We start from the raw sequence: 56448 nt of genomic DNA, 5'->3' as shown, positions 1-56448 counted from the left end.
CGGGGTACAGCAGGGTGGTGCCGAGTCCGGTGCCCATGAAGGGCAGCGGCACCAGCGACAGCACGCCGGCCGCCACGCTCGCCCGTGCCCACGGGCCGTTCAGCTTTCGGGCGAGCACGAAGAACGCGGCCACCAGGGCGGGGAACGCGGCGAAGAACGCCACGCCGTGCAGCACGCCGTGCCACGAGAGCGTCGCCGGTTGGCCTTCGGGGGCGCCGGCCGGGAAGCCGAACGCCGGGTCGGCCACGAACACGCCGCCGCCGATCATGCCGATGGCGAAGATCCCGACGAGGACCGGTACCACCCGGCCGACCTTCCCGATGCGGCGCAGGCCGACGGCGGAGGCGAGGAAGAGCAGTCCACAGAGGACGAAGTTCGCGATCTGGAGCCAGCCGCCCTCACCCAGGGACAGGAAGCTGAACGGGTGACGGGTCAGGTCGAAGCCCTCGCGGGTGAACGCCTGGGCGAAGCCGGTGACCAGGTAGAGCGGGCCGGCCAGGACGCCGCAACCCAGCAGCAGCCGGGTGGTGTCGGTGTCGGTGCGGGTGGATCGCAGGGTGGTCATGCGAGGTCTCCCATCCAAGTCGACCACGTCCGCTCGTCGCGGTGGTCGTCGGTGAACACGTGGTGCATGGCGATCACGACGCCGGGCATGCCCTGGAAGAAGCGGTACATCGCGTCGGCCGTGCGGACGCCGACCGTCTGGGCGTTGGCGAAGTAGACGACGCCGCTCTCACCGTCGAGGGTGACGTGGTCGCCGGTTTTCGGGGCGTGGTCGAGGCTGAGCTTGCGGCCGAGCTTCGGCCACAGGGCGGGCCAGTCGGTGACGGGCGGGCCGAACGCGGTGAGCGGGCGGGCGGTGCGGCCGGCGAAGTGGCGCAGGTAGGTGACGAGGGTCTGCCAGAACATCTCGCCGCCCGCGGTCATGGCCTCGTACTCGTTCTCCCAGTCGTCGCCGGGCAGGAAGCCGCTCGCGACCATGCGCAGGACCGTGCTGCCGTGGTCGCGGCCCTCGACCAGGAACTCGTAGGCGACGAACCGGCCGTCGGGCTCCTTCTCGCCGCCGTAGGCCAGGTGCTTGCCGGGTTCCCAGGCGGTGATCGGGTGGGCCGGCTGGTAGCCGCCGAACGCCTGGCGGACCACGGCTCCGGGCTCGACGTCGTTCGCGCCCATGAACCAGGAGTCGATGCCGGGGCCGGTGGCGATGGCCTCCCAGACCTGCTCCGGCGTCACGCCGTCCAGCTCGACCTCGTTGACGCCTTCGAACGCGTGACCCATCGTCACTCCTTCGGGATGCTCGGGTGGACGGCGACGACGACGCGGTGCGCACGTCCGCCGGCCGCGGCTTCGTCGTGGTACTTGGCGACCAGGGCGGTGACGGCGGTGGTCAGCTCCTCGGCGAACGCCGCGCGGTCGGCGGCGGTGGCGAAGCGGACCTCGCCGTCCAGCGCGAAGGTGGCGACCTTCTTGCCCGCGTTGGTCGCGCCGGTGATGAGGTTGCCGACGTCGCGGACCAGCCGTGCGGCGACGGCCAGCAGCCAGCGGGCCGACAGGCGGTCGGGTGCGCGTTCCGGGTCGGGCTGGACGGCGGCCAGCGCCGTGGGCGAGATGACGTAGGACGCGGCGGTGGCGCGCATGACGCGTTCGGTCATGTTGCCCTTGCGGCGTTCCTCGGCCAGCTCCACCAGCCCGTGCTGCTCCAGCGTGCGCAGGTGGTAGTTCACCTTTTGCCGGGGCAGGCCGATCTTCGCCGCCAGCATGGTCGCCGAGCTCGGCTCGGCCAGTTCGGCCAACAACCTCGCCCGCACCGGGTCCAACGAGACCTCGGCCACCGCCGGGTCCTCGATCACTGCCACGTCCAACATGCCCAAACCCTCCCACCGACAACTCAATCTGTCAAGACAAACTTTCTCGTCGGTGGCGAGAGTCCAACGCCCAGAGCGCGAGAGTCCAACGCTCAGGCACCCCGAGTTCAACGCTCGGCCCGAACACCGTTAGGCGCGAGTGTTGAACTCGGGGTGCGTGAACGTACGACTCTCGGGCGCTGAGCGTTCGACTCTCGCGGTTGTGCGTGGTTGGTGCGTGGGTTGTCAGTGGGGGTGGGGAGGGTGCGGGCATGGGGAAAGTGCAGTGGTTTCGGCGGCCCTGGGTGGCGCCGTTCGCGTTCGTGGTGTCGGTGTTCGTGGCGTTCTCGTTGCCGCCGTACCTGACGTTGGACCCGGCGTTGTCGCGGGTGCCGGAGGCCGAGGGGTACTCGTGGCACTACGCGGTGCTGGTGGCGCACGTGGTGTTCGGGTCGGTGGCGATCCTGACCTGCGTGGTGCAGGTGTGGCCCTGGTTCCGGCAGCGGTACCCGGTGGCGCACCGGGTGGTCGGCCGGGTCTACGTGTTCGGCGGGGTGCTGCCCGGCGGGGTGACGGCGGTGGCGATCGGCGCGGTCTCGCCGTTCGGGCCGCTCAACCAGGCCGGCAACGTGCTCATGGGCACGTTGTGGCTGGTGTTCACCGTGGTCGGGTTCCGGATGGCGCGGCAGCGCCGGTTCGTCGACCACCGTCGGTGGATGATCCGCAGCTTCGCCCTCACCGCGTCGATCATGAGCAACCGGATCTGGGCGGTGGTCGCCGCGATCACGCTGTCACCGCAGCTCGACACGACGTTCGGCGGCAGCGAGGTCGCGCTGCTGCAGACGGTCTCCGGCCTGGCCGCGTGGCTGGGCTGGGTGGTGCCGCTGCTGATCGCCGAGTGGTGGCTGGAACGCGGTGACGCCCGCAAGCGCCGACAGCGGGCGGGCAGGTCAGAGCGGCAGCAGGTAGGGGTCTGACCCCCGCTCCAAGTCGAGCAGCTGACGCTTGCGCGCCAACCCGCCGCCGTACCCGGTGAGGTCGCCGTTCGCGCCGACCACCCGGTGGCACGGCAGGATGATCCCGATCGGGTTGCGACCGTTGGCCAGCCCGACCGCTCGCGCCGCCGACGGACGGCCCAGCCGCTGCGCGAGCTCCCCGTACGTCACGGTCTCGCCGTACGGGATCTCGCCCAGCGCCCGCCACACGGTGCGCTGGAACGGCGTCCCGATCGGGTCCAGCGGCAGGTCGAACTCCGTGCGCGTGCCGGCGAAGTACTCGGCCAGCTGCGTGATCACGTCCCCGAAGGGCGAGGGGTCTTCGGGGCCGAACGTGTCGTCGGCCGGCCGGTACCGCTGCTCGGTCATGTACAGCCCGGACAGCACGTCGTCGTGCGCGACCAGCGTGAGCGGTCCGACGGGGCTGTCCACGGTGGTGTGGCTCATCGGGTGGGACGTCCCTTCAGGCGGGCAGCCGGTTGACCGCGTGGTCACCGGTGGCCCAGAGGTACTGGACGGCGTACGCCCGCCACGGGCGCCACGCCTGGGCACGCCGCACCAGGGCGGCGGGTGTGCCGGGCAGGCCGAGGGTGCGCGCGGCGATGCGGATGCCGAGGTCGGTGGAGATGAACGCGTCCGGGTCGCCGAGCGCCCGCATCGCGATCACCTCCACCGTCCACGGCCCGAACCCGGGCAGCGCCGACAGGTCGGCGCGCGCCTTCTCCCAGTCCGCGCCGACCCCGAGGTCGAGCGAACCGTCGGCCAGCGCCTCCACCAGCGCGCGGAACGCGATCTTGCGCGCCTGCGGCATGGCCAGCACGGACGGGTCCAGCGACGCCAGCGCCTCGGGCGTCGGGAACAGGTGGGTCAACCCGTGGTCGGTGATCGGCTCGCCCGCCGCGAGCACCAGCCGACCGGCGTGGGTGCGGGCGGCGGCCGTGGACACCTGCTGCCCGAGCACGGCGCGCACCGCGAACTCGGCGGCGTCCACCGTGCCGGGCACCCGCCGCCCGGGACCCGCGTCGACCACGGGCCTGAGCAGCGGGTCGGAGCGCAACTGGTCGTCGACGGCGACCGGGTCGGCGTCGAGGTCGAGCATCCGTCGGCACCGGGCGATGGCGATCGACAGGTCGCGCAGGTCGCTCACCGAGAGCTTGCACGCCACGTGGTCGTCCTGCGGTGTCAGCGACACGACCCCGTGCCCGTGCGGCAGCCGCAACGTCCGCCGGAACGCGCCGTCACGCCACTCCTCCACCCCCGGCACACCGGTCGCGGCGAGGTGGCCGAACAGGTTGTCCGGCCGCAGCGGCACGCGGAACGGCAGCCGCAGCGACAGCACGCCCGGGGTGTCCGGCGCGGGACGCCGGCGCGTGCGCAGGTCCGTCGGCGACAGCCCGAACACCTCGCGCACCGTCTCGTTGAACGCCCGCACGCTGGCGAAACCGGCCGCCAACGCGACCTCCGCCATGGGCAGCGCGGTCGTCTCGATGAGCAGCCGGGCGGTCTGCGCGCGCTGCGCCCTGGCCAGTGCCAGCGGCCCCGCGCCCAGCTCGGCCAGCAGCATCCGTTCCACCTGCCGCACGCTGTAGCCCAAGCGGACGGCCAGCCCGGGCACGCCCTCTCGGTCCACCACGCCGTCCGCGATCAGCCGCATGGCCTTCGCCACCGAGTCCGCGCGGTGGTTCCACAGCGGAGAACCGGGTGACGCGTCGGGCCGGCACCTCTTGCAGGCGCGGAATCCCGCTTGTTGCGCCGCCGCCGCACTCGGGTAGAACCGCATGTTCCCGTCCTTGGCGGGCGGGACCGGACAACTCGGTCGACAATAGATCCGGGTGGTGAGGACCGCGGTGAAGAACCACCCGTCGAACCGGGCGTCTTTCGACCGCACGGCCCGGACACAACGTTCCGCGTCTTCGTGCACGGCACCAGCATCGGTCAACGCGCGACCCCGTGGCCGGCGGAAATGCGACATGGACGAAAAGGGTGGTGGACTTGGCGCGCCGCACCGCGCTGTGCGGCGCGCCGGTGGGGCCGTGGCGCCCCCGGGTCGAACATCGACTAGTGGTGCGCCGGGGCGGCGAGCCTGGCCAGCAGGTCCAGCCTCACCTCGGCCCGATCGCGCCGGTGCCCGTCCAGCACCGTCCTCAGGATCGGGCAGACCCGTGCTTCACCGGGGACACCCCGGTCCTCACGGGCCGTGACCGGCGAACGGGCGGTTCGCACCGGGTCAACTCCGCTCTGCACGGCAGGTCGCCGCACCGTTCCACCGCACTGGTCGGTCCGGTGCGCAGCGCTGAGAAGACCCCCAGGACTCCTCAGCGCACGACGAGCTGCCACTCGCGGTAGTTGCCTGCGAAACCACTTTGACCGATCCCTTCGCACAACCTGTCGACGTCACCTGCAACGTCCGGACCAGCTTGTCAGCGCAAGTCGTTAGGGTGGACTGACAAGTGCTCCACCGGTCGGCAAACGACCTGTTCACGCGCTCACATCCGGTTTTCCGGTCCGGAAACACCGGATCGCTAGGAGGCACGCCGCGGATGGCTGGTTCCGGTCAGGGGTCGGGTCCCCGTGCCGTGTTCGCGGAGCGGTTCGCACTGCTCTACGCGGAGGCGGGTGATCCGCCGCTGAAGAAGGTGACCGAGTCCGTCGGCCGCGCGCGGCGCACCGACGAGCGCGGCAGACCGGTGCGGGCGACCGCCCAGCGGGTCAGCGACTGGCGTCGCGGGCGCAACGTGCCCGCCCGGTTCTCGGCACTCTCGGTAGTGCTTGAAATTTTGATCGGTGAGGCGAGGAAGTCGCGCCCGCAGCCGCCGGCGGCCGGGTTGTACGACCTGGACGCGTGGCGCGCGCTGTGGGAGGAGGCGTTGGCCAGCCCGGTGTCGGCGCCGGTGGACGAGGACCCGCCGAGCTCGGACGAGATCGGCGTGTGCCCCTACCGGGGACTGGCCGCGTTCCAGCCGGAGGATTCGAGCTGGTTCTTCGGCCGGGAACGCAGCACGGCCGCATTGGTGTCCCGCCTGGGCAGTGCCGCGGAAACCGGCGGAATCGTGATGCTGGTGGGCGCCTCGGGCGCCGGTAAAACGTCACTGGTGCGCGCGGGCGTCATTCCGTCCATTCGCGACGGCGCGTTGGCGGTGCCCGGCTCGACCAATTGGCCCGCGGTCGTCCTCACGCCCGGCGGCGACCCGGTGAAGGAATTGATCGGGCAGATCCCGGAATTGGCCGACATCCTGGACATGGCGCTCACCCTGGACGGGATGGACCAGGACCTGGTGGCCTCCGGGCACGGTCCGGACACGTTCCTCGGGCAGACGCTGATGGGCGTGATGCGGTTCGCCGCGCAGATCCGGGCGGCGTTCGCGGCCTACGCGGCACGGCACGGCGGCGACCGGGTGGTGGTCGTGGTCGACCAGTTCGAGGAGGCGTTCACGCTGTCCTCGGACGAGAACCGGGTGCAGGTGTTCGTGCAGGCGTTGCACGTGGCGTGCACGCCCGCGGTGCCCGGCGGCACGGCACCCGCGGTGGTGCTGGTGGGCGTGCGGGCCGACTTCTACGGCCGCTGCCTGGCGTTCCCGGAGCTGGCCGACGCGCTGCAGGACCGGCAGATGGTGCTGGGCCCGATGACGTCGGCGGAGCTGCGCGAGGCGGTGTCGCGGCCCGCGAAGGCGGCGGGCCTGCAGCTGGAGCCGGGGCTGATCGAGCTGATGCTGCGCGACCTGGGCGTGCGCAGCGGCCGGGCGCAGGCCAGGGCCGGGCAGGGCGCGTACGACGCGGGCGCGTTGCCGCTGCTGTCGCACGCCCTGCTGGCCACCTGGCAGCGCAGGCAGGCGGGCAAGCTGACCATCGCGGGCTACCGCTCGGCGGGCGGCATCCAGGGCGCGGTCGCGGCGACCGCGGAACGGGCGTGGGCCGACCTCGCCCCGGAGGCGCAGCACGCGGCCCGGCCGTTGCTGCTGCGGCTGGTGCGCGTCGGCGAGGACACCCAGGACACGCGCCGCCGCTCGACCCGGCACGAGCTGGTCGAGCAGGCCGCGAACCGGGCCGCGGGCGAGGAGGCGCTGGAGGTGCTGGCCCGGGCCCGGCTGGTCACGCTCGACGCGGGCTCGGTGGAGATCACGCACGAGGCGCTGCTGCAGGCGTGGCCGCGGCTGCGCAGCTGGATCGACCAGGACCGGGAGGGCCAGCTGCTGCGGCAGCGGCTGGAGGAGGACGCGGCGACGTGGGCGGGCCAGGACCGCGACTCGTCGCTGCTCTACCGGGGCGCGCGGCTGGAGACCGCGCGGCACTGGGCCGACGCGGCGGGCCCCGAGGGGCTGACCGGCACCGCCCAGGACTTCCTCGCCGTGTCGATGCAGCACCGCAGGCGCGCCGCGTGGGGCCGACGCGCGGCCGTGGCGTGCGTGGTCGTGCTCGCGCTCATCGCCGCCACCGCCGCCGTGCTGGCCGTGCGGCAGCGGGACGACGCGGTGTTCCGGCAGGTGGTGGCGGAGGCGGACCGGCTGCAGGACGCGGACCCGTCGCTGTCGGCGCAGCTGGCGCTGGTCGCGCACCGGATGCGGCCCGACGACCGGGACGTGCAGACGCGGCTGCTGTCCACCCAGACCACGCCGCTGGCGATACCGCTGACCGGGCACACCGGCCCGGTGTACCTGACCTCCTACTCCCCTGACGGCAAGTTCCTGGCCACCGCGAGCTTCGACCAGACCGTGCGGCTGTGGGACCTGCGCGACCCGGACGACCCCAAGCCGCTCGGCTCGCCGCTGCCCGGCCACCGCAGCTGGGTGACCTCGGCCGTGTTCAGCCCGGACGGCCGGACCCTGGCCACGGCGGGCGACGACGCCACGGTGCGGCTGTGGGACGTCAGCGACCCGGAACGCCCGCGTTCCCTCGGCGAGCCGTTGCGCGGCGACAACGACACCATCTACCTGCTGGCGTTCACGCCGGACTCCCGGACCCTGGTCACCGCCAACGCCGACCACACGGCCCGGCTGTGGGACGTGACCGACCCGGCCCGGCCGCGCCGGCTCGGCGAACCGCTCGGCGGGCACACCGACCAGGTGCGCGCGGTCGCGATCAGCCCGGACGGCGCGCTGCTGGCCACCGCGGGCGACGACGGGACCGTGGTCCTGTTCGACCTGCGCGACGTGCGCTCACCCAAGCAGCTCGGCGAGCCGATCACCGGGTTCGAGGACACCGTGCACTCGCTGGCGTTCAGCCCGGACAGCAGGCTGCTGGCGGGCGCGGGCGAGGACCACAGCGTGCGGCTGTTCGACGTGGCGGACCCGGCGGCGCCCGAGCCGGTCGGCCGCCCGTTGACCGACCACACCGAGGGCGTGTGGTCGGTGGCGTTCAGCCCGGACGGCCGGCTGCTCGCCGCCGCGGGCGCGGACGGCACCACCCGGCTGTGGAACATCGCCGACCCGGCGCACGCCGTGCCGCTCGGCCAACCGCTGAGCGGGCGCAACGGCATCGTGTACGCGGTGGCGTTCAGCCCGGACGGCCGGACGCTGGCCACCGGCAGCCACGACTCGGTGGTGCGGCTGTGGTCGCTGCCGCACACCGTGCTCATCGGGCACTCGGCCCGCACCATCGGTCCCCGCTTCACCCCCGACGACCACTACCTGGTGTCGGCCAGCGAGGACCAGTCGATCCACGTGTGGGACACCTCCGACCCCGCCGAGCCGAAGCCGATCGCCGAGCTGTCCCACGGCGCGGGTGTGTGGTCGCTGGCGTTGAGCCAGGACGGCCGCACGCTGGCCAGCGTGAGCGACAAGCTGGTGCGGTTGTGGGACCTCACGGACCCGCACGCGCCCCGGCCGCTGGGCGAGCCGATCGAGGTGGGCACCCGCTACAGCTCGCCGGTGGCGTTCCGGCACGACGGCAAGGTGCTGGTCACCGGGTCCGACGACAACTCCGTGCAGCTGTGGGACCTCAGCGACCGCGAGCACCCCGTGCCGCTCGGGCGCGGGCTCGTCGGCCACGACCAGTACGTGCACTACGTCGAGTTCACCCCGGACGGCGGGACGCTGGTCACGGCGAGCGCGGACAAGACCGTGCGACTGTGGAACGTGACCGACCCGGCCGCCGCCCAGCCGATCGGGCACCCGCTGACCGGGCACACCGGCGCGGTGCGCGCGGGCGACATCAGCCCGGACGGCCGCACCCTGGCCACCGCGAGCGACGACCGGACGATCCGGCTGTGGGACCTGACCGTGCCGAACCGGGTCGAGCCCATCGGCGCGCCGCTGAGCGGGCACGCCGAGGAGGCGGTGGCGGTGGTGTTCAGCCCCGACGGCCGGACGCTGGCCAGCGGCGGCGAGGACCGCACCATCCGGCTGTGGGACGTGCACGACCTGCGCCGCCCCGTGCCGGTCGGCCAGGTGCTGACCGGGCACGAGGGCGGGTTGCGGGACATGGCGTTCAGCCCGGACGGCCGCCGGTTGGCGTCCACCAGCTCGGACAGCACGGTCCGGGTGTGGGACCTCGACCTGCAGCACGTGATCGAGCGGGTGTGCGTGAAGACCAAGGGCGTGCTGCCGGAGGACCGCTGGCGCGAGCACCTGCCGCAGCTGGACTACGAACCGCCCTGCCCCTGACCGGTCCGCACCCCGAACCCGTGGTGACGCGCGTTCACGTACTCGTGACCGAACGTGACTAGGTTCTGCAGATCATGCGTTCACTTGCCAGGGTGGGGAGCCCGCGGACGGCGATCACGGCGCTGACCGGGATCACCGCGCTCTACATGGGCCTCGTCGTGTTCGGCAACATCACCGACTACGAGACCAACCACGCGTTCGTGCAACACGTGTTGGCGATGGACACCACCTTCGGGTCCCCCAACACGTCGTGGCGCGCGATCACCGATCCGACCGTCGTGACCGTCGTCTACGTGCTGATCATCGCCTGGGAGGCGGTCACCGCGCTGGTGCTGCTGGCCGGGCTGGTGGCCTGGTTGCGGCGCCGCGAGGAGGTGGCGCGCCTGCTGTCGTCCACGGGCTGGGTGATGCAGGCGCTGCTGTTCGGCGGCGGGTTCATCGCGATCGGCGGCGAGTGGTTCGTGATGTGGCAGTCGAAGGAGTGGAACGGGCTGGCGGCCGCGTTCCAGAACTTCGTGATCGCCGCGCTCGGGCTGATCCTGCTGCACGCCACCAAACGAGACCCGGCCCCGTAGCGGGCGTGGCCGGAGGTCGTCCCCCTCCGGACGACCTCCGGCCCGCTACCCCTACTCGTTCCCCCAGGAGTCGAGCCGGTGCTCGGCCCGGTAGTCCACGCCGATGATCGCGCCGGGTGCGAGCGACTGCACGTGCCGCCCCTCGCCGAACGCGGGCCAGTGCGGCAGGTCGCCGTTGTGGAACAGGCCGCGTGACGCGGGCGAGACCAGGTGCGCCGCCGTGGCCGACGCGCCGTAGGAGACGCCGAACAGCGTGACGTTGCCGGGGTCGCCGCCGAAGCTGTCGATGTTGCGCCGCACCCACTCCAGCGCCTCGCGCTGGTCCTGCAGGCCGAACGTGCCGGAACCCTCCAGACCGGGCAGGCCGAAGCCGCCGAACACGCCGAGCCGGTAGTTCAGCGTCACGACGACCACGTCGCCCTTGGTGGCCAACGCGGCGGCGTCGAAGTGGTGGCCCGCGCCGATCGCGCCGTCGCCGTGGATCCAGACCAGGACCGGCCTGCGGCCCGCGGTGGACGGCGTGGTGACGTTGAGGAACAGGCAGTCCTCGTCGGTCGCCCTGGTCGGCGAGTAGGACGAGCCGACCTGCGGGCACGGGTTGCCCGGCTTGGTCGCGTCCCGGACGCCCTCCCAGTCCGCGGCCCGGTGCGGTGAGCGCCAGCGCAGCTCGCCCTTCGGCGCCGGCGCGTACGGGATGCCCTGGAAGACGGTGCGGTCGGCGTGCACGACACCGCGCACCTCGCCGTTCTCCACCCGCACCGTGTCCGGTGGCCGTTGTCCCACGTCCCCACCCCCACAGGCCGTCAGGACCATCGTGATGATCAGTGCCCACGTCCCCCGACGCATGGGTCACCCCCTTCTCGTGGCGAGCTCCACCATGGTGAGGAGCTCGCGTTCGCAGAGGTCGAGGTCGACCTCCGGGTGGTCGCCCGCCCTGGCCAGCACGCCGTTGCGCAGGGCCAGGACGAAGATCGCCACGGTGTCCGCGTCGAACTCGCGGAACTCGCCCCGCCGCTGCCCCTCCCGGAGCAGGTCGGCCATCTTGCGGTGGTCGTCGTCCGCCGTGTCGACGGCCGAGACGTGCGGGCGGACCTGCGCCAACGCCACCATGTGCGCCCGGTGGGTGCGCAGGAACCACAGGTTGGCGCTCAGGAACGCGCCCAGCTCGCCCGCGGCCGTGGCGCTGCGGTCCATCCGCTCCAGCACGAACTCGGTGAACTTCCGCCTGACCTCGGCGTAGACGGAGTCGACCAGCTCCTGCTTGCCCTTGAAGTGGTACGAGATCAGGCCGGTGCTGCTCAGGCCCGCGCGGGCGGCGATCTGCTTGAACGAGGTCGCCCCGTAGCCGAGCTCGGCCAGGACCTCGATCGCCGCGGCGACGATCTGCGCCCGTCGTGCCTGCTCGGTGAGGGACTTTGCTCGCACGAGCAAAAGTTAGCATGGCCGAGCTGGAAATTGCTCAGACGAGCAAGAGTTCACCCGTTCGTGAAGGCCGGTGTCGTGCCGATTCGGGTGCCTGGTGCGCGTCAGCCGACGATCTGGCGGAGCTGGTCCAGCAGTTCCGCCCGGCTGGTGCAGCCCAGCCGCTGCCGGATGCGGGCCACGTGGTGCTCGACCGTCTTCGCCGAGATGAACAGGCGGTCGCCCACCTGCTTGTAGGTCAGCCCGCCGACGACCAGCTCGGCCACCTCGCGCTCGCGGTCGCTGAGCTTGCCCGCGTCGGCCTCCACGACCGGCTCGGGCTGCTTGCGCGTGGTCGCGGTGGTGCGGCCCTGGAGCAGGCGCGCGCAGTCCAGCAGCCGCACCATCGCCTGGCGGTCGGACGTGCGGATGGCGGCCTGGCCGGCGAGCCTGGCCGCGTCCCACCACTGGCCGACGGCCTGCAGGCCGCGCGCGGACTCCTCGACCTGGTCGGCGTCCACCTTGCCCGCCACCACGTCGAGCCAGCTCTCCGCCGCCGCCGACACGATCCCCGCGTACCGGCTCTGGTCGCGGCACGCGGCCAGCGAAGCCGCGTGCTCCTCGGCGACGGACGTCTCCTCGGCGATGATCGCGGCGTGCAGCGCGCTCCAGTGCAGCGGCACGGCCCACAGACACGGATCACCCAGGTCCCGCAACAGGTTGCGCGCCGCGGTGAGGTGCGGTGCCAGCCGGTGCTGGTCGCGCAGCCGTGCGGCGGCGGTCGCGAACTCGCCCAGCGGCAGGAACGTGAACAGGTCCACCGGGTGCCGCAGCACCGCCTCGCACGCCTGCTCCCACGTCCGCTTCAACGTCGCCAGGTCGCTGTTGCGCCGCGCCACGCCGATCTCCAGCGCCACCGCGAACAGCCAGTCCCGCGGCTCCAGCGGCCGGCCCGCCTTCCGCAGCGCCACCAGCGCTTCCCTGGCCTGCGCGAGGTTGCCGCGCTGCATCGCGATCCACGCCCGCAGCAGCCGGTGCCGCACCGCCATCAGCGCGCCGCCCGACGACGTGGCCATCGCCCGGTCCAGCACCGATTCGGCCACCCCCGGCTCACCGCTGTGCAACGCCACCAGCGCGGCCAGCGCGGCGGGCGTGTCCGGCAGCAGCACGCCGCGCCCGGCCGGTTCGAGCAACCCGGCCGCACGCACCAAAGTGGACAGTGCGGTGGTCGTGGACGACGTCACCGACTCCACCACGCCCTGCGCCATCAGCGAAGCGCCGCCGTCGAGCATGGTCGGCGGTGCGACGGGCAGCGGCGCGGACGGCAGCTTCCCGGTGCCGACCTGGCCGATCACCGCGAACGCGGACGACGTCGAGCTCGGCGACCACCGGTGCAGCTCGGTGCCGCGGGCCAGCTGGCCCCGGTGCGCCAACGCGATCGCGGCCACCTCCGCCGCGGCGCCCCGGTGCTCGACGTCACCGCCGGAGATCACCTGGTCGGCGAGCCGCAGCGCGGCGTCGAGGTCACCGGCCATGGCCGAGGCGACGGCCCGCCGCACGGCCACGTCGGGGCCCGCCGTGCCGATGGCGGCCAGCAGCTGTGCGGCCAGGGCCGGGTCGGTGGCCAGCGCCTCGTCGGCCGCGGCCCGGAACGCCTGCGCCAGCCCCGGCCCGGCGACCCCGGTCTGGTGGCCCGCGCCGCCGACCGAGATCAACGGCCGCACCAGGTCGAGCACCGGCCCGCCGGACCGCAGTTGCAGCTCGGCCAGCCGCTGCCGCACCGCGATCCGCCGGTCGGTCCGGCTCAGCGCCGCCACGGCCAGCCGGGCGACGGGCACCAGCGTGCCGTCCGCCGCGACCAGGCCGGTGGCCCGTCCCGCCTCGATCACGTCGCCCACCGCGTCGGCGTCGATGCCGAGCAGCCCGCCGAGCAGGTCGAGCCGCAGCGCCGCGCCCGCCTCGGCGGCCAGCAGGTACTTCTGCACGTCGGCGTCCAGCCAGTCCAGCTCGGCCCGGAACGACGCCACCACCTCGGGCGGCACCTCGGCCGCGGTCAGCCCGGCCAGCCGCTGCACGAACCGCGGCACGCCACCGGTCTGCTGGTGCACGTGGTCCACCAGCCCCCGGGCGGCGGCGGGCAGCACCGCCCGCACCTGCTCCCGGCTGAACGGCTCCAGCATCAGCGCCGGCCGCGCCCGCCCCAGCGACTCGGCCAGCGCCGCCAGCGCGCGCGACCGCGGCCACGGGCGGTAGGCCACCACGACGCTCTCCGCACCTCGTTCGACGAGGGCGCGCAGCGCCAGCAGCTCGGCGTCCGGCAGGAGGTGCGCGTCGTCCACCACCGAGGCCGACGCGCCCGCGTCCTCGAACGCGCGGCTGATCTCCCGCAGCACGGTCGTCTTGCCGTAACCGCCGGGCGCGACCACGCCGAGCCGCACCACGGCACCGGCCGCGATGGCGTCCAGGACCTGCGCGACCTGGGGGGACCACACGGGGCGTGCGGTTGTGCTCGGGCTCAACGGCCATCCTCGCTGTCACGGGAACGACGCCCACCGGTCGGCACGAGCCCGCGCACCACGCGCTTCACCGTGCGCCGTTCCGGCAGGTCGAGGGGTGTGATGTCGACGGGCGGCCGGGGTGGTGGCGCGGTGAACTCCGCGTCCGGCACCTCCATGCCACCCACGGGGAACCTCAGCAGCGGGTCGTCGTCGCGCACCATCACCGACGTCTCGATCGGCTCCGGTTCGGCGTCGGGTCCGATCACCAGCCGCCGGGCGGCGAGCGCCGCGCCCTTCACCACCGAGGTCTCGGGTGCGGCCTCCAGCACCACCCGACCGGGCACGGACGCCGCGACCAGCGGGATGCGGGTGCTGCCGCCGACCAGCACGGTCATCTCCACGCCGCCGGTACCCGCACCGGCCACGACCCGGTCGAACACGGAGACGGCCTGCTCGACGTCCGGCCGGATCAGGTCCTCGAACTGCGCCCGGGTGATCGGCACGTCCACCGGCCCGGACGGCAGGTGCACGGGGATCGACGTCTCCACGGCGCCGGACAGCACCCGCTTGGCCGCCTCGCAGTCGCGGCGCAGCCTGCCGAACAGGCCGCGGGTGCGCGGGTCGTCGGCGTCCAGCTCGGCCAGCGCCCGCCCGAGCGAGGTGCGCACGTGCGCGAACACCGCGTCGTCGAAGTCGGCGCCGGCCGCCTGGTCGACCCCTTCGACGGTGTTGACCAGCTCGAACCTCCGGCCGACCACGGACGCGCCGAACCCGTGGCTGCCCAGGCTGAACACGCCGAGCGGCCCGGCGAACGACCGGCTGAACGCGTGGTTCTCCGCCGCCGCGACGGGTTCGGGTACCAGCGACGCCTCCACGCCGACCGACCGCAGCGCCCGGTGCACCAGGCCCTTGGCGTGGGCGCCCCAGCCAGGGGGGTGCGCGAGCACGATGTGCGCGGGCGGTTCGCCCTCGCGGGCCGCGACCTGGTCGGCGACCCACCTGATCAGCAGCGCGGTCAGCTCCTCCGCGGGGCACCGCTCCGCACCGCCCGCGTCGGGTCCGAGCACGATCGGCACGGCGTCGCCGACCCGGCGGCCGAAGCCGGTGGCCGTCCACCGCGGGTCGCCCGGCTCTCCGACGAGGAACGCGCCATCGGCGGTGAGCCGCAACGTCGACGCGACACCACCGCCGGGTCCGCCGAGGCCGACCAACTCCGGTTCGCCGCGCCCCGCGCCGCCCAGCCTGCACACGGCCGCGGCGGTGCGCGTGGTGCCCACGTCGACCCCGAGGACGTACGGCAACTCGGAGCCTCCCTCACTCACCTGAACGAACTACGGGCAGTACCTACACGGGTTACGAGATGGTCACAAGCGCATCCCCTAATCCCCTAGGGAGTGAACGACAACCACCCCATAGTGGTTGCGGTATCTACTGGGAGTAATCCCCGATGGCCGGTGATCCCCCCGCCCATACCTTGATCACAGGCCGGACCCCCACCCCTGCCGGGCCGGCTCCCCGCGTCCTACTTGACCAGGAGATGTCCATCATGGGCTCCAGCCCCAACACGCTGCACGACTTCGTTCTCGACCTGCTCAGCGACCCGACCGCGCTGGCCGACTTCCAGGCCGACGCCGAGGGCACCCTGGCGAGGGCGGGCCTGAGCGACATCAGCGCCCTGGACGTGCAGGAAGTCATCCCGCTGGTGCTCGACTACGTGCCGACCGGGAGCCTGCCCGCTCTCGACGGCTCGCTGCTCGAGGACCTGCCGCTCGACCTGGTCGACGCAGGCCAGGCCGGTGCGATCTTCCGGCTCAAGGCCGTCACGGACCAGCTCACGGTGTCGGGTGCCACGGGCGCCGGTGACGTCAAGGCCGCCGTGGCGGGCACGCTCAGCGCGGACGCCGACGGCCTGTCGGTGTTCGGCGGCGTGTCGAGCTGGGACCTGTTCGACGGCTCCGCTTCGGTGAAGCTGTCGGTCGAGGGCGACTTCTCCGCGGTGGGTGACGTGACCGACACCCTGGACGGCACGCTGCACACCGCAACCGGCCAGGTCTCGGACCTGACCGACACGGCGACCGGCACGCTGGACGGTGCCGTCGCCACCGCGGGTGGGGTCACCGGCTCGCTGCCGGGCGCGGACGGCCTGACCAGCACCGCGTTCGGCGCGCTCGACTCGCTGAGCGGCGTGGTCGGCAACGTGACCGGTGGCCTCACCAGCTCCCTGCCCGTCGGCGACCTGGGCAACGTGGCGGGCCTAGGCAACGTCGCCGACCTGGGCAACGTCGCGGGTCTGGGCAACGTGGCCGGTCTGGGCGACTCGCTCGGCGTGTCCGGCTCCGCGCAGGGCAAGGCGGCCTTCGACACCCACGGCGCCGACCCCCTGTCCGGCGTGACCGAGACCGTCGGGAACGTCGCGAGCACCGCCGGTGTCGGCGGCGTCGTGAGCAACGTCACCGACACGGTCGACGGCCTCGACCTGCCGGTCGTCGACTCGCTCGGCGTCGACAACCTGCTCTTCTGAGACTGATCCACTACCAGAGGGCCGGTTCTGTCTCGGGGACGGAACCGGCCCTCGCTTTGTGCCCGGAAGGTCCCCGGACTTTCACCCGGGCGGGTTTTACCGGCACACTCTGCCGAGTGATGTCCGCGCCCTGGCTCGACGTGCTCGACGACACGATCCGGGCTTGCGCTGCGCACAACCGGCCCGACCTGGCCGAACGGTTGCGCGACAAGCGCGCCCGCCAGCTGGACCCCAAGCTCCGCGTGCTCGTGATCGGCGAGCCGAAGCAGGGCAAGAGCCAGCTCGTGAACGCGATGGTGAACGCCCCGGTGTGCGCGGTGGGTGACGACGTCACGACCACCGTTCCCACGTTCGTGCAGCACGCGGAAACCCCGTCGGCGGCACTCGTGCGCGGTCCGTCCATCGCGAACACCCCCACCGAGCGCATCCCGGTGCCCATCGACCAGCTCGCCAGCCAGGTGAGCGCGAACCACCACCACGGCGGCGACCTCGTGCGCGCCGAGGTCGGCATCCCCCGCGCCCTGCTGGACTCGGGCCTGGTGCTGATCGACACCCCCGGTGTCGGCGACCTGCGGCCCGCGCACACCGCGAGCACGTTCGCCGCGCTGCTCCAGGCCGACGCGGTGCTCATGGTCTCCGACGCCACGGCCGAGCTGACCCGGTCGGAACTGGAGCTGCTCAAGCAGGTCATGACCTCGTGCCCCAACGTGATCCTGGTGCTCACCAAGATCGACATCGCGGCGCAGTGGCGGCGGGTGGTCGAGCGCAACCGGGCGCACCTGGCCCGCGCGGGCGTGTCCGCGAAGCTCATCCCGGTGTCCGCCGCGCTGCGCCTTCGGGCGGCCAAGACCGGTGACAAGGCGCTCAACGCCGAGTCCGGCTTCCCCGAGCTGCTGACCTGCGTGCAGCAGGACATCGTGGCCGCCGCCGACCAGCTGGCCCGCCGCACGGTCGCGGTCACCGCCGCGTCGGCGATCAAGCAGCTGGTCGCGCCGGTGCGCGAGGAGCTGTCCGCCCGTGCCGCGCAGGGCCCGGAGAAGACGATCGCCGCGCTGAACGAGGCGCAGCGCCGCATCGACGAGCTGCGCCGCCGGTCCGCGCGCTGGCAGACCGTGCTGGCCGACGAGATGGCCGACCTGGTCTCCGACATCGAGTACGACCTGCGCGACCGCACCCGCAAGATCCTGCGCGAGGTGGACAAGACGTTCGAGACCGCCGACCCGGCGCTGGGCTGGGACAAGTTCGAGACGTGGCTGGAGGACAACCTCACCGAGGCCGCCACGACGAACTTCGCCTGGCTGCTCGACCGCTCCGGGTGGGTGGCCGAGAAGGTCGCCAAGAGCTTCCCGGTGGCCCGCGACGACCTGCTGCCCGAGTCGATCTTCCCGGACGACGTGCTGGACCGGGTCGCGCCGATGGACAAGCCGCTGATCGAGAAGTTCAGCCTGATGCAGAAGGCGTTCACCGGCTTGAAGGGCTCCTACGGCGGCGTGCTGATGTTCGGCCTGGCCACCAGCCTGGCCGGGATGCCGCTGATCAACGCGATCTCGTTGGGCGCGGGCGCGCTGTTCGGCGGCAAGTCGATCATCGACGAGAGCGACCAGCGGCTGCGCCGCAGGCAGGCCGCCGCCAAGGCCGCCGCGGCACGGCACGTGGACGACTTCTTCCTCAAGTTCAGCAAGGACTGCCGCGACGCGGCCAGGCACATCCAGCGCAGCCTGCGCAACCACTTCGCCACGCTGGCCGAGGAGCTGCAGGAGACGCTGCTCGAATCGGCGCGCAGCGCCCGGCGCGCGGTGCAGGCCGACAACACCGAGCGGGAGCGCCGCAACCGGGACGCCAAGCGGGAACTGGACGACCTCGTCGGCCTCTACCAGCGCGTGCAGGCGCTCGCGGGTGGCCAGGCACCGCCGTTGGGGATCAGCGCGTGACGGTGGGGATCGTGGCGTGACGGTGGAGGACGAGGTCTGGGCGCTGCTCGAGGACGCCCTGGCGGTCTACCGGGACAGCCCGCGCGCGGTGGCGTGGCTGCGCGGGCACCAGGCCAGGTTCGGCGAGCCGGTGCGGGTGGCCGTCGCCGGTGCGCCGCGGTCGGGCAAGTCCACTGTGGTCAGTGCGCTGATCGGCGAGGAGTTCGTGCCGACCGGCGCCACCACGTGGTACCAGGACGGGCCGCGGCCCAAGGCCTACGCCGGCCAGTACGAGGTGCCGGTGCTGCGCCGGGACGGCAAGGCGTTCGTGGACGCGCCGGACGCCGAACGGGTGACGGTGGAGTGGCCGTCCCGGTCGTTGCGGGACCTGGTCGTGATCGACACGCCGGCGGGCGCGCCGGTGGAGCAGGTCTACGGCGAGGCCGACGCGGTGCTGTACCTGACCAGGCACCTGCACACCACGGACGTGCGGTTCCTGCAGACCGCGCACGACCACCCGGTGGCGCGGACCGCGCCGGTGAACACGGTGCTGGTGCTGTCGCGGGCCGACGAGATCGGCGGCGGCCGGATCGACGCGCTGTCCTCGGCCAAGCAGATCGCCCGCCGCTACCGGCGCGAGGCGACGGTGACCCCGTTGTGCCAGAACGTGGTCGCGGTGGCCGGGCTGCTCGCGGTGGCCGCGCGGACCCTGCGGGCGGAGGAGTTCGCGGCGCTGGCCGCGCTGGCGTCGTTGGGGCGGGCGGAGCTGGAGGACCACCTGCTGTCCGCGGACCGGTTCGTGGGCGAGGACTTCCCGGTGCGGCTCGACCCGGCGGTGCGGCGCGGCCTGGTCGAGCGGTTCGGCATCTTCGGCGTGCGGCTGACCACCACGTTGATCCGGCAGGGCTTCGACACGCAGGTGAAGCTGACCGGGCAACTGGTGCAGCGCAGCGGGTTGGGCGAGTTGCGCGACTCGATCGGCGTCTACTTCACCGAGCGCAAGGAAGTGCTCAAGGCGCGGGCCGCGCTGCTGGGCCTGGACGTGGTGCTGCGCGCCGAGCCGCGGCCCGGGTCGGTGGGGCTGGCCGCGGCGCTGGAGCGGATCCTGGCCTCCGCGCACGACTTCCGGGAGCTGCGGCTGCTGGCCGCGTTGCAGGGCGGGCGCACGCGGCTGCCCGGTGACCTGGACGCCGAGGCGTCCCGGCTGGTCGGCGGGCTGGGCACGAACCCGGTGGTGCGGCTGGGGATGGACTACGAGCCGACGGAGAGCGAGTTGCGGCACGCCGTGCTGGAGACGCTGGGACGGTGGCGCGAGCACGCCGTCGACCCGGCGCTGGACCACGGGCAGCGGCGCGCGGCGGCGGTGGTCGTGCGCAGTTGCGAGGGGATGCTGGCCGAGGTGGTCGGCTAGGGCCTGTTTCACAAGTCTCGTTCGATGAGAGTCGCGCCTGAGGTGGCTCCTGGCGGTGCGGCCGAAGGGGCCGCATACCGCTGTTGTATGTGGCCCCTTCGGCCGTGCCCCCAGGGGCCGCCTCAGGCCCGACTATCGCGAACACGGACTTGTGAAACAGGCCCTAGTTCAGCGCCGCGGCGACGGCGCGGACGGCCGCGGTCGGGGTCCGGCGCGGGTCGGTGACCAGGAACAGCGTGCTGTCGGGCAGTTCGCGCACGCGGTGCAGCGTGCCCGCGTCCAGCTGCTCGGCCACCGCGACGCGCGGCAGCACGGTCCAGCCCAGACCCGCCACCACGCACGACCGCACGGCCTCGATGCTGCCGAACCGGGTGATGCTGGGCGTCGCGGACAGCTCCCGCACGAACCGGTCGCTGTAGGAGCAGCCCTCCTCCAGCAGGAAGTACCGCTCGTCCAGCACCACGCCGGGCGCGGACACCAGCTCGATCGGTTCCACGCCGATGGCGGTCACCTTCAGGCCCGCCGCGACCAGCGAGTCCTCCAGCACCAGCGCGAGGTCCAGCGTGCCGTTGCGGACGCCGGCCAGGGCTTGGCGGGTGCCCGCCGGTGAGAGGTGCACGGAGATGCCGGGCCAGCGCAGGGCCACGTCCGCGATCCGCTGCGGCAGCCGGTAGGCGCACATCGACTCGGGCGCGGCTATCCGGACGTCGCCTTCCACGGCCGTGCTGCCGCGCACGGCGTCACGCAGGCGTTGCTCGGAGGTCAGCACCTCGCGGGCGTGCTCGACGGCCTGCCTGCCCGCCTCGGTCAGCCGGGCGCCGCTGGGCAGCCGGTCGAACAGGCGGGCGCCGAGGTGCCGTTCCAGGGCTTTGACCTGGCTCGTCACCGTGGATTGCACGAGGTGCAGCTCGGCCGCGGTCGCGGTGAAGCTGCCCGTGCGCGCGAGCACCAGGAGGGTGCGCAGGAGGCGGGTGTCCACCGCATCGACAATACCGATAGGTCACATCGCAGGGAATCGTTGGACTCGATGAAGGGCGGTGGGAGAAGCTGTCGGCATGGACGACGTGCTCCGCTACAGCGCTTTCACCACCGACCCCGCCGGCGGCAACCCCGCCGGTGTCGTGCTCGACGCTACCGGCTTGGACGCCGCGGCGATGCTGGAGATCGCGGCCGGGGTCGGCTACTCCGAGACCGCGTTCCTGTTCCCGCGCGAGAACGAGGGCGAGTTCGACGTGCGGTACTTCAGCCCGCTGGTGGAGGTGCCGTTCTGCGGTCACGCGACGGTGGCGTCCGCGGTCGCCTCGGGCCGCACGGGCACCCTGCGGTTCCACACGCCCGCGGGGCTGGTGGAGATCGCCACGACGCCCGGGAAGGCGAGCCTGACCAGCGTGCCGACGTCGTCCACGCCCGCGTCGGAGCGGGACGTGGCGGAGGCGTTGCGCGCGCTGCGGTGGTCGGCCGAGGACCTCGACCCGCGTTACCCCGTGCACTGGGCGTTCGGCGGGTCGCGGCACCTCGTGCTGGCGGTGCGCACGCGGGAGCGGCTGGCGGCGCTGGACTACGACTTCGACGCGTTGGCCGACCTGCTGCGGGCCAACGACGCCGTCACCGCGCAGCTGGTGCACCAGCGGGACGAGGACGTAGCCGGTGGGGACGTCTTCGACGCGCGTGACCCGTTCCCGGTGGGCGGTGTGGTGGAGGACCCGGCGACCGGGTCGGCCGCGGCGGCGTTCGGCGGCTACCTGCGGGCCGTCGGTGCGGTCGGGAGGGCCAGGTCGATCACCATCCACCAGGGGGTGGACATGGGTCGGCCCAGCCTGTTGGAGATCGCGGTCTCGCCCGACGACCCGCGGGTCACCGTGACCGGTGCGGCGGTGCCGATCACCGCTTAGCCCTGGACGCGTTCCAGCACCACGACGGGGATCTCGCGGTCGGTCTTCTTGGCGTAGTCGTCGTAGGCCGGCCACACCTCGGTCATCAGCTTCCACAACTCGGCGCGTTCCGCGCCGGTCGCGGTGCGGGCCCTGGCCGGGAACACGTCCGACTTCACCTGCACCTCGGCCTCGTTGCGCGCGGCGAGGTTGCGGTACCAGGCGGGGTGCTCCGGGGCGCCCCCGTACGACGCCACGACGACGTACGCGTCACCGTAGGGCTGGTAGATCAACGCGGTGCGGCGGGGCTGCCCGGACTTCCGCCCGATCGTGGTCAGCAGGAGCGTGAAGACCCCCGGCTGCCACTCGTGCCCCTCTTCGCCACCGGACGCGACGTACTTGCCGATGTGCTCGTTCACCCAGTCGACGGGGCTGTCCTGAACCGACATGCCCCGACGCTACCCAGAACGCGGCGGGGCCGCCGGTCGCACACTCCGCAATGCCGACCGGCGGCCCCGAACGGGGTGGGGACGTCCGCCTCGCACCCCCTTGGCCCGTCACCCGCTCCCCGGCGTCCCGCGGCACTTCCGCCCACGTAAACGGTGTGCCGGGTCGCTCGACCACGTCTTGGGGCGTGGCGTCGGGGCGGGGACGGCCGAAGCCCGCACCTAGTAGATCTGGCTCGCGTGGCGCATCATCTGCATCTCCTTCGAGTGGGGACTCCGCCAACTATGGCGGGGGGAAAGGCTGGCGGCTCATACGAAAGGGGGATAGAAGAGCGTTATGCCCGAGCTTGAGCTACGCCACCTCCGCGCGGTCTGCGCGATAGCCGAGGAAGGCAGCCTCACCAAGGCCGCCTCGCGCCTGGGGCTCACGCAACCCGCGATGAGCGCCCAGCTGCGGACCGTCGAACGGATCGTCGGCGGCCGGCTGTTCGACCGGACCCCCGGCGGTTCCCTGCCGACCGAGCTGGGCAAACAGGTCGTCGGTACGGCCCGGTTGGTGCTCGACGAGGTCGACCAGCTGGTCTCGCTGGCCCGTGCCAGGACCAGTGCGGGCCGGGCCGGACCGTTGCTGGTCGGCGGCGTGCCGACGCTGTTCTTCGGGCACTTCGTGGAGGAGCTGCGGCGGGTGATCCCCTGTTCGGAGGTCCGCACCGAGATCATGCCCGGCGCGTCGGACCTGCTGGAGCTGCTGGTGTCCGGCCAGGTGCAGTTGGGCGTGCTGGACCGGTTCGAAGGGCTGGAACGGCGGGAGCTGCGCGGCCTGGAGCTGCGCCGGCTGGTTAGCGAGCCGCAGTTCGTGGCGCTGCCCGAGACCGACCCGCTGGTGGCGCAGGAGGACGTCGACCTCGCGCAGCTGGCCGACCGGGACTGGGTCGCGCCGCCGGACGAGTTCGTCGGCAACCGGCTGCAGATGCTGACCGCGTGCGCGGCGGCCGGCTTCACGCCCCGCTTCACCCACCACGTGAACGAGGCCAGCACCGCCCGCGGCCTGGTCGCGGGCGGTGCGGTGTCGTTCGCGCTGCCCCAGTCCCGCAGCGGGGAGGGGATCGTGATCCGGCCGCTGCGCGGTGCGCCGCTGATGGTCGACCTGATGCTGGCCACCCGGCGGGAGGGGCCCGCCGCCGGCCGGGCGCACGACGTGTTCGCCGCGGCGGCGCGGGCGTACTGCTCGGTGCTGCCCCGCAACCCGGTGTACGCCAAGTGGTGGGAGGAGCACCCCGAAGCGCACCGGGAGATCGACGCGGCGCTGCTCGCCGGCGGTTAGGCGGTCAGGCCCCGGACCGCGTCTTCGATGGTGGTCGGGGCGCGGCCGATCAGCTTCTCCAGGTCGGGCCGGACCTGGGTGGAGTACTCCCTCACGCCGCTGGGCACCCACGCGGCGAAGCAGATCAGCGAGCTGTTCGGCTGGATCGAGGAGAACCTGCCGAACTTCCTGGCGGCGCAACAGAAGTACGACGCTCGGCGCGCCGAGAGCGCGTGAACCCGGTATACGCGGGAACGCCGTAAACGTGTGACAGATCACGCCCAAACCTCCGACCTGTATTGGCAGTCGGCCCTCGGTCCACCGGTAACCCTCGCCGATCCGCCTTCAAAGGTCGGGTGTTTTGCGCTTTGCAGAACCCAACACCGGGTGAATTCGGGGTGAGGTTTGCCAGAATGGGTGCCATGACGCAGCCCTTCACGGACGATAGTCACCCGGCCGAGCCCTATCCGGGAGCTCGGCCGGGACACTGCTTCGTGCACCTCGACGGCGCCGGCTGGCCCGTGACGCCCGACCCGGGTGCCGATTCCGGATGGCGGGTCGCCCCCGACGGGCAGGACCTGGACGGCTGGCTCGCGGAGCACGGCGAACCGCCGCTCGCGGGCCGGATGCCGGTGCTGGCGTACGGCTCCAACGCCAACCCCGCCAAGGTGACGTGGCTGCGCGACGAGCTGGGCTTGACCGGGCCCGCGGTCGTGCTGCGGGCCCGGTGCGACGGGTTGGCCGCGGTGTGGGCCGCGGGGCTGCGCAAGACCGACGGGCAGCGGCCGGCGACGCTCGCCGCCGCGCCGGGCGTCGAGGAAGAGCACGCGGTGTGGTTCGCCACCGCGGAGCAGTTGCGGGTGCTCGACCGGTGCGAGGGCCGCGGCCTGCGGTACCGGCTGGTCCGGGTGCACACCGGTCGGGTGACGTTGTTCAACGGTGGCGTGGTGGACTCGGTGCTCGCCTACACCGGCGCGGGCACGCGGCGGATGCCGCTGCTGGTCAACGGCCGGCCGGTGCGGTGCGCCGAGGTGGACCAGCGGCAGGCGCGCCGGCTCGGGGGACGACCGGCGGACGGGGACGGGCTGGACGTGACGCCGGTGCACGGCGACCCGTCGCCGGACGACTGGCCGGACCTGCTCTTCGTGTACGGGACGCTCCAGCCGGGCATGGCGGCGTGGCACCTCGTGGAGCCGTTCGTGCACGGTGACCCGGTGCCCGCGTCGTTGCCGGGGACGCTGCACGACACCGGCCGCGGGTACCCGGCGTTGCGGCCCGGGGACGGGCCGGGCGTGCCGGGGCACGTGCTGTGGCTCGACCGGCCCGAGGACGCGTTGCCGGTGCTGGACGAGTACGAGGGTGACGAGTACCGGCGGGTGCGGGTGACGCTGCCCGACGGGCGGGTGTGCTGGACCTACGTGTGGACGGCGGCCGTGGGCGGGATGCCGGTGCTGTCCGACGGGTGGGTTGCCAGGCGTCAATGATGCGCCCGATCCGGTGAATTCCTCGCCTATCCACCCAACCGTTCGGCGGTGGGGTACGTCCTCCTGATAAGGACCCGTTTCCCAGCCAGGAGGTGGACATGAGGCGACTCGTGGCGTTCGGCGCCCTCGCGGTCGCGCTTGCCGCGTGCGGGAGCCCTCAGCAGGCGGCCGACCTGTCGACGCTGTCGGTCCAGCCGTCGTCCCCGGAGCCCGCGGATTCCGCCCCGGTGCCACCGTCGTCGGCACCGCTGACGACCGGGCAGGCGACCACCGCCACCCCGGCGTCCGGCCGGTGCACCGCCGCCGTCCTGGCCGGATCCGTGCGGCCAGGGGACGCGGGCGCGGGGAACCGGTACGGCAAGCTCGTGGTGACCAACAACGGCGCGGCGCCGTGCACCATCAACGGCTACAGCGGGTTGCAGTTGCTGGACGCGGCGGGCAACCCGCTGCCGACGGACCTCCAGCGGACGCCCGACCCCGGGCCCGCGCCGGTGACGCTCGTGCCCGGCACGGCGGCGGCGGCGAACCTGCACTGGACGGTGGTGCCCACGGGTGACGAGCCGGTGGACCGGCCTTGCCAGGCGGAGGCGGCGCGGGCGGCGGCGATCCCGCCGGACGAGACGGAACCGGTGGACCTGACGTGGGGGCTGGGTCCGGTGTGCGCCGGCGGGAAGATCGAGATCAGCGCGTTCTACGCTGCCTAGGTGATCGAGTCCAACGTCCCCGGCCACGCCGGTGAGCTCGCCGTCCGCACCTGGCCCAACCTGGACGCCGACTGGCTCGCCGTCATCGTGCACGGCTACGGCGAGCACAGCGGCAGATACGGGCACGTCGCCGAGGCGCTGGTGGCCGCAGGGGCGCTGGTGGTGGCGGCCGACCTGGTCGGGCACGGGAGGTCCGCGGGCGAACGGGCGCTGATCACCGACTTCGACGGCGTGGTGGCCGATGTCGGCGCCGCGGTGAGCTCGGCGGCGTCGGACCTGCCGACCGTGCTGGTCGGGCACGGCGAGGGCGGGTTGGTCGCGGCCCGGTACGCGCAGTCCAACCCCTTGGCGGCGCTGGTGCTGTCGGCGCCCGTGCTCGGCACGTGGGAAGGGCTGGACCGGCCGGACGAGGTCCTCGACCCCGGCCTGCTGTCGCGGGACCCGGAGGTCGGCAAGGCGTACGCGGCGGACCCGTTGGTGTGGCACGGGCCGTACAAGGCGGAGACCTTGGCGGCGTTGGAGAGCGCGCTGGACGAGGTCAACTACGGGCCCGCGCTGGAGCACCTGCCGACCTTGTGGCTGCACGGCGACGCGGACGAGGTGGTGCCGTTGGCCGACACCCGCACGGGCACCGACCGGCTGCGCGGCCTGCTGTTCGAGGAGCGCGTCTACCCCGGCGCACGGCACGAGGTGTTCAACGAGACCAACTCGGCCGAGGTCCTGGCCGACGTGGTGGCCTTCGTGCGCCGGGTGCTCCGACCGGTCTGACACCGCACGGCAAGACGACTTTTGAAGGCGATAGGGTCCGCGAGCATGATGGCCGGTCTCCACCGAATCGTCCGCGAGTTCGCCCTATGGCTCGTTGATCACAACCATCCGGGGGCGGACGTCGACGACGCGGCGCTGCTCCTCGATCTGCTGGGCCGCCACCTCGGCGTCACCGATCCCGCCGAGCTGGAACGCGGCGACCTCGCCGAGTTGCTGCTGGACGTGCTCCCCGGTGAACGCGGCGCGCTGACCGCACGAGACCCGGCGGGGGTGGTTCCGACCGCTCGCGCGCTGCTCGCGTTCTTCGTCGACACCGAGCGACTCCCGGCCGAACGGGCCACGCGGTTCTCGGCCGAACTGGACTCCGCCGAGCCGGACTTCGTTCCCGCGTTGCTCGACGTGTCAGGCTGGGACGAGAGTGACGACGTGTTTTCGGTGGACCTGTCCGCCGCGCTCGGTCTGCCGAGCCGGCTTCCACCCGTACGCCTGCCGGACACCGAGGCGCTCGCGACAGCGGCCCGCGCCAGCGGGCTGTTCGCCATGGTGCGGAAACTGGCGGTGTGGGTCGGCGAACAACGGCCGGTCACCGAAGTCGCCGAGCTGGAGGTGGCCGACACGGCCGAGGCGATCGGCGTCCTCGGTGTCACCGAAGCGGAGTTTACGCACCTGTGGCGCGTCGCGGCAGCCATGGAATTCATCGACTTCGACGACGACGTCACCGTGGCGGTCGCCGGGCCGTCCCTGGAGGACTGGCCGTCCGCCGAGGACGAAACGGCGTTGGAACTGTGGAGCGACGGTTTCGGGCACCTGCTCGTGGACCCGCTCGCGCTGGACGACGAGGAAGGGGAGGTTCCGTTCCTCGTCGAGTCCACCGGAATGCTGGTGGCACTCGCGATGTTCTTCAGCCGCTCCGAGGGAGCTCCGGTAGCGGAATTGCGTGATGCGGTGATGGTCGAGGCAACCGGGGAACACAACACGACACAGCTGCGCGCCGAGTGGGCGGACTGGATCGCCGCCAACGGGGACCCTGCGGACGTGCTGCTGGAGCGGATGTCGAAGCACGGCGCGGTGGAGTTCGTCGACGACAGCGCTCGACTCACCCCGCTCGGCACGTGGGGGATGCGTGAGCGTTTGCGCGCCGGCGGTATCCAAGTCCCGCTGCTGCCACCGGTAGAGCAGATGAGCGCACGAGATTTGATCGCCGCCGCGGACGGCTTCACGACCGACGAGTTGACCGCCGAGCGGAGCGCCTGGCTGGCGTCCCGTGACGCCGACGCGGCCATCGCCGACCTGTTGCGCACCGCCGCCGACGGCGACGCGGCGGAGCGGGTGTTCGCCGTGTCGATCGTCAACGAACTGGACGCGGATGACCACTGGCGGAAAGTCGCCGACACAGTGCCGCTGGGTCCCTACGCCCGTATCGCGTTGGGCGGACAGCCCGACGCCGTGGACGCCGCGTGGCTGACCGCCGACATGCTCGCGGCGGCGTGGAGCCCAGACGACATCGGGGGGCTCGTGGAGCAGTTCGCCACCGTGGTCCCGGAGGGCCTGGAGTCGGACATCCTGGAGATGCTCTGGCGGGTGCCGCACCCGGAGGTGCCCTCGGTGCTCAAGGCTCTCGGGGAGGGACACCCGAACAAGAAGATCGCCAAGGCCGCTCGCAAGGCGGCTTTCAAGACAGCGTCCTTGCCGAGGTCCTGAGCACGGTGCCGAGCCCGTCGACCGGCCCGGCGTTCCGGTTCAGGCTAACGACTGGGGCCAGTCGCGCGATGCAACCTCGATACAACCACGCGATCGTTCTCCGCTGCTAATTTTGCGCGGGAGCCGAAGACGGAGGTAGTGGGCATGGGGGCCGAAGACGACCGGTTGCGCGAGCTGGCCCGGCGGGCGCCGAACTTCGGATTCCTGCTGCGGCACGAGCGCCTCCTGTTGGTGCACGGCGCGGCGGCGGAGTCGTACGTTTTCGGCGACCCCAACACCTCGATGCTGAAAGCGCGCCAGTTCGGCGAGGCGCTGACCGCGACGGCATTCCTCACTTTGGGTATTCCCAGTATGCCCGGCAGCCAGTACCAGCGGCTCAACGTGCTGAGCAACCAGGGCACCATCGACGAACGGGTCAAAGACTGGTTCAACCTGGTCAGGCTCACCGGCAACCGTGCGAACCACCACGGTTTCGAAGGGCAGAAGGACGCGCTTCGCCTCGTACGGGCCTGTTACGAGCTGGGAGCCTGGTTCCACCGAATGGTGACCGGCGCCGATGACGCGCCGCCCTTCGTGCCGCCGCAGCCGGCCGCCGGGGCCGGGCAAGACGCCGAACTGCACGACATGTTGGCCCGGTACCGGCAAGAGCTGATCGAGATGCGGCTGGTCATCGACCGGGAAGCGGAGCGTCGGACCGCGCTCGCCGCCGCCGAAGCCAGGGCCAGGGAAGCCGCCAACCAGGAGATCCTGACCGCCGTCCGCGCCCAGGGCGACCTCCGAGGGCTGGTGGAAGGACTGGCGAGCCAAGTCGGCGAGCTCCAGGCGCGGCTCACCAGGCAAGCTTCCACTCCCACTCCGCCTCCGGTCGACCCGGCCGTGCGGGACGAGATGATCGAACGTTCGGCCGGTGCGAGCCGCCCGCGTCTCAACGAGGCGCAAGTCCGGCGGATCATCGACCGGATGCTGGCCGAGGCGGGCTGGCACGTCCAGGACCAGGCCGAGATGAACGTCGTGGCGGCGCCCGGGGTCGCCGTTCGTGAGATGACCGTCGGCCGTGGTCGCGCCGACTACCTGCTCTACGTGAACGCGAAACTGGTCGGGGTGATCGAGGCCAAGCGCGAGGGCTCCAGCCTGACCAGCGCGGAGCAGCAATCCCGGCGTTACGCGGAGGATGCGGACGCCACTCTCCGGCTCGCGGCGTGGCGTTCCCCGCTGCCGTTCCGGTACGAGTCGACCGCGGTGGAGACCCAGTTCACCAACACGCTGGACCCGCTGCCTCGTGCCCGCCGGGTCTTCTCGTTCCACCAGCCCGCGACGATCGACCGGTGGATGCGCGAGGCCGACGCCGACGACTCGGCGCCGACGTTGCGCGCGAGGCTCACCTTGCTGCCCGCCCGGCCGATCACAGGCGATCTGCGGGCGGCTCAGGTCGAGGCCATCACCGGCTTGGAGCAATCGCTGGCGAGCAACCGTCCCCGCGCGTTGATCCAGATGGCGACCGGCGCCGGCAAGACGTTCACCATCGTCAACGAGACGTACCGGCTGTTACGGTTCGCAGGCGCCCGACGAGTGCTGTTCCTCGTCGATCGGAACAACCTCGGCAAGCAGGCCGAGGCCGAGTTCGGCCGATTCCGCACGCCTGACGACGGAACACTGTTCACCGGGCTGTACAACGTGAACCGGCTCAGCAGCGGCACCCTACGGGACTCCGACCACGTCGTGATCAGCACTGTGCAGCGGATGTTCTCGTTGCTGCGCGGCGAAGAGGCCGGACCGGAGGACGACGACAGTCTCGACGACTACAACGTGGACCAGACCGTCGAGGTCGGCTATAACGCCACAATCCCGCCGGAAGCCTTCGACCTCGTGATCGTCGACGAGTGCCACCGGTCGATCTACGGTCAGTGGCGCGGTGTGCTGGAGTACTTCGACGCCCACCTGGTCGGCCTCACCGCGACGCCCGTGGCGCAGACCTTCGGTTTCTTCCGGGAGAACCTGGTCAGCCAGTACACCTACCGGCAGGCCGTCGCCGACGGGGTCAACGTCAACTACGAGATCATGCGCATCCGCACCGAGGTCGGCGAGCAGGGCGGCAGCATCCCGGCGAACACGCCCGTCCGCATCGTCGACCTGCACACTCGCCGTGAACGCTACGAGCGACTCGACACTACGCTCGACTACACGTCCGACCAGATCGGTCGGACCGTGATGAACCCCAGCCAGATCCGCACCGCGATCACAGCGTTCGCCGACGAGTGGCCGAAGTACTTCCCCCACCGGCGATACGTGCCGAAAACTCTCATCTTCGCGAAGAACGACAAGCACGCCGACGACATCGTGGAGATCGTGCGCGAAGTATTCGACAAAGACGAACGGTTCTGCGCCAAGATCACCTATCGGGCCGACGACCCGGACCAGCTGCTCAAGGACTTCCGCACCGACGCGGGGTTCCGCATCGCCGTCACGGTGGACATGATCGCCACCGGCACCGACGTGAAGCCGCTGGAGTGCGTGTTCTTCCTGCGTGGCGTGTCGAGCGCGACTTACTTCGAACAGATGAAGGGTCGCGGTGCGCGCACGATCGACGCCGACCTGTTCCGAACGATCACCCCGGACGCCAGGGCGAAGGAGAAGTTCCTGCTGGTCGACGCGGTCGGCGTGACCGACTCGCCCTTGGTGGACGCGCGACCCTTGCAGCCGCCGAGCCAGCGTCAGGTCAGCTTGCAGAAGCTGCTGGAGCGCGCGGCGAGAAGCACCTGGGCTGGCAGACGCTGCTGGACAAGGACGCGAAAGACCTCAAGGACCACTACGAGTTCGTCCTGGAACAGCTGGGCATGAAGCCGGACACGGCTCGCGGCCTCATCTACCACGGCGCGGAGAACAAGATCCGCAACGTCGGTACGCTCAAGAAACTGATCGTCGACCTGATCGACAAGGTCAACTGGTCCGGCACGGGTGTCGACATCAAGGGCGACGCCTATGAAGCGCTGCTGGAGAAGGGCGCGGAAGACGTCAAGTCCGGCGCAGGCCAGTACTTCACTCCGCGAGCGCTGATCGACGCCATCGTGGACTGCGTCCGCCCCACACCCCGAGACACCATCGTCGACCCGGCGTGCGGCACCGGCGGCTTCCTCCTGGCAGCCCACCAGCACATCCTCGACAACCACCGGGACAAGCTGACCGAGGACGAGGTCAACCGGCTGCGCGAGGGCAACATCACCGGTGTCGAACTCGTGCACGACACCGCCCGCCTCGCCCAGATGAACTTGCTACTCCACGGTATCGGCACGGCGAGCGGGGCGGCGGCGATCAAGGTCGGAGACGCTCTGGCCGAGGAACCCGAACGCCGTGCGTCCCTGGTGTTGGCCAATCCCCCGTTCGGCCGCAAGTCCGGCTTCACCACGATCGACGAAGCGGGCAAGGTCACCAGGGACGATGTCAGCTACGACCGGCTCCAGGTCACGACCAGCAACAAACAGCTCAACTTCGTCCAGCACATCGCCGACCTGCTCAAGATCGACGGTCGGGCGGCGGTCGTCGTGCCGGACAACGTCCTTTTCGAGGGCGGCGCAGGGGAGAAAATCCGCAAGCGACTGCTCCGCGAGTTCGATGTGCACACCCTCCTGCGCCTACCCACCGGCATCTTCTACGCGGGTGGCGTCAAGGCGAACGTGTTGTTCTTCGACCGCAAGCGGCCTCGGCCGGAGAAGCCGTGGACCGACACCCTGTGGGTTTACGACTTCCGGGTCGGCGAGCACTTCACGCTGCGTCAGCGCAAGTTCACCCGCGCGCACCTCCAGGAGTTCGTTCGGGCCTACAACCCGGAGGACCGATCCACCCGTGTGGAAACCGAACGGTTCAAGCCTTTCAGCTACGACGAGCTGATCCGTCGCGACAAGGCGAACCTCGACATCACCTGGCTGCGCGACCCGGAGCTGGAAGACGCCGACAACCTCCAGCCTCCGGACGTGATCGCTCAGGAGATCGTCGACGATCTCCAGGCGGCGCTGAACGAGTTCGCGGCCGTCGCCGAGGCGCTGCAACTGGCCAGGGCCGAGCGCGAGGCAAACTCATGATCTGCTCATGACCGAGCCCAGCGAGCCGCCCTCCACCTACGTGGACAGCTTCACGGGGCACAGCGAGTGACGAGGAGTAGGGCGGTGCCCGCCATCAGAACCACTGGGACTCCGGCACCATGGCGTTCAGCTCGACCCGGACCGCCTGGAGATCGTCCCGGACCTCGTCCAGCCTGCGGGCCGCCGCACTCGTCCGGTCCACCAGGTCCGACCGCCCGGCCGCGACGAGGCACTGAACGGCCTGCTCGTCCAGGAACCAACGCGCCATCGCCGCCTTGAGGATCGCGTCCATCACGATCCTCCGCGCAGCCTTCACAGCTTCATCCGATCCGGTCATGCCCGCCTCCCTACGTCGGCCCCCTTGCCGTGAGATGCTAGACACACATCGACCGTTTGTTTCGAGAACAGGCAGCAAGTAGCGGAAACAGCACCCGATCGGATTACAGGAGCGCGGATGCCCAGGAAGTCACCGGGCGCGAGGGAACGCGGTCTCGGCGCGGAACTCCGCGCCATCCGGGAGGCCGTCCAGCCGAAGTTGACCGTCAGCAGAGCCGCCGAGCTGCTCGGGTGGAGCAAGTCGCTGCTCTCCAACCTGGAGAACGGCAAGCGCAACACCACCGCCGAGGAGGTCGCCGCGCTGCTGGCGATCTACCACGTCACGGACGGCAGGCGCGAAGAGCTGATCGAGAAGGCGAGGGGCAGCCACGGCCCGGGGCTGTGGGAACGCAACCTGCCGGGCTTGCCGCGCGAGTCGAACACCCTCGCGGGGTACGAGGCCGAAGCGGTCCGGATGCTGTGCTGGGAACCGCTGCTCGTGCCCGGACTGCTCCAGACCATGGACTACACCCGCGCGTTCATGCTCGTGGACGGTGTGGAGCCGAGGGACATCGAGCCGAGGCTGATGGCCCGGCTGCGCCGTCAGCAGGTGCTGCGCGGTGACGTCGAGTACGTGGCGCTGATCGGCGAGGCGGCCTTGCGGACGACGGTCGGCGGCTCGAAGGCCATGGCCGAGCAGTGGCGGCAGGTCGCCCGCGCCGCCGAGGCGTCGAACGTCGACGTCCGCGTGGTGCCGTCCGACGTCGTGCACCCCGGGATGCTGGGGCCGTTCCTGCTCTTGGAGTTCAAGACGGCCACGCCGATCGCACACGTCGAGCACCAGCGGTCGGCCATGTTCCTGGAGCGCGGCGACGCTACGCCGTACGTGACGACGGCGGCGAGGGTGGAAGCTGTCACGCTCGGCGCGACAGAATCTCTTCGGCTGATCACCGCACGAGCCGAGGAGTTGGAGGGCAAGACATGAGGTGGCGCAAGTCCAGCAGGTCCGGCTCGACGTCGAACTGCGTCGAGCTGGCCGCGACACCGCGCACCCGCGCCGTGCGCGACTCGAAGAACGTCGACGGCGGCGCGCTGACGTTCACCACGGCTACGTTCGCAGGGTTCCTGACCGAGGTGAAATCAGGGCGGTTCGAACGTTGACATGTCGGCCGTGGCACTCGGCGCGAGGTTGCCACGGCCGGCGCGAACTCGGCGGCGTCGTAGACGGCCGTGCTGAGCAGTGCCGGCCGCGGTCGCCCGCGGCCGGCACGCGTCAGGGATGGTTCACCGCGACCCGAACGGGTGGGGCGGCCGACGCGGCGCCGCCCCACCCCGTCACGGATCACTCGTCGTAGTCGCCGTTGTCGTCGTCCTCGTAGTAGTCGGGCGCGTCGGCGGTGGCGCTGGTATCGCCGGCGTAGGCACCCTCCGGACCAGACCAGGAGTAGTGGTCGTAGTAGCCGGCGTGGTCGCCGTACACCCAAGACACCACGAGGTACGAGCCCGCGCCGTACGGGCTGGCGAGCTGGGCCTGCTCGTAGTAGTACGAGTTGCCCCAGTCGTCTGCGCCGGCAGCCTGGTCGTAGACCGCGGCGCCGCCCGCGTTGGCGGCCACGTCGGTCTGGTCGTATTCCACGTCGGCCGACGCGATGCCCGCGGCGCCGATGACGAGCGGGAGCGAAAGCACGCTCGCGGCGACCAGTCGGATGATGCTGCGCATGGTGGAACCTCCTTGGCGTAGATGGCCATGCGCTCACATCGTTACCTCGCACGGCACGCCGCCGGACGTCGCCGACCGCATCGTGTGAACGGCGGTTAGACCGGCCAAAACGGCCTGATCAGCGGACATCACGAGGGGTGGGCGCAAGTCCCTGCTTATGGGTGACATCAGTGGCACCCTCACGTGCCCCACGTGTGTCATGGACAATTTGCGTCGAGATGGTGGGAGAAGACCTGGAGCTGCTGATCACCGCGGTGGTGGCGGCCGACGACGAGCGGCAGGCGCGGGCCGCCTGCTCCGCACTGCTGCGCCAAGTCGGCGGGCGGGTGGTGCGGGCCATCGACTGCTCCGACGAGGAACCCGGCTGCTGGTCGGTGACGATCAGCCGGATCAGCGGCGAGCGCGCGACGCAGAACGTGGCGGGTGCGCTGGCCCGCGCGGTGCGCACGTTCGTCCGGCGGCTGGGCGACGAGTTCCCCACGCCGCGGGTGGCCTGCGAGCCGCCGACGGCGTGGACGGTGCTGGAGGACCCGGCGCTGCTCGACGGTTTGGTGCCGGGCGCCGAACGGCTGCTGGTGGAGGCGTGGGCAGGCGGTGATCCGCAGCAGGGCGCCTTGGCGCCCCGGGAGGAAGAGGGCGGTTCGGCGCAACGGCCGGAGCCCGAACGGGTCAGCACGCGGTTGTCGTTGCGCGTGGACGTGGCCACCGACCGGTCCGCGGGCGCCGAGTGGCAAGCGCGGGCGGTAGCGAGCCGGGTCGCGAGAAGTGGCAAGATCACCCGAGTGGCTCCCCACGGGCACCTACTGAGCGTGCACATCGACCTCGGCGAGAGCGTTAATTCGCCCACGGTCGCGCTACACGACGCCGTGTCGTCGCTGGGCCGTTCGGGGTGGTCGGACGTCGCGTGGTCGGACGGTTCCGGCACGATCCGCTGGTCAGCCACACCGGCGCCGGCGGCGGGGATCGCCGCGTTGGAACTGACAGCGACACCGGCCTCGGCATTCGTGTGGACGGTGCCCGACTGAGATCGACATCGCTGACCCGAACGAGTGGATTTGCACCTCCACCCGGTCAGCCGATCTTGCTTGTGAATCGTGAAACTTTAGGTACTACTTTCAACTATAGGAACTCAAGCCGTTTTGCCGGGAGGGTCGGGATCCGACATGGCCAGCATCGAAGAGGTCCGCAACGCGATCGCACAGGCCGTCGAGAAAGCGGGCCAGAGCGTGAACGCCCTGCAACAGGCCGCCGACCTGGCCGAGGACGCGCAAGCGCTGCTGAGCACGGCCACCCAGGGCAGCGTCCAGGCCGACGTGGAGCAGGCGAACGCGCGGTTCGCCGAGGTCGTCAGCGGCGTCACCGACCTGCAGAAGCACCTCGGCGCCGGGATCTCCCAGGCCGAGAGCATCAACTCCAGGTTGTGACGTGACGTCGGTAGGCGAGATCAAGCTCGCGCTCGAACAGAGCTGCGAGCACTTACGGGACGCCTACCGCAGCGTCCGGGAGGCCCAGAGCGCGTTGGACGAGGCGATCGAGATCCTGGCCGAGGCGAGCGCCCAGCACCACGAGTCGCTGGTGCCCGCCGGGTTCGTGGCGGCGGGCGAGAGGTTCGCCGACGAGTTGGAGCTGATCGTGGGCAGCCTGGAACTGGTCCAACGACTGGCCGTGGAGCTGTGACGTGAGCAGGCGTGACGAGCGCCGCAGGAGGATCGAGGGCTCCTTCGAGGAGTTCCGCAAGGCGGTCGCCGCCGCGTTGGGCAACGCCTCGCGCGAGCACCGCCTCCTCGCCGACGAACGCGCCCGCGACATGTTCGAGGTGATCCTGCGCGGCGACGGCGTCGACCGGGCGCCGGCCGACCCGCTGCTGGCGGGCGCGCTGGCGAACCCGCTGTTCAAGCAGCAGTTGGCGCAGGCGATGATCGACCGGGTCGAGGCGTTCCGCGAGTGGTCCGAACGCGGCCCGGACCAGTTGACCGCGCTGGTCGACGCGGCGGCCGAGGGCCCGGCGTCGTGGCCGCCCGACACGTGGCTGGGCACACCGGGCGCGGCCGACGGCAGCGAGGGCGTGCCCGAGCTGTGGCGCATCGGCACCGGGGTGGTGCGCGGCGCCCCCGAGCCGCACGAGTTCCCGGTGGTCGTCCCACTGCTGGACCACTCGCACCTGCACGTCTCCTCGACCTACGAGAGCCGGGCGACCGCCGAGGCGCTGGTCGAGAACCTGCTGCTGCGGGTGCTGAGCCACTTCCAGCCCGGCCTGGTGCACGTCCACGTGTGGGACGTCGGCCAGCTCACCGGCGCGCTGCCCGGCCTGTACCCGCTGACCCGGGCGGGCCTGCTGACCGTGCACGACCCGGCCCGGCTGCACGAGCTGCTGGACGAGCTGTCCGACCACATCCGCCGCGTGCACACCGGCGTGCTGACCGAGGGCCACCAGTCGGTGCGGGCGGCGGGCGGTCGGCGCACCGAGCCGTGGCGGGTGGCGGTGCTGTTCGGCAACCGGCAGCCGTTGAAGGAAGAGCACCAGCAACAGCTGCAACGGGTGGCGCGCAACGGCTTGGCGGCCGGGATCCAGCTGTTCATCGTCGACATCCCGGTCACGGTCAACTCGCCGATCGAGACCGTCACCATCGCCGCCGACCACAGCGCGACCTGCACGATGAGCGGCAAGCACGTCACCGTCACGCTCGACCCGCCGCTGCCGCGCGCCCAGGTGCCCCGTGCCTGCGCGGCGATCGCGGACAAGCGCGAGGAGCGCCGCAACCGGCTCAGCACGTTCGCCGACCTGCTGCCGGAGCACTTCTGGCGGGAGAGCTCGGCGGCGGGCGTGCTGGCGCCGGTCGGGTTCCTGGAGGGCGAGCCGGTGCACGTGGGGCTGGGCGACACCTCGCCGCACGCGCTGATCGGCGGTCCCAGCGGTTCGGGCAAGACGAACTTCCTCTACGCCATGCTGGGCAGCCTGGCCGCCCGGTACGCGCCGGACGAGCTGGAGCTCTACCTGCTCGACTTCAAGGAGGGCGTGTCGTTCGCGCAGTTCGCGCCGGGCCGCAAGGACCCGACGTGGCTGCCGCACGCGCGGCTGGTCGGGGTGAACGTCAACACCGACCGCGAGTTCGGCGTGGCGCTGCTGGCGTTCCTGGCCGACGAGATGCGCAGGCGGGCGGACGCGGCCAAGCGGCACGAGGTCACCAAGCTGGAGCAGCTGCGCGAGGAGGACCCGCACGGCCACTGGCCGCGGATCGTGGCCGTGATCGACGAGTTCCAGTACCTGTTCGGCGAACGCGACCAGGTCACCGCGCAGGCGACCCAGCTGCTGGAGGACGTGGCGCGGCGCGGCCGTTCGCAGGGCATCCACCTGGTGCTGTCCAGCCAGGACGTGTCCGGCATCGAGGGTTTCTGGGGCAAGTCGGCGATCTTCGAGCAGTTCACCGTGCGCATCGCGCTGCCCAAGGCGCGGCGGGTGCTGGCCGAGCCGCAGAACGACGCCGCGGTGGAGCTGCCGCGCTGGCACGCCGTGGTCAACCACGAGTCGGGCGTGCGGCCGGGCAACGAGGTGGCGCGCATCCCCGACGCCACCGCGAAGGGCACGTTCGACAGGTTGCAGGCCGAGCTGCACCGCTTGCGCCCGGTGGACCTGGCCGAGCCGATCCTGTTCGACGGCAGCAAGGTGCCCGCGCTGCACGCGGTGCCGGACTTCCGGGCGTTGCGGCCGGTCGACGGCGGCAGCCCCACCGTGCTGCTGGGCCAGGTGATCGACGTGGCGGGCAGCGCGGCGAAGGTGCGCTTCGCCCGCACCCCGGGACGCAACATCGCGGTGCTGGGTTCGCTGGCCGACGACGCGGCGGGCGTGCTGGGCGGCGCGGCGCTGTCGCTGGCCCGCCAGCACGAGCCGGGTGACGCCCGGTTCACCCTGGCGTGCCTGGCCGAGGATGCCTCGCCGCACGCGGAGCGGCTGGCCAAGCAGCTGCGCGACGCGGGCCACGCGGTGGACCTGCTGCTCGGCCTGGAGGGCGTCCGGAAGCTGGTGGACGACACGGCGGCCCGGATCACCGCGAGCATGACCGGCGAGACGGGCGCGCCGCAGGAACCGCACTATCTGGTGGTTTACGCGGTGGACGCGGCGCACACCCTCTTGGAGGCGAAGGACCCGACGACCCGGGCCTCGGGTGTCGACAGCCTGCGGACCGTGCTCAAGCACGGGCCGGAGAACCGCACCCACGTGCTGGGTTGGTGGCGTGGCGCGCAGCGGCTGAAGAACAGCCTGTCGCCGGGCGTCTACGACGACATCGGCGCGTGGATCGCGTTCGACATCCAGGGCAAGGAACTGCTGTCGTTCGGACCGGAGCAGGTCATGGCGTGGTCACCGCGACCGCGGCGCGGGCTGTTCTTCGACCGGTTCGAGCACTCGCGGCCGCAGGTCGTCATCCCGTTCGACACCGGGGAGGAACCATGATCAGCTACGCCTCAGTCGTGCCCGCGCAGCGCACCGGCGGGCACGGCGCAGCGGAGGTGGAGGCGGTCTCGGCGATCGAGCGGTACCGGGAGCTCGTCGCCCTGGCGGGCGAGTCGGTGGAGCGGATGCGCGCCGCCGACCGGGCGCGGGTGCGGCAGCTGCTGGAGCGGCTGGCCGAGTCGCAGGACCGGATGGCCGAGGTCATCGACCAGGAGAAGCTGGTCAGGCAGGTCGTCGCGGAGCACTGGGAGGCCGTGGTCGGGCTGCTGTGGGACGAGCGGTGGTTCACCATGACCACGGTGCCCGCGCCGGACGAGTCGGTGCCGCCGCGCGACCAGCGCGAGTACAACACCGCGCTGGACCTGGCGTTCCGGGCGTTGGAGGAGTCGCTGCAGAAGCGGGCGCTGTTCCGCAAGGGCGCCTAGTGCGGCGGGGTCAGAAGCCCCAGGTGACGGCGACGGTGTCGAAGTCCAGTTCGGCGGCGGCACGGCGGTAGGTGGCCAGGGCGGCGGTGTTGTCCTTCTCGGTGCCGGTCCACACGCCGGTGCAGCCGCGTGCCCTGGCCAGCTCGATCAGGCGCTCGATCAGCGCGGTGGCGATGCCGCGGCGCTGGTAGGCCTCGTCCACGCCCAGCTCGTACAGGAACATCTCCACGCCCTTGTCGGGGTGGATGGTCTCGACACCGGACACGAACCCGGCGGGCTCGTCGTCCACGTAGGCGATGAGCAGGTGGTGCCGGTCGTCGGCGAGGAACGCGCGGGTGGCGTCCTCGCGCGGCGGGTCGTCGAACAGGTGGCCCGCGGCCAGCACCGCGTCGAGCGACGTGATCCGGCGGATGTCCATGCGGGCGAGGGTAGCTCTTGGGTGATGATGCGGTCATGCGCGTTCTGACCTCTCCCGCCGACGTGTCCGCCGCCACCGACGACCCGCTGGTGAGGTGGGCCGCGCAGGCGCTGCTGCCCGGTCGCGGCGGGTCGGCGTGGGCGCACGGTGCCGCGGTGGGCGTGCTGGCACCGGGGCTGTTCCGGTTCGACCGGCTGGTGCTGACCGGGCCCGCGGAGGACGTGGCGGTGCTGCTGCGGGCGCACGTGCGGCCCGCCGTCCGGCCGCTGGTGACCACCGCCGTGGCCGAGGAGTTGGGGTGGCCGGTGCTGGCCACGTTCGGGTGGATGGAGCGCGGTGGTTCGCTGGACGCGCCCGCGGGCGCGCGGTGGCTGGCCGAGGACGAGTGGGACGACGTGGAGGCGTTGCTGCGCAAGGCCAACCCGGAGTCGTGGGCGTGGCCGCGCGGACTGGGGCCGTCGCGCTGGGCGGGCGTGCACGTGGACGGTGTGCTGGTGTCGGTGGCGGCGGACGCGTGGGCCGCGCCGGACGTCGGTTTCATCGCCGGCGTGGCCACCCACCCCGACCACCGCGGCCGGTCGTTGTCGCGGCAGGTCTGCTCGTTCGTGGTGAGCGCGTTGCTGGCCGAGCGCGGCACGTGCGGGTTGATGGTGGACGCGGCGAACGTGGCCGCCATCGCGGTCTACCGACGCCTCGGCTTCACCTACCGCGCCGTGACCGCTCTGCGCGACTCACCTCACGCCTGATCGCGGCGGGCGACACAGGCAGCCGGCGCCGCGTCTTCCGGCGCCTCGCCCTAGTGACGGACGAAGATCACCATGCGGGCATGGCTAGCGGTCACCACCGACAACCTCAGACGATCTCGCCCTCGGCGGCCACCACGCGGCCCTCGTGCACGACCAGCGTGCGCGGGGCGCGGTCCATCACGGCGGCGGTCACCGTGTCGCCCGGCACCACCACCAGGTCGGCGGGCGCGCCCTCGGTCAGGCCCAGCACGCGCCCCAGGACGGCCGCGCCGCCGCGGGTGGCCACGTCGACGCACAGCTCGACCAGCTCGTCGCGGCGGAAACCGTTGCGGTAGGCCAGCTGCCAGGTCCGGTCGAGCATGTCGCCGTTGCCGTAGGGCGACCAGTAGTCGCGGATGCCGTCCTGACCGAGGCCGACTCGCACCCCGGCCCACCGCAATTGCCGCAACGGCAGTGGTTCCCGCACGCCCGGCGCGACCGTGGTCACCGCGATGTCGTGCTCGGCCAGCCGTTCCACCAATTCCCGCTGCCGGTCGCCGTCCACAGTGGACAGCGCGAACGCGTGGCTTATCGTCACCTGGCCCCGCATGCCCAGTGCGTTCACCCGGTCGCAGATCAGGTCCACCTGGAACGCGCCGAGCGTGCCCGCGTCGTGCAGGTGCACGTCCACCCCGCGCTGGTGCTTCTCGGCCAGCCCGAACACGACATCCAGGTGCCGCACCGGATCGCGGTCGTAGCCCGCCGGGTCGAGCCCGCCGACCAGGTCCGCGCCCGCCCGCAGCGCCGCGTCCAGCAGGTCGGCGGTGCCCTTCTCGCGCAGGATCCCGCACTGCGGGAACGCCACCACCTCGACGTGCGCCCGCCCGGCGTGCGCCTCCCGCGCGGCGAGCACGCCTTCCAGCTTCTCCAGCCCCGAGTCGACGTCCACCTGGGCGTGGCTGCGCACGTGCGTGGCGCCGGACGCGATCGTCCGACCCAGCGTGCAGGTGGCCCGTTCCGCGACGGAAGCCTCGGCGGAACGCCAGTTGCGGCGGTCGTTGTCGATCAGCTCGGCCAGCCCGTCACCCGCGCTGTGCGGGCGGAACGGCAGGCCGAGCCGGGTGGAGTCGAGGTGCGCGTGCGCGTCGGTGAACGCGGGCAGCAGCACCCCGCCCCGGCCGTCCACCACCGGCACGGCGGGCGGCGGGTCGAGCCCGGGTCCGAACGCCGAGACGCGCCCGCCCTCGCAGAGCACGTCGACCAGGGGTGCGCCCGGGGTGTTCGGCCACGGCCGCACGGAACGGATCAGCAGGTCACCGGTCACCAGGCGACGCTAGCCCCACCGCCGTGAAGTCGCCAGCGAGGAGCTTGCCCGGGTTGAGCACGCCGGTCGGGTCGAGCGTCCGCTTCACCGACGCCAGCACGTCCAGCCCGAGCGCCCCGATCTCGGCTTCCAGGTACGGCGCGTGGTCGGCGCCGACGGCGTGGTGGTGGCTGATCGTGCCGAGCCCGGCGATGGCCTCGCTCGCGGCGGCCTTGGCGACCTGCCACTGGCCGATCGGGTCGGCCGCGTCCCGTGCCGCCACCGCGGTGAAGTACAGCGAGGCGCCGGTCTCGTAGGCGTGCGAGATGTGGCACATGACCACGCAGTCGCCGAGCGCGTCGACCAGTGCCGAGCGCACGGCCGTGCGCAGCTCCGACACCTTCGACCAGTGCGTCGCCGTCTCCAGCGTCTCCACGCACACGCCGACCTCCATCAACGCGTCCCGCTGGCGGGGCCCGTTGAACCGGCCGTGCCGCCACGTCTCGCCGAGCGCCTTGCCCAGGGACACCAGTTCGAGCCCCCGCAACGTCTCCGCGCGCCTGCGCTTGACCTCCCGGTCGGACGCCCCGTGCCAGCCGAGGACGAGCAGGCACGGCTGCCGCACACCCCGTGCGCGCAGGTAGGCCTTGAGCGCGTTGACCTTCCAGCCGCCGGACAGGGCCAGCGACACCTCGGTTTCGTCCACATCGGACAGCCGGGTCACGTCGGCGAGCACCCGCCGCTGCGCCAGACGCCGCACGACGTCCGACCCGCGTTCCCAGCCGTCCACCACGAAACCCTCGTACCGCTCGACCTCCGGCCGGGGCCGCACGCGCAGCGCGACCTCCGTGATGACGCCGAACGCGCCCTCGCTGCCGACGACCAGCTGCTTGAGGTCCGGCCCGGCGGCGGACGCGGGCGCGCTGCCCAGCCGCCACTCGCCGACCGGCGTGGCCAGCCGCACGCCCTCGACCACGTCCTCGAACCGGCCGTAGCCGCAGGACGCCTGACCGGCCGACCTGGTCGCGGCGAACCCGCCGATGGTGGCGCGCTCGTAGGACTGCGGCACGTGCCCGATGGTCAGGCCGTGCGCGGCGAGCAACCGTTCCGCCTCCGGCGCGGGCAGTCCGGCCTGGAGCACGGCGAGGCGGGACACCGGGTCGACCTGCACCAGCTTGTCCAGCCGGTGCAGGTCCAGCGCGATCACCGCCGCCTTGTCACCGCGCCACGCGTTCACGCCGCCCACGACCGACGTGCCGCCGCCGAACGGCACCACGGCCAAGTCGTGCTCGACGCACGCCTGCAGCACCTCGACGACCTGCTCGGGTGACGCGGGCAGCACCACCGCGTCCGGCACGGCGAGTTCACCGTCGCCGCGCTGTCGCAGAAGGTCCACATAGGACAGTCCGCCGGCACGACCCAGCCGCGAGTCGCGGTCCACCCGCACGTAGCCGGGGCCGACGACGGCGTCCAACGAGGCCCGCGCGGCGTCGCTCAACGCCGACTCGGGGACGTCCGGCGTGCGCGCCGGGGTGCGGACGTCACCCAGCCCGGTCCGTTCGCGCAGCCACTTCAGCGCGTGCGGCGGGAGCGAGCCGGTGGTGGGTGTCCAACTGCCCCGGAGGGTGTGGTCGATGCGCTCGGTCACCGCTACAGTGTGACACATGACGTCTCAACGTCACAGTGATGACGCGCTCCTCGACGCGGCCCGCGACTGCGTGGTCGAGGTCGGGGTCCGCCGCACCACGCTGACGGACATCGCCAAACGCGCCGGCGTGAGCCGGATGACCCTCTACCGCCGGTTCCCCGACGTGGGCACGCTGGTCCGGGCGTTGATGACCAGGGAGTTCACCGCCCTGCTCCAGCGGATCGAGGTGACCGGCGACAACGCCAGGCAGCGGCTCGTGGCGCAGGCCATCGCGGGCATCCGGCTGCTGGCCGCCGACCCGCTGCTGCGGCGCGTGCTCGACCTCGACGCCGAGCTGATGCTGCCCTACCTCGTGCACCGGCTGGGCAGCACGCAGAAGCTGGTCGAGGCGTTCCTGGTCGCGCAGGTGGAGCAGGGCCACGCGGACGGCTCGATCCGGCCCGGCTCCGCCGCCGCCCAGGCCCGCCTGGTCCTGCTGACGACGCAGTCGCTGGTGCTGTCGATCCGGCCCGCGACCACGGACCTGGACTTCGAGGAGCTGCTGGCCGAGCTCGCCGCTTACCTGGACGGGGCGCTGTCGTGAGCACGTCGTTGAACGCCGCCCGCCGCCGGGCCGACCTCGACCACCTGACGTCGTCGCCGGTGGACCTGTTGGTGGTCGGCGGTGGTGTCACGGGCGCCGGTGTCGCCCTCGACGCCGCCTCGCGCGGCCTGTCGGTGTGCCTGGTGGAGGCGCACGACCTGGCGTTCGGCACGTCGCGGTGGTCGAGCAAGCTCGTCCACGGCGGCCTGCGGTACCTGGCGCAGGGCGAGGTCGGGCTGGCGTACGAGAGCGCGGTGGAGCGGGGCATCCTGATGACCCGCACCGCACCCCACCTGGTGCGGGCACTGCCGCAGCTGGTGCCGTTGCACGGCCGGGCGCACGACCCCGTCGTGATGGCCGGTCTGCGCGCGGGTGACGCGTTGCGGCGGCTGGCCCGCACGCCGTCGCGCGTGCTGCCGGGTCCGCGGCGGGTGTCGGCCGTCGAGGCGCTTGCCCTGGCTCCCGGGCTGCGGCGGGCGGACCTGCGCGGCGGGCTGCTGAGCTTCGACGGCCAGGTGGTCGACGACGCCCGGCTGGTCGTGGCGCTGGCCAGGACCGCCGCCGGCTTCGGCGCCCGGATCATCACCCGCGCCCGTGCGACCTCCCTGTCCGGCGACGGCGCGCACGTGGTCGACACGCTCACCGGCGCGTCCCTGCACGTCAAGGCACGCGCGGTGGTGAACGCCGCCGGGGTGTGGGCGGGCGACCTGGTGCCGGAGGTGAAGCTCCGCCCGTCCCGCGGCTCGCACCTGGTCCTCGCCGCGTCCACCGTCGGCGTGTCCAGCACGGCGCTGACGGTCCCGATCCCGGGCACCCGCAACCGTTACGCCCTGGTCCTCCCCCAACGCGACGGTCGTGTCTACATCGGACTGACCGACGAGCCGGTGGACGGCCCGATCCCGGACGTGCCCACCGTTCCGCAGTCCGATGTGGACTTCCTGCTGACCGTCGCCTCCTCGGTCCTCGAACGCGACCTCACCACCGCCGACGTCCAGGGCGCGTTCGCCGGCCTGCGACCCCTGCTCGACACCGGTGCCGGTCCCAGCGCCGACCTGTCCCGCCGGCACGCCGTGCTGACCGCCGACGGCGTGACCACGGTGGTGGGCGGCAAGCTGACCACGTACCGCCGCATGGCCGCCGACGCCGTGGACGCGACGGCCCTCACCACCACCCGCTGCCGCACCGCGAACCTCCCGCTGGTCGGCACCGGCCCGCTCACCGGCCCACCCGACCTGACCTCGCGTTACGGCGCGGAGGCCGCCGCCGTCGCCCGGATCGGCGAGGTCGCCTGGGCCGTCCGCCACGAGGGCGCCCTGACCGCCGACGACGTCCTGGACCGGCGCACCCGCACCGGCCTCGTCCCGGCCGACCGCGCCGCCGCCGAACCCGCCGTCACCGCCGAGGTCACCGCCGAACTGGCCGCCCAGACCACCGCCTGAACGTTCAACTCACCCGTTCCGAACGTAGGACACACGCGTTCCGAACGTAGGACACACGCGTGTGTCCTACGTTCGGAACGACCGTGTCCTACGTTCAGGTACCCCGAGTTCAACGTTCGGAACGGGCGCGGGCACGCGAAAGGGGACCTCCGCGGAGGTCCCCTTCGGCGTCTGTCAGGTCACTCGCCGATGATCGGCTTCGCGGCCTTCGGCGGCTCCTCGATCAGGGCCTCGCCCTCCAGTCGCACCTTGCGCTGGTGGTCCTTGCCGTCACCGCCCTGGCCGGGTGCGCCCATCATCGGCGCGCCCATCATGCCCATGCCGCCGGCGGCACCGGGACGTCCACCGCCCGCACCGGCCGCACCGGCACCGGCGGCGCCACCGGCCGGCACGCCCTGCGCACCGAGCACGCCGGACGAACCACCGGCCTGGAGGGTGGAACCACCGGCGCCACCGCCACCGGAACCGCCCGCGAAGCCACCGCCACCGCCACCACCGGCGAAGCCACCACCGCCACCGCCACCGAACCCGCCACCGGCACCGCCGCCCGCGGGCACGCCGCCCGGCAGGTCGGCCGACACCGGTCGGACCGGGGGCACGGTCGGCATGGTCGGCACGGAAGACCCACCACTACCCGTCGTGTACGTCGTGTCGCCGAACGAAGGCGGCGACGGAACCCGACCGGAGCCCGAACCACCGTCCGGCACCCACCGGCCCGGCTCCCAGTGCCCGCCGCCGGAGCCGCCCGAACCACCGGAACCACCCCGACCACCGGAACCACCCGAACCGCCACCGACCGTGGGAGGACGGCTCACCACCGGACCGCTCGGACCACCCGGGTAGGCACGGCCCGGCTCCGGCGCACCCGTGCCCGGCCCGTAACCACCGCCGCCCAGCGACGGCGGACGGCTCACCACGGGACCGATCGGGCTGGGACCGCCCGACGGGATGGTCGAACCACCGGGGTCGTTGGTGTAGCGCTGGTTCGCTCCCCGGTCCATGTCGTTGAGCTGCCGCTCGTCGAGCCCGAGCCCGCCCTGCGACAACCTCGGCCCCGAACCGCCACCGCCACCGGCACCCCGGTTGGACGACGTCATCGCGGTGATCGCCTGCAGGATCTGCTTGGCGGTCTGGGCGATCTGCGCGACCGACTTGATCAGGTCGATCAGCTTCTTGAGCGAGTTGGCGAGCTTCTGCAGGAAGTCGGCGAGCTTCTTGGCGTAGTTGCACGCCATCTGCACGATGTCCGCGATCGCCGCGCCGATCGCCGCGCCGAAGGTCAGGAACGACGCCGCCAGCCACTGGATGATCTTCATGACCATCTCGGACACGGCCTGGCTGATCAGGTCCATGATGGTCTTGCGCACGGTCGCCACGAGCTCGCCCGCGCCCTTGGCCGCGCGCGAGATGCCCTGCGTGGCCTTGGACAACGTCTCCAGCCCGGCGGCGTGCTTCTTGCTCGCCGCGCGGTAGCCGTCGGCGGAACGGCCGCGCCAGGTCCGCGTCTCCTCCACCGACGTGCGCCGGTAGTCGGCGACGATGCCCTCGATCTGCTTGGCGGCGGACGCCCAGCTGTCGGACATCTTCCGGATCGCCTGCGGGTCGCCCAGCAGCGCGTCGAACGGCTCGCGAAGGAAGTCGACGTGCTGGATGGCCCAGCTGAACCCGGCGGACAGGAAGCCCGACAGCGGGTTGGCGGCCAGGCCGACGATGCCCATGGCGGTGTTGGCCATGCCCAGCCCGGCCTGGACCCAGTCGCCGCGCTCGACCGCCGCGACGGTGCCCTGCACGTCGCTGATCAAGTGCGAGGGGTCGCGGCCCTGGGTGGTGGCTTGCGCGTTCATCCCCGTGCCCTTCCGCTGAAGCCGAACGCGTTGTCGAGGTCGACGTTCTCGTAGAGGTCGGCGACCTCCTTGAGGCCCTGGCACATGTCGGCGATGGTCTCCGTGGCCTGGCCGAGGATGTCCTGGGACGAGCCCGCCGTCTTGAGCAGGAACTGCGCCAGGAACGAACCGAACACGCCGAAGGCTTCGGTCGACAGCGACGGGTCAGCGGTCTTGGTGGCCGAGAGCATCCGCTGCGTCAGCTGGTCGACCGTGCCAGCGTGCGCCCGGATCTCCTCCGGGCTCACGTTGAACGAGTCGAACATGGTCATCTACCCCCTGCTCAGGCCATGACATCGGGTGGGTTGGTGAAGTAGTCGTCATCGGGCCTGGTGTCTCGACGCTGGATCTCCGGCTCCGGTTCCACGGCGTCCGTGCCGTCACCCGAATAGCCGTTGGGCATCTTCGCCTTCACGAACTCCAGCGCGGGGCTGTCCCCGACGAACTCGGTCATGATCTCGACGACCCGGCCCGCCGCGGCGCGCTGCGCCTGGGCGACCGCGGTCATGATCGCGCCGGAGATCCGCTCGGGGTCCTCGCCGCGCAGCTGCGGGCGCAGGATCAGGTCGGTCAACGCGCCCGAGGCGTTGACCGTCACCGTGATCAAGCCGTCCGGTGACGTCGCGCTACCGCCGACACCACCGAGCTGGGACTCGGCCTGCGCGGCGTTCCGCTTGGCCTGCTCGATCTTCTCTCCGTACTGCGCGAGCCACTGGTCCGGCTCCATGTTCACCCCTCACGGCAACGGGGCTTGCGGCCCTACTGCACAATTCGACCCGTCGACCCTCGATTCGGTTCCCGGCGACGTATCGTTTCACCGAAACGTGATTTCCCGCGCCACCGTCCGGCGGATACCGCCGTTCGGCCTATTCTGTGAATTGTTTACTTGCCGTTCTGTTGGGTTTTCGCAACACTTCGTAGCATGAGTCCGGTGCGCCGGGGCCTCGGCCGGCCCATCCACAACCGGATCGGGGTGCTGCGGGTCGAGCGGGGGATGACCAGGGCGGAGCTGGCCGAGGCGGTGGAGGTCAACCCCCAGACGATCGGCGCGCTGGAGCGGGGCGACCACTACCCGAGCCTCGACCTGGCGCTGCGGATCTGCGACGTGTTCGGCCTGCCGGTGGAGGCGGTCTTCAGCCGCACGCCGTTCAAGCCGTTGTCCACGCAGGTCTACGGCTAGGCCGGGCACGTCGAGCACGACCGGTCGCGACAGGAGGAGAGCACGTGGCACAGGGAGTGCTGGAGATCGACCGGGTCTCCAAGCGCTACGGGGAGGTCGTCGCGCTCGACGGGATGACCTTCGACGTGCGGGCGGGCGAGCTGTTCGGGTTCGTCGGCAGCAACGGCGCGGGCAAGACCACCACGATGCGCATCGCGCTGGGCGTGCTGGCCGCCGACTCGGGCGAGGTGCGGTGGAACGGCGAGCCGATCACGTTCGAGACCCGGCGCCGGATCGGCTACATGCCCGAGGAACGCGGCCTCTACCCGAAGATGAAGGTGCTCGACCAGCTCGTCTACCTGGCGGAGCTGCACGGCCTGTCGACCAACGCCGCCCACCGGAGCGCCGAGAACTGGATCGCCCGGCTCGGCCTGCGCGACCGCCGGCACGACGAGGTGCAGAAGCTCAGCCTCGGCAACCAGCAACGCGTGCAGCTGGCCGCGGCGCTGGTGCACGAGCCGGACGTGCTGGTGCTGGACGAGCCGTTCTCCGGCCTGGACCCGGTCGCGGTGGACGTGATGAGCACCGTGCTGCGGGAGAAGGCGGCGAGCGGCGTGCCGGTGGTGTTCTCCAGCCACCAGCTCGACCTGGTGGAGCGGTTGTGCGACCGGGTCGGCATCGTGCGCAGCGGCACGCTCGTGGCGTCCGGCACGGTCGAGGAGCTGCGCGCGGGCGGCGAGTCGAAGCTGGTCGTGGACGCGCCGCTGGCGCCCGCGGGCTGGGCCGACCACCTGCCGGGCGTGCTTTCGGCGCACACGTCGTCCGGCCGCACGGTCCTGGACGTCACGGCGGACGTGGACGACCAGGCCGTGCTGCGCGCCGCCCTGGGCACGGGTCCGGTGCACGAGTTCTCCCGGCAGCGGCCGTCGCTGACCGAGTTGTTCCGCAGCGTGGTGACCGAGGAGTCCGCGGCATGAGCAGCCTCACCCCCGGGCGGGCGGTGTTCCTGGTCTCGCGCCGGGAGTTCCTGGGCAAGGTGCGCACGAAGTCGTTCGTCTGGGGCACGCTGGTGATCGTCGCCGTGATGGCGGGCTACCTGCTGCTGCAGAGCGTGCTGTTCGACGACGCCGAGCGCGACCGGGTCGCGTTGAGCGGGCAGGCCACCGTGCTCGCCGAGCCGTTGAAGCAGACCGCCCGCTCGTTCGGCCGCGAGGTGGAGACGGTCGACGTGTCCGATCCGGCGGCGGCCGAGGAGCGGGTGCGGTCCGGTGACGTGGACGCGTCGATCACCGGCGCGTCGGACGACCTGCGCGTGGTGGTGAAGGACTCGCTGGGCGAGGAGCTGCGCAACTCCATCGACCTGCTGGTCAAGCAGCAGGTGCTGGACGCGCACTTCGCCGAGGCGGGCGTGGACCCGGCCGAGGTGGCGCGCAACCTCGAACGCGCGAGCGTCGACGTGGTGGCGCTGGAGCCGCGCGACGAGCAGCGCGGCCAGCGGCTGGTGATCGGTCTGGTGATCGCCGCGCTGCTGTACTACTCGCTGCTGGTCTACGGGACGATGGTGGCGCAGGGCGTGGTGGAGGAGAAGTCCAGCCGGGTGGTGGAGATCCTGCTGGCGACGCTGCGGCCGTGGCAGCTGCTGCTGGGCAAGGTCGTGGGGCTGGGCGCGGTGGGGCTGCTGCAGCTGGTCGTGATCGGCGGTATCGGGCTGGTGCTGTCGTCGCTGTCCGGCGTGGTCGACGTGGCGGGCGTGGCCGGTGGCGCGCTGGCCACCGGGGTGTTGTGGTACCTGCTCGGTTTCTTCTTGTACGCCACGGTGTTCGCCGCGGCGGCGTCGTTGGTGTCGCGGCAGGAGGAGCTGCAGTCGGTGCTGACGCCGATCAGCATGTCGATCGTGATCGCGTTCGTGCTCGGCATCAACCTGATGATCAGCGACCCGACCGGGACTGCGGTGACGGTGCTGTCGCTGCTGCCGCCGTTCGCGCCGATCCTGATGCCGGGCCGGATGGCGATGGGCGTCGCGCCGACGTGGCAGGTGCTGCTGGCGATCGTGCTCGCGCTGGCCGCGGTCGCGGCGATCACGTGGCTGGGAGGCAAGGTCTACTCGAACGCGGTCCTGCGCACGGGCGCCCGCGTGCGGCTGCGGGAAGCGCTGCGCTAGCCCTTCACCGCGGCGTAGCGCGCGAGTGCTTCCCGGCGCTCGTGCGCGTGGTCCACGATCGGGTCGCGCGGCTGGTGCACCGCCTTGCCCGGCACGTCCCGCAGCTCGGGCACGTACCGGCGCACGTAGTCGCCGTCCGGGTCGAACTTCTCGCCCTGCGCCACGGGGTTGAAGACCCGGAAGTACGGCGCCGCGTCCGTGCCGGTGCCCGCGGCCCACTGCCAGCCGTGCTGGTTGGACGCGAGGTCGCCGTCGACCAGGTGGCGCAGGAAGTGCCGGGCTCCCCACCACCACGGCAGGTGCAGGTCCTTGACCAGGAAGCTCGCCACGACCATCCGGACCCGGTTGTGCATCCAGCCCTCGGCCAGCAGTTGCCGCATCCCGGCGTCCACGAACGGGTAGCCGGTCCGACCCGCGCACCACGCCTCGAACCGCTCTCGGTCGTCGTCCAGCGGCATCCGGTCGAACGCGCGGTTGTAGTTGCGGCGCGCGGAGTCCGGTCGGTGCCACAGGACGTCGGCGTAGAAGTCGCGCCACGCGAGCTCGGTGCGGAACGCCGCCGGGCCCGCGCCGCGCCCGAGGTCGGCGAGCAGCGTCCGCGGGTGCACCACACCCCACTTCAGGAACGCGGAGAACCGGCTGGTGCCGTCCAGGTCCGGCCGGTCGCGGCGGGTGGCGTAGTCGGGCAGCTTCTCGTCGCGGAACGCCTCCCACAGCGCTCGGACGTCCGGGAGCGCCTCGCCCGCCGGCAGGTCGCGCCCGAGGTCCGACCGGATCCAGTCCACCGATGACGCGTCGGTCTCGGCGGGTGGGCGCCACCCGTGGTCCAGCCAGGCCTTGTAGAACGGCGTGAACACCCGGTACGGCGTGCCGTCGGCCTTGGTGATGCGCCCCGGCGTGACCGCGTAGGGCGACCCCACGCGCACCAGACCGACCCGTCGCGCGACCGCCGCGTCACGCGTGCGCCCGTACGGCCCGGCGTCCGCGGAGACGTGCACGGAGGACGCGCCGACCTCCGCCGCCACCCTCGGCACGACGTCCACCGGATCGCCCTCGACCACGACGAGCCGCCCGCCCAGTTCGGCGTCCAACGACCGCAGGCACCGGTGCAGGAACTCGACCCTCGGCCGGCCGGAGGCCTTCAGCAGCACGGGGTCGAGCACGAACAGCGCCAACGCCCGTGACGCCCGCTCGGCCGCCGCGAGGAGCGCGGGGTGGTCGGCGGTCCGCAGGTCGCGGCGGAACCACACCACGGTCGAGGAGTCCACGGACCGACCCTAGGAGCGCCACCGGCGCCGTGCACGACGAGCGCCCGGCGCCGGCCGTGCCGCGCCGGCAGCGGAAAGGCCCGCACCGACAACCGGTGCGGGCCTTCGTCGAGAAGCGGTCAGCGCTGGTCGAGCGGCACGAACGAGCGCTCCGGCGAGCCGACGTAGACCTGCCGCGGACGGCCGATCTTGGTGGCCGGGTCGGAGATCATCTCGCGCCAGTGCGCGATCCAGCCGGGCAGCCGGCCCAGGGCGAACAGCACGGTGAAGAACTTGGTCGGGAAGCCCATCGCGCGGTAGATGAGGCCGGTGTAGAAGTCGACGTTGGGGTAGAGCTTGCGCTCGACGAAGTAGTCGTCGGCGAGCGCGGTCTCCTCCAGCGCCTTGGCGATGTCGAGCAGCTCGTCGGACGCGCCGAGCTTGCCGAGGATCTCGTCGGCCGTCTTCTTGATGATCGCGGCACGCGGGTCGTAGTTCTTGTAGACCCGGTGGCCGAAGCCCATCAACCGGACGCCGTCCTCCTTGTTCTTGACCTTCTTCACGAACGCGGAGACGTCACCGCCCTCGCGGCGGATCTTCTCCAGCATCTCCAGCACCGCGGAGTTCGCGCCGCCGTGCAGCGGGCCGAACAGGGCGTTGATGCCGGCCGAGATGGACGCGAACAGGTTCGCCTCCGACGAGCCGACCAGGCGCACGGTCGACGTGGAGCAGTTCTGCTCGTGGTCGGCGTGCAGCACGAAGAGCAGGTCGAGCGCCCGCACCAGGTCGGGGTCGACGTCGTAGGGCTCGGCCGGGAAGCCGAACGTCATGCGCAGGAAGTTGTCCACCAGACCCAGGGAGTTGTCCGGGTACAGGAACGGCTGGCCCACGGACTTCTTGTAGGCGTAGGCCGCGATGGTGGGGACCTTGGCCAGCAGGCGGATGGTGGAGATCTCGACCTGGTTGGCGTCGAACGGGCTGAGGCTGTCCTGGTAGAACGTCGACAGCGCGGACACCGCCGAGGACAGCACGGGCATGGGGTGGGCGTCACGCGGGAAGCCGTCGAAGAACCGTTTCAGGTCCTCGTGCAGCAGCGTGTGCCGGTTGATCTTGGAGGAGAACTCCTCCAGCTGGGCCTGGGTCGGCAGCTCGCCGTAGATCAGCAGGTAGCTGACCTCGATGAAGTTGGACTTCTCGGCGAGCTGCTCGATCGGGTAGCCGCGGTAGCGCAGGATGCCCGCGTCACCGTCGATGTAGGTGATCTCGGAGGAGCAGGACGCGGTGTTGACGAACCCGCTGTCCAGGGTGACCAAGCCGGTGGTGGCCAGCAGCTTGCCGAGATCGATACCGGGCGCACCCTCGGTGGCCGGTACTACCTTCATCTCGTGCTCTCCGCCCGGATGGCGCAGCGCGACGGTACGGGTGTCGTTCGGCGCAGTCGTCGCGTCGGGCATGCAGAGTCCCTCTCACGCTAGGGCGGGGTGGCTCATGCGGGTCTCGCACGCACGCGCGCGGGCGTGGGATCGCCCCGCACCGCAGCACCACCCCGTTGGGGTCCTGTCAGTTCTCCCACGCTAGTCAGAGGACGACCCTCAACACAGTCGCGGTGTGAACCGATTCTGTGAGATGGGACCGGCATCACATCCGGATGCATGGGTGGCTAGCGTGCATCCACCACCGTAGCCCTTATGGGCTGTTTATCCACCTCACACGGGGTGAGAGCTAGGTCATCTCCAGCTCGCGTTTGAAGGGCGGCTCCGCGCCCGCGCGGGAGCACGTGATGGCCGCCGCGGCGCCCGCGTAGGCCAGCGCCTCGCCCCACTTGCCGGCGTCCAGACCTCGGACAGCCTCGACGGACAGCGCGTCGTGGTCGTGCAGCCAGGCCAGCAGCGCGCCCTGCACGGTGTCGCCCGCGCCGATCGTGTCGGCCACGTCCACGGGCGTGGGTGGGACGCGGATCACGTCGCCGGCGGCGGTCAGCACGGCCAGCCCGTCCCCGCCGCGGGTGAGCACCACGGCGGCCGGTCCCGCGCCCTGCCAGTCGCGCACGACCTCCAGCACGTCGTCCTCGGGGGCGTCCGCGGGCAGGTCGGCCAGCCACCGCGCGTCCTCGACGGACACCTTCAGCAGGCCCACGTGCGGCAGCCACGAGTCGTACCGGTCGCGGTAGGCCATCGGGTCGTGGATGAGGCCCGCACGGATGTTCGGGTCGAGCACGGTGAGCGCGCCGCGCTCGGCCTCGCGCCACAGCACCCGCTCGTACGTGCTCGCGCCCGGCTCCAGCACCAGCGACAGCGTGCCGAACGAGACGGCCTTCGTCCCGGCGGGCAACGGGCCCGGGTCGGTCACCTGGCGGTCCGCGGTGCCCTCGACGTAGAACGAGTAGCGCGCCGAGCCGTCGTCGGCCAGCCCGACCACCGCCAGCGTCGTGGGCTGGTCGCCGCGCTGGACCAGGTCGGTGCGCACGTTCGAGGCGTGCAGGCGCGCCAGCAGCCGGTCGCCGAACAGGTCGGACGACACCCGCGACAGGAAGCTCACCGGCGCTTCGAGCCGTCCGGCGGCCACCGCCACGTTGTACGGGCCGCCGCCCAGCCGCGGCGACAGGTCGCCCTCGGGCGTGGGCACCAGGTCGACCAGCGCCTCACCTGCAACGACGATCACGACTGGCTCCGTTCTCTCCGCAACCCGTCCAGCAGCAGTTCGCCCAGCGCGGTGAACGCCTCGGCGTCCGACACACCCGCGCGCCGGGGCAACACACCGGTCTGGATGCCCTCGATGAGCAGACCGGCCATCTCGGCGATCAGCGTCGCATGCACGTCCCGGAACACCCCGTCGCGGACACCCTCCTGGATGAACTCGCGGATGCGCTCGGCCGCGGCGCGGGCGTTGCGCTCGTAGGTGCTGCGCGTGGGTGCGAACGCGGACACGTCGGTGATGAACTGGGCCGACGCGCGGCGCAGCTCGTCGGCCGCGCCCGCCAGGTAGGTGCCGACGCGGGCGCGCACGTCGTCGATGTCGGCGATGCGCTGCTCGATCCGCTCGGCCGCGCCCTTGAAGTACCGGCCGACGACCCTCACCGCGAGCTGTTCCTTGCTCGCGGCCAGCGCGTACAGGGTGGACTTGGAGCAGTGCAGGCGGGCAGCGAGGTCGTCCAGCGTGAAGTGCGCGAACCCCTCGGCGAGCACGAGCGCCTCGAGCCGGCCCAGCAGCTCCACCTGCCTGGGCGTCGGCGGTCGGCGCGCGATCGAGGTCATAGGCGGCAACTCTGTCACAGTGCCTGGCTCCAGTACTGGAGTACGTCCTACAGTACTGTCGACAGTACCCCGTGATCCGGAGGTCGACGATGCCCGCCGAGCGACTGCTGCCCACCACCGAGGCCGAGGACCTGCTCGACCTGGTCCGCGAGATCGCGCGTGACGAGCTCGCACCGCACGCCGCCGAGGCCGAGGAGCACTCCCGGTTCCCGCGCGAGGCGTTCCGGCTGCTCGGCAAGACCGGGTTGCTGGGGCTGCCGTACCCGGAGCGGTTCGGCGGCGGCGAGCAGCCGTACGAGGTGTACCTGCAGGCGTTGGAGGAGGTCGCGTCGGCGTGGATGTCGGTCGCGGTCGGACTGTCGGTGCACGTGATGTCCAGCTACGCGTTGGCGACGTTCGGGGACGACGCGCAGAAGTCGCGCTGGCTGCCGGACGCGTTGGCGGGTGACCAGCTCGGCGGTTACGCGTTGTCCGAGACGCACGCCGGGTCGGACGCCGGTGCGCTGTCCACGCGTGCCGTGCGCGATGGCGACCACTACACCGTGAACGGCACGAAGGCGTGGATCACGCACGCCGGGGTCGCGGACTTCTACACGTTGATGGCGCGCACGTCGGACGACGGCGGCAAGGGCGTCAGCTGCTTCTTCGCGCCCGGCCACGTCGACGGTCTGGTCGCCGCCAAGCCGGAGCGCAAGATGGGCCTGACCGGCTCGATCACCGCGCAGCTGTCGTTCTCCGACGTGCGGCTGGACGCCGACCGCCTGATCGGGGCGGAGGGTGACGGCCTGAAGATCGCACTGTCCGCTTTGGACTCGGGCCGCCTGGGCATCGCCGCGTGCGGCGTGGGTCTGGCGCAGGCGGCGCTGGACGAGGCCGTGGCCTACGCCAAGCAGCGCACCCAGTTCGGCCGCGCGATCATCGACTTCCAGGGCTTGGAGTTCCTGCTCGCCGACATGGCCGCCGCCGTGGAATCCGCCCGTGCCACCTACCTCGCCGCCGCCCGCCGCCGCGACCGCGGCCTGCCGTTCACCCGCCAGGCGGCGATCGCCAAACTGGTCTGCACCGACACCGCGATGAAGGTGACGACGGACGCCGTGCAGGTCCTGGGCGGCGCCGGCTACACCCGCGACTTCCCGGTGGAGCGCTACATGCGTGAAGCCAAGGTCCTGCAGATCTTCGAGGGCACCAACCAGATCCAACGCCTGGTCATCGGCCGCACCCTCCGCTGACCCCCCGTGAGTCGAACCTCCAGGTCCCGCGTGTCCCACGTTCAGGACCACCGTGTCCTACGTTCAGAACACCCGAGTTCAACACTCAGAACACGGCTCGCCGTCCTGAGCGTTGAACTCGGGGTACCGGAACGTAGGACACGCGCGTTCTGAACGTGGGACACGCGGGACCTGAGTGTTCGACTCTCGCGGGGGTCAGGGTTCGCGGTAGAAGGGGTTGGTGACGATTTCCTCGCCGTCGGCGTAGCGGTAGACCTCGCGGCCTTCCACGAAGACCTGCAGAGCTCGGCTCATCACGTCCAGCGGGTCGCCCGACCAGATCACGACGTCGCCGTCGAGGCCCGGGGTCAGGGAGCCCACGCGGTCGTCCAGGCCCATGATG

At 71.8% G+C, this 56448-nt stretch carries 54 protein-coding genes (2 of these 54 running past the window's edge); 29 read left to right on the top strand and 25 right to left on the bottom strand.

Translation table 11 applies throughout. From position 1 onward, the window contains the following. The 3 genes in view from A6A25_RS10310 to A6A25_RS10300 are tightly spaced (at most 2 nt apart) and all read right to left on the bottom strand, a layout consistent with a single transcriptional unit that may run on beyond the window. Positions 1-565: the 5' portion of a DUF998 domain-containing protein gene (locus A6A25_RS10310; protein ID WP_073888006.1), read on the bottom strand. It extends 62 nt beyond the left edge of the window; 565 of the gene's 627 nt are visible here — the first part of the coding sequence; the start codon lies at positions 563-565; its stop codon lies beyond the left edge, outside the window. After that, entirely contained in the window at positions 562-1278 is a 717-nt protein-coding gene (locus A6A25_RS10305; RefSeq protein ID WP_073888005.1) for an SRPBCC family protein, read from the bottom strand. Before A6A25_RS10305 ends, A6A25_RS10310 begins: the two co-directional genes overlap by 4 nt. Before the next feature lie 2 nt (positions 1279-1280). Beyond that, entirely contained in the window at positions 1281-1865 is a 585-nt protein-coding gene (locus tag A6A25_RS10300) for an ArsR/SmtB family transcription factor (RefSeq protein ID WP_198932634.1), read from the bottom strand. A 251-nt stretch (positions 1866-2116) separates the two neighbouring features. On the opposite strand from A6A25_RS10300, the gene A6A25_RS10295 reads away from it, so the two are divergent. Continuing rightward, the gene (locus A6A25_RS10295; RefSeq protein ID WP_073888004.1) at positions 2117-2821 is read left to right on the top strand and encodes a DUF2306 domain-containing protein; all 705 of its coding nucleotides are present in this window, start codon (positions 2117-2119) and stop codon (positions 2819-2821) included. On the opposite strand, the gene A6A25_RS10290 is transcribed toward A6A25_RS10295, so the two are convergent. The 3 genes from A6A25_RS10290 to A6A25_RS43935 form a co-directional block, all read right to left on the bottom strand. Continuing rightward, on the bottom strand, positions 2795-3286 hold the full coding sequence (locus A6A25_RS10290) for a methylated-DNA--[protein]-cysteine S-methyltransferase (protein ID WP_073888003.1): 492 nt from the start codon (positions 3284-3286) through the stop codon (positions 2795-2797). The two genes, A6A25_RS10295 and A6A25_RS10290, sit on opposite strands and share 27 nt — an antisense overlap. Positions 3287-3302: 16 nt before the next feature. Continuing rightward, positions 3303-4760, bottom strand: a complete 1458-nt coding sequence (locus tag A6A25_RS10285) for a DNA-3-methyladenine glycosylase 2 (RefSeq protein ID WP_073888002.1) — start codon at positions 4758-4760, stop codon at positions 3303-3305. A 137-nt stretch (positions 4761-4897) separates the two neighbouring features. Then, a complete protein-coding gene (locus A6A25_RS43935) occupies positions 4898-5062 on the bottom strand; it encodes a hypothetical protein (RefSeq protein WP_158073709.1) in 165 nt (54 codons plus the stop codon). Positions 5063-5379: 317 nt separating this feature from the next. Between A6A25_RS43935 and A6A25_RS10280 the strand changes: the two genes are divergently transcribed. Together A6A25_RS10280 and A6A25_RS44665 are read left to right on the top strand one after the other, a co-directional pair. Further along, positions 5380-9438: a WD40 repeat domain-containing protein gene (locus A6A25_RS10280; RefSeq protein WP_073888001.1), complete on the top strand. Its 4059-nt coding sequence runs from the start codon at positions 5380-5382 to the stop codon at positions 9436-9438. Between the two features lie 92 nt (positions 9439-9530). Beyond that, positions 9531-10013, top strand: coding sequence for a DUF2165 domain-containing protein (locus A6A25_RS44665; protein ID WP_241828577.1), 483 nt, complete (start codon positions 9531-9533; stop codon positions 10011-10013). Between the two features lie 51 nt (positions 10014-10064). On the opposite strand, the gene A6A25_RS10270 is transcribed toward A6A25_RS44665, so the two are convergent. The 4 genes from A6A25_RS10270 to A6A25_RS10255 form a co-directional block, all read right to left on the bottom strand. Continuing rightward, a complete protein-coding gene (locus A6A25_RS10270; protein ID WP_241828576.1) occupies positions 10065-10796 on the bottom strand; it encodes a carboxylesterase family protein in 732 nt (243 codons plus the stop codon). 66 nt (positions 10797-10862) lie between these two features. After that, positions 10863-11438 carry a TetR/AcrR family transcriptional regulator gene (locus A6A25_RS45360; protein WP_158073708.1) on the bottom strand — a complete coding sequence of 192 codons (576 nt, stop codon included), beginning with the start codon at positions 11436-11438 and terminating at the stop codon, positions 10863-10865. A gap of 101 nt (positions 11439-11539) precedes the next feature. Beyond that, positions 11540-13933: a helix-turn-helix transcriptional regulator gene (locus A6A25_RS10260; protein WP_198932633.1), complete on the bottom strand. Its 2394-nt coding sequence runs from the start codon at positions 13931-13933 to the stop codon at positions 11540-11542. Further along, a complete protein-coding gene (locus A6A25_RS10255) occupies positions 13930-15234 on the bottom strand; it encodes an Hsp70 family protein (protein ID WP_241828575.1) in 1305 nt (434 codons plus the stop codon). The genes A6A25_RS10260 and A6A25_RS10255 overlap by 4 nt, the downstream gene beginning before the upstream one ends. Before the next feature lie 215 nt (positions 15235-15449). Here A6A25_RS10255 and A6A25_RS10250 point away from each other — a divergent pair, with 215 nt between their 5' ends. From A6A25_RS10250 to A6A25_RS10240, 3 genes are all read left to right on the top strand, one after another. Next, positions 15450-16433: an IniB N-terminal domain-containing protein gene (locus A6A25_RS10250; protein ID WP_073887995.1), complete on the top strand. Its 984-nt coding sequence runs from the start codon at positions 15450-15452 to the stop codon at positions 16431-16433. Between the two features lie 119 nt (positions 16434-16552). Continuing rightward, positions 16553-18364, top strand: coding sequence for a dynamin family protein (locus A6A25_RS10245; RefSeq protein WP_073887994.1), 1812 nt, complete (start codon positions 16553-16555; stop codon positions 18362-18364). A 16-nt stretch (positions 18365-18380) separates the two neighbouring features. After that, complete coding sequence (locus tag A6A25_RS10240) at positions 18381-19754, top strand: GTPase domain-containing protein (protein WP_073887993.1); 1374 nt, start codon at positions 18381-18383, stop codon at positions 19752-19754. A gap of 163 nt (positions 19755-19917) precedes the next feature. On the opposite strand, the gene A6A25_RS10235 is transcribed toward A6A25_RS10240, so the two are convergent. Continuing rightward, on the bottom strand, positions 19918-20733 hold the full coding sequence (locus A6A25_RS10235; protein ID WP_073887992.1) for a LysR family transcriptional regulator: 816 nt from the start codon (positions 20731-20733) through the stop codon (positions 19918-19920). A 76-nt stretch (positions 20734-20809) separates the two neighbouring features. Here A6A25_RS10235 and A6A25_RS10230 point away from each other — a divergent pair, with 76 nt between their 5' ends. After that, complete coding sequence (locus A6A25_RS10230) at positions 20810-21646, top strand: PhzF family phenazine biosynthesis protein (protein ID WP_073887991.1); 837 nt, start codon at positions 20810-20812, stop codon at positions 21644-21646. Here the strand turns inward: A6A25_RS10230 and A6A25_RS10225 are convergent. Next, a complete protein-coding gene (locus A6A25_RS10225; RefSeq protein WP_073887990.1) occupies positions 21643-22074 on the bottom strand; it encodes a nitroreductase family deazaflavin-dependent oxidoreductase in 432 nt (143 codons plus the stop codon). The genes A6A25_RS10230 and A6A25_RS10225 overlap by 4 nt on opposite strands. A gap of 334 nt (positions 22075-22408) precedes the next feature. Between A6A25_RS10225 and A6A25_RS10220 the strand changes: the two genes are divergently transcribed. The 8 genes from A6A25_RS10220 to A6A25_RS10190 all read left to right on the top strand — a co-directional run bounded on the left by A6A25_RS10220 (position 22409) and on the right by A6A25_RS10190 (position 32107). Further along, on the top strand, positions 22409-23395 hold the full coding sequence (locus A6A25_RS10220; RefSeq protein WP_073887989.1) for a LysR family transcriptional regulator: 987 nt from the start codon (positions 22409-22411) through the stop codon (positions 23393-23395). 27 nt (positions 23396-23422) lie between these two features. After that, a complete protein-coding gene (locus A6A25_RS42860; protein ID WP_143193058.1) occupies positions 23423-23611 on the top strand; it encodes a hypothetical protein in 189 nt (62 codons plus the stop codon). A 185-nt stretch (positions 23612-23796) separates the two neighbouring features. Further along, positions 23797-24858, top strand: a complete 1062-nt coding sequence (locus A6A25_RS10215; protein WP_073888034.1) for a gamma-glutamylcyclotransferase — start codon at positions 23797-23799, stop codon at positions 24856-24858. 98 nt (positions 24859-24956) lie between these two features. Further along, positions 24957-25562, top strand: coding sequence for a DUF4232 domain-containing protein (locus A6A25_RS10210; RefSeq protein ID WP_073887988.1), 606 nt, complete (start codon positions 24957-24959; stop codon positions 25560-25562). Next, positions 25563-26330, top strand: a complete 768-nt coding sequence (locus A6A25_RS10205) for an alpha/beta fold hydrolase (RefSeq protein WP_073887987.1) — start codon at positions 25563-25565, stop codon at positions 26328-26330. 45 nt (positions 26331-26375) lie between these two features. Next, on the top strand, positions 26376-28031 hold the full coding sequence (locus A6A25_RS10200; protein WP_073887986.1) for a hypothetical protein: 1656 nt from the start codon (positions 26376-26378) through the stop codon (positions 28029-28031). 144 nt (positions 28032-28175) lie between these two features. Continuing rightward, positions 28176-30869 (top strand): DEAD/DEAH box helicase family protein, encoded by a 2694-nt coding sequence (locus A6A25_RS10195; RefSeq protein WP_073887985.1) that lies wholly within the window; start codon positions 28176-28178, stop codon positions 30867-30869. Further along, positions 30866-32107, top strand: a complete 1242-nt coding sequence (locus A6A25_RS10190; protein WP_083668214.1) for an HsdM family class I SAM-dependent methyltransferase — start codon at positions 30866-30868, stop codon at positions 32105-32107. The genes A6A25_RS10195 and A6A25_RS10190 overlap by 4 nt, the downstream gene beginning before the upstream one ends. Positions 32108-32201: 94 nt before the next feature. On the opposite strand, the gene A6A25_RS10185 is transcribed toward A6A25_RS10190, so the two are convergent. After that, positions 32202-32444 (bottom strand): hypothetical protein, encoded by a 243-nt coding sequence (locus A6A25_RS10185; RefSeq protein ID WP_143193057.1) that lies wholly within the window; start codon positions 32442-32444, stop codon positions 32202-32204. A 117-nt stretch (positions 32445-32561) separates the two neighbouring features. Here A6A25_RS10185 and A6A25_RS10180 point away from each other — a divergent pair, with 117 nt between their 5' ends. Further along, the gene (locus A6A25_RS10180; protein WP_073887983.1) at positions 32562-33407 is read left to right on the top strand and encodes a helix-turn-helix domain-containing protein; all 846 of its coding nucleotides are present in this window, start codon (positions 32562-32564) and stop codon (positions 33405-33407) included. After that, positions 33404-33583 (top strand): DUF397 domain-containing protein, encoded by a 180-nt coding sequence (locus tag A6A25_RS10175; protein WP_073887982.1) that lies wholly within the window; start codon positions 33404-33406, stop codon positions 33581-33583. The genes A6A25_RS10180 and A6A25_RS10175 overlap by 4 nt, the downstream gene beginning before the upstream one ends. A 181-nt stretch (positions 33584-33764) precedes the next feature. Here the strand turns inward: A6A25_RS10175 and A6A25_RS10170 are convergent, their stop codons facing one another. Then, positions 33765-34142: a hypothetical protein gene (locus A6A25_RS10170; protein WP_073887981.1), complete on the bottom strand. Its 378-nt coding sequence runs from the start codon at positions 34140-34142 to the stop codon at positions 33765-33767. Between the two features lie 218 nt (positions 34143-34360). On the opposite strand from A6A25_RS10170, the gene A6A25_RS10165 reads away from it, so the two are divergent. From A6A25_RS10165 to A6A25_RS10145, 5 genes are all read left to right on the top strand, one after another. Further along, positions 34361-35167 carry a hypothetical protein gene (locus A6A25_RS10165; protein WP_073887980.1) on the top strand — a complete coding sequence of 269 codons (807 nt, stop codon included), beginning with the start codon at positions 34361-34363 and terminating at the stop codon, positions 35165-35167. Positions 35168-35305: 138 nt separating this feature from the next. Further along, positions 35306-35566 carry a hypothetical protein gene (locus A6A25_RS10160; protein ID WP_053718570.1) on the top strand — a complete coding sequence of 87 codons (261 nt, stop codon included), beginning with the start codon at positions 35306-35308 and terminating at the stop codon, positions 35564-35566. Between the two features lies 1 nt (position 35567). Then, the gene (locus tag A6A25_RS10155; RefSeq protein WP_073887979.1) at positions 35568-35819 is read left to right on the top strand and encodes a hypothetical protein; all 252 of its coding nucleotides are present in this window, start codon (positions 35568-35570) and stop codon (positions 35817-35819) included. Position 35820: 1 nt separating this feature from the next. Next, positions 35821-38592, top strand: a complete 2772-nt coding sequence (locus A6A25_RS10150) for an FtsK/SpoIIIE domain-containing protein (protein ID WP_073887978.1) — start codon at positions 35821-35823, stop codon at positions 38590-38592. Beyond that, on the top strand, positions 38589-39017 hold the full coding sequence (locus tag A6A25_RS10145; RefSeq protein WP_073887977.1) for a hypothetical protein: 429 nt from the start codon (positions 38589-38591) through the stop codon (positions 39015-39017). The genes A6A25_RS10150 and A6A25_RS10145 overlap by 4 nt, the downstream gene beginning before the upstream one ends. A gap of 10 nt (positions 39018-39027) precedes the next feature. Here the strand turns inward: A6A25_RS10145 and A6A25_RS10140 are convergent, their stop codons facing one another. After that, positions 39028-39435 (bottom strand): GNAT family N-acetyltransferase, encoded by a 408-nt coding sequence (locus tag A6A25_RS10140; RefSeq protein ID WP_073887976.1) that lies wholly within the window; start codon positions 39433-39435, stop codon positions 39028-39030. A gap of 35 nt (positions 39436-39470) precedes the next feature. On the opposite strand from A6A25_RS10140, the gene A6A25_RS10135 reads away from it, so the two are divergent. Beyond that, complete coding sequence (locus A6A25_RS10135; protein ID WP_073887975.1) at positions 39471-40181, top strand: GNAT family N-acetyltransferase; 711 nt, start codon at positions 39471-39473, stop codon at positions 40179-40181. A 106-nt stretch (positions 40182-40287) separates the two neighbouring features. Here A6A25_RS10135 and A6A25_RS10130 read toward each other — a convergent pair whose 3' ends face one another. Together A6A25_RS10130 and A6A25_RS10125 are read right to left on the bottom strand one after the other, a co-directional pair. Continuing rightward, entirely contained in the window at positions 40288-41484 is a 1197-nt protein-coding gene (locus tag A6A25_RS10130; protein ID WP_143193056.1) for an amidohydrolase, read from the bottom strand. Next, a complete protein-coding gene (locus A6A25_RS10125; protein ID WP_073887974.1) occupies positions 41474-43111 on the bottom strand; it encodes an FAD-binding oxidoreductase in 1638 nt (545 codons plus the stop codon). The genes A6A25_RS10130 and A6A25_RS10125 overlap by 11 nt, the downstream gene beginning before the upstream one ends. A gap of 16 nt (positions 43112-43127) precedes the next feature. Between A6A25_RS10125 and A6A25_RS10120 the strand changes: the two genes are divergently transcribed. Both A6A25_RS10120 and A6A25_RS10115 read left to right on the top strand, forming a co-directional pair. Then, positions 43128-43694, top strand: a complete 567-nt coding sequence (locus A6A25_RS10120; protein WP_073887973.1) for a TetR/AcrR family transcriptional regulator — start codon at positions 43128-43130, stop codon at positions 43692-43694. Then, positions 43691-45133, top strand: a complete 1443-nt coding sequence (locus A6A25_RS10115; protein ID WP_073887971.1) for a glycerol-3-phosphate dehydrogenase/oxidase — start codon at positions 43691-43693, stop codon at positions 45131-45133. The genes A6A25_RS10120 and A6A25_RS10115 overlap by 4 nt, the downstream gene beginning before the upstream one ends. 179 nt (positions 45134-45312) lie before the next feature. Here the strand turns inward: A6A25_RS10115 and A6A25_RS43930 are convergent, their stop codons facing one another. The 3 genes from A6A25_RS43930 to A6A25_RS10100 are packed head-to-tail and all read right to left on the bottom strand — an operon-like array spanning position 45313 to position 47743. Then, positions 45313-46977, bottom strand: coding sequence for a WXG100 family type VII secretion target (locus A6A25_RS43930; RefSeq protein ID WP_073887969.1), 1665 nt, complete (start codon positions 46975-46977; stop codon positions 45313-45315). Continuing rightward, positions 46974-47288 (bottom strand): type VII secretion target, encoded by a 315-nt coding sequence (locus tag A6A25_RS10105; RefSeq protein WP_073887967.1) that lies wholly within the window; start codon positions 47286-47288, stop codon positions 46974-46976. Before A6A25_RS10105 ends, A6A25_RS43930 begins: the two co-directional genes overlap by 4 nt. A gap of 11 nt (positions 47289-47299) precedes the next feature. Next, the gene (locus tag A6A25_RS10100; RefSeq protein ID WP_073888030.1) at positions 47300-47743 is read right to left on the bottom strand and encodes a YbaB/EbfC family nucleoid-associated protein; all 444 of its coding nucleotides are present in this window, start codon (positions 47741-47743) and stop codon (positions 47300-47302) included. Positions 47744-47938: 195 nt separating this feature from the next. On the opposite strand from A6A25_RS10100, the gene A6A25_RS10095 reads away from it, so the two are divergent. The 3 genes from A6A25_RS10095 to A6A25_RS10085 are packed head-to-tail and all read left to right on the top strand — an operon-like array spanning position 47939 to position 50336. Beyond that, positions 47939-48196 carry a helix-turn-helix transcriptional regulator gene (locus tag A6A25_RS10095; RefSeq protein ID WP_073887965.1) on the top strand — a complete coding sequence of 86 codons (258 nt, stop codon included), beginning with the start codon at positions 47939-47941 and terminating at the stop codon, positions 48194-48196. Positions 48197-48240: 44 nt separating this feature from the next. After that, a complete protein-coding gene (locus tag A6A25_RS10090; RefSeq protein ID WP_073887963.1) occupies positions 48241-49152 on the top strand; it encodes an ABC transporter ATP-binding protein in 912 nt (303 codons plus the stop codon). Next, positions 49149-50336, top strand: a complete 1188-nt coding sequence (locus A6A25_RS10085; protein WP_073887961.1) for an ABC transporter permease — start codon at positions 49149-49151, stop codon at positions 50334-50336. The genes A6A25_RS10090 and A6A25_RS10085 overlap by 4 nt, the downstream gene beginning before the upstream one ends. On the opposite strand, the gene A6A25_RS10080 is transcribed toward A6A25_RS10085, so the two are convergent. From A6A25_RS10080 to A6A25_RS10065, 4 genes are all read right to left on the bottom strand, one after another. After that, positions 50333-51604 (bottom strand): cryptochrome/photolyase family protein, encoded by a 1272-nt coding sequence (locus tag A6A25_RS10080; protein WP_073887959.1) that lies wholly within the window; start codon positions 51602-51604, stop codon positions 50333-50335. The two genes, A6A25_RS10085 and A6A25_RS10080, sit on opposite strands and share 4 nt — an antisense overlap. Positions 51605-51723: 119 nt before the next feature. Next, a complete protein-coding gene (locus A6A25_RS10075) occupies positions 51724-53037 on the bottom strand; it encodes a citrate synthase (protein ID WP_073887957.1) in 1314 nt (437 codons plus the stop codon). A gap of 268 nt (positions 53038-53305) precedes the next feature. After that, positions 53306-54244 (bottom strand): carbohydrate kinase family protein, encoded by a 939-nt coding sequence (locus A6A25_RS10070; RefSeq protein WP_073887955.1) that lies wholly within the window; start codon positions 54242-54244, stop codon positions 53306-53308. After that, a complete protein-coding gene (locus A6A25_RS10065) occupies positions 54241-54837 on the bottom strand; it encodes a TetR/AcrR family transcriptional regulator (protein ID WP_073887953.1) in 597 nt (198 codons plus the stop codon). The genes A6A25_RS10070 and A6A25_RS10065 overlap by 4 nt, the downstream gene beginning before the upstream one ends. Before the next feature lie 89 nt (positions 54838-54926). Here A6A25_RS10065 and A6A25_RS10060 point away from each other — a divergent pair, with 89 nt between their 5' ends. After that, complete coding sequence (locus A6A25_RS10060) at positions 54927-56066, top strand: acyl-CoA dehydrogenase family protein (RefSeq protein WP_073887950.1); 1140 nt, start codon at positions 54927-54929, stop codon at positions 56064-56066. Between the two features lie 195 nt (positions 56067-56261). On the opposite strand, the gene A6A25_RS10055 is transcribed toward A6A25_RS10060, so the two are convergent. Further along, on the bottom strand, positions 56262-56448 hold the 3' end of the coding sequence (locus tag A6A25_RS10055) for an amidohydrolase (RefSeq protein ID WP_073887948.1). The gene runs 1010 nt beyond the window's last position; only the last 187 of its 1197 coding nucleotides appear in the window; the start codon falls outside the window, past its right edge; its stop codon occupies positions 56262-56264.

Source organism: Saccharothrix sp. CB00851, from assembly GCF_001905065.1.
Taxonomy (GTDB): Bacteria; Actinomycetota; Actinomycetes; order Mycobacteriales; family Pseudonocardiaceae; genus Actinosynnema.
Note: the sequence above shows the minus strand (reverse complement) of the source record. Positions and strands in the feature narration are given on the sequence as shown.

Bases quoted from the DNA above. Each gene is read 5' to 3' on its own strand.
- A6A25_RS42860 (WP_143193058.1), top strand. From the start codon at position 23,423: ATGGTGGTCGGGGCGCGGCCGATCAGCTTCTCCAGGTCGGGCCGGACC.
- A6A25_RS10230 (WP_073887991.1), top strand. From the start codon at position 20,810: ATGGACGACGTGCTCCGCTACAGCGCTTTCACCACCGACCCCGCCGGC.
- A6A25_RS10135 (WP_073887975.1), top strand. From the start codon at position 39,471: ATGCGCGTTCTGACCTCTCCCGCCGACGTGTCCGCCGCCACCGACGAC.
- A6A25_RS10170 (WP_073887981.1), bottom strand. From the start codon at position 34,142: ATGCGCAGCATCATCCGACTGGTCGCCGCGAGCGTGCTTTCGCTCCCG.
- A6A25_RS10085 (WP_073887961.1), top strand. From the start codon at position 49,149: ATGAGCAGCCTCACCCCCGGGCGGGCGGTGTTCCTGGTCTCGCGCCGG.
- A6A25_RS10190 (WP_083668214.1), top strand. From the start codon at position 30,866: ATGAAGCCGGACACGGCTCGCGGCCTCATCTACCACGGCGCGGAGAAC.
- A6A25_RS10100 (WP_073888030.1), bottom strand. From the start codon at position 47,743: ATGGAGCCGGACCAGTGGCTCGCGCAGTACGGAGAGAAGATCGAGCAG.
- A6A25_RS10195 (WP_073887985.1), top strand. From the start codon at position 28,176: ATGGGGGCCGAAGACGACCGGTTGCGCGAGCTGGCCCGGCGGGCGCCG.
- A6A25_RS10095 (WP_073887965.1), top strand. From the start codon at position 47,939: ATGAGTCCGGTGCGCCGGGGCCTCGGCCGGCCCATCCACAACCGGATC.
- A6A25_RS10145 (WP_073887977.1), top strand. From the start codon at position 38,589: ATGATCAGCTACGCCTCAGTCGTGCCCGCGCAGCGCACCGGCGGGCAC.
- A6A25_RS10075 (WP_073887957.1), bottom strand. From the start codon at position 53,037: ATGCCCGACGCGACGACTGCGCCGAACGACACCCGTACCGTCGCGCTG.
- A6A25_RS10140 (WP_073887976.1), bottom strand. From the start codon at position 39,435: ATGGACATCCGCCGGATCACGTCGCTCGACGCGGTGCTGGCCGCGGGC.
- A6A25_RS10305 (WP_073888005.1), bottom strand. From the start codon at position 1,278: ATGGGTCACGCGTTCGAAGGCGTCAACGAGGTCGAGCTGGACGGCGTG.
- A6A25_RS10250 (WP_073887995.1), top strand. From the start codon at position 15,450: ATGTCCATCATGGGCTCCAGCCCCAACACGCTGCACGACTTCGTTCTC.
- A6A25_RS10200 (WP_073887986.1), top strand. From the start codon at position 26,376: ATGATGGCCGGTCTCCACCGAATCGTCCGCGAGTTCGCCCTATGGCTC.
- A6A25_RS10225 (WP_073887990.1), bottom strand. From the start codon at position 22,074: ATGTCGGTTCAGGACAGCCCCGTCGACTGGGTGAACGAGCACATCGGC.
- A6A25_RS10220 (WP_073887989.1), top strand. From the start codon at position 22,409: ATGCCCGAGCTTGAGCTACGCCACCTCCGCGCGGTCTGCGCGATAGCC.
- A6A25_RS10245 (WP_073887994.1), top strand. From the start codon at position 16,553: ATGTCCGCGCCCTGGCTCGACGTGCTCGACGACACGATCCGGGCTTGC.
- A6A25_RS43930 (WP_073887969.1), bottom strand. From the start codon at position 46,977: ATGAACGCGCAAGCCACCACCCAGGGCCGCGACCCCTCGCACTTGATC.
- A6A25_RS10180 (WP_073887983.1), top strand. From the start codon at position 32,562: ATGCCCAGGAAGTCACCGGGCGCGAGGGAACGCGGTCTCGGCGCGGAA.
- A6A25_RS10210 (WP_073887988.1), top strand. From the start codon at position 24,957: ATGAGGCGACTCGTGGCGTTCGGCGCCCTCGCGGTCGCGCTTGCCGCG.
- A6A25_RS10185 (WP_143193057.1), bottom strand. From the start codon at position 32,444: ATGACCGGATCGGATGAAGCTGTGAAGGCTGCGCGGAGGATCGTGATG.
- A6A25_RS10105 (WP_073887967.1), bottom strand. From the start codon at position 47,288: ATGACCATGTTCGACTCGTTCAACGTGAGCCCGGAGGAGATCCGGGCG.
- A6A25_RS10295 (WP_073888004.1), top strand. From the start codon at position 2,117: ATGGGGAAAGTGCAGTGGTTTCGGCGGCCCTGGGTGGCGCCGTTCGCG.
- A6A25_RS10060 (WP_073887950.1), top strand. From the start codon at position 54,927: ATGCCCGCCGAGCGACTGCTGCCCACCACCGAGGCCGAGGACCTGCTC.
- A6A25_RS10290 (WP_073888003.1), bottom strand. From the start codon at position 3,286: ATGAGCCACACCACCGTGGACAGCCCCGTCGGACCGCTCACGCTGGTC.
- A6A25_RS10175 (WP_073887982.1), top strand. From the start codon at position 33,404: ATGAGGTGGCGCAAGTCCAGCAGGTCCGGCTCGACGTCGAACTGCGTC.
- A6A25_RS10120 (WP_073887973.1), top strand. From the start codon at position 43,128: ATGACGTCTCAACGTCACAGTGATGACGCGCTCCTCGACGCGGCCCGC.
- A6A25_RS10065 (WP_073887953.1), bottom strand. From the start codon at position 54,837: ATGACCTCGATCGCGCGCCGACCGCCGACGCCCAGGCAGGTGGAGCTG.
- A6A25_RS10215 (WP_073888034.1), top strand. From the start codon at position 23,797: ATGACGCAGCCCTTCACGGACGATAGTCACCCGGCCGAGCCCTATCCG.
- A6A25_RS10160 (WP_053718570.1), top strand. From the start codon at position 35,306: ATGGCCAGCATCGAAGAGGTCCGCAACGCGATCGCACAGGCCGTCGAG.
- A6A25_RS10165 (WP_073887980.1), top strand. From the start codon at position 34,361: ATGGTGGGAGAAGACCTGGAGCTGCTGATCACCGCGGTGGTGGCGGCC.
- A6A25_RS10280 (WP_073888001.1), top strand. From the start codon at position 5,380: ATGGCTGGTTCCGGTCAGGGGTCGGGTCCCCGTGCCGTGTTCGCGGAG.
- A6A25_RS10300 (WP_198932634.1), bottom strand. From the start codon at position 1,865: ATGTTGGACGTGGCAGTGATCGAGGACCCGGCGGTGGCCGAGGTCTCG.